The organism is Streptomyces nymphaeiformis (assembly GCF_014203895.1).
GTDB classification, from domain to species: domain Bacteria; phylum Actinomycetota; class Actinomycetes; order Streptomycetales; family Streptomycetaceae; genus Streptomyces; species Streptomyces nymphaeiformis.
The window spans coordinates 1-56,118 of sequence record NZ_JACHJY010000007.1 but is presented as its reverse complement, the minus strand read 5'-3'; the positions used below and the strand labels follow the sequence as shown (position 1 = coordinate 56,118).

General features: G+C 71.3%; 52 protein-coding genes and 4 pseudogenes (1 of these 56 only partly in view). 29 read left to right on the top strand and 27 right to left on the bottom strand.

The window, feature by feature from the left end; all coding sequences use genetic code 11:
* Both GGE06_RS23595 and GGE06_RS23590 read right to left on the bottom strand, forming a co-directional pair.
* Positions 1-555: the 5' end (the start) of an RICIN domain-containing protein gene (locus GGE06_RS23595; RefSeq protein ID WP_184931646.1), read on the bottom strand. 933 nt of this gene lie to the left of the window's left edge; 555 of the gene's 1,488 nt are visible here — the first part of the coding sequence; it begins with the start codon at positions 553-555; the stop codon falls past the left edge of the window.
* A 194-nt stretch (positions 556-749) separates the two neighbouring features.
* Positions 750-1,190: a VOC family protein gene (locus GGE06_RS23590; RefSeq protein WP_184931645.1), complete on the bottom strand. Its 441-nt coding sequence runs from the start codon at positions 1,188-1,190 to the stop codon at positions 750-752.
* A 345-nt stretch (positions 1,191-1,535) separates the two neighbouring features.
* Here GGE06_RS23590 and GGE06_RS23585 point away from each other — a divergent pair, with 345 nt between their 5' ends.
* From GGE06_RS23585 to GGE06_RS23575, 3 genes are all read left to right on the top strand, one after another.
* A complete protein-coding gene (locus GGE06_RS23585) occupies positions 1,536-2,525 on the top strand; it encodes a helix-turn-helix domain-containing protein (RefSeq protein ID WP_184931644.1) in 990 nt (329 codons plus the stop codon).
* Positions 2,526-2,965: 440 nt separating this feature from the next.
* Positions 2,966-3,400, top strand: a complete 435-nt coding sequence (locus GGE06_RS23580; protein ID WP_116164697.1) for a hypothetical protein — start codon at positions 2,966-2,968, stop codon at positions 3,398-3,400.
* Entirely contained in the window at positions 3,397-5,202 is a 1,806-nt protein-coding gene (locus GGE06_RS23575) for an LppP/LprE family lipoprotein (RefSeq protein WP_184931643.1), read from the top strand. The genes GGE06_RS23580 and GGE06_RS23575 overlap by 4 nt, the downstream gene beginning before the upstream one ends.
* Positions 5,203-5,347: 145 nt before the next feature.
* Here GGE06_RS23575 and GGE06_RS23570 read toward each other — a convergent pair whose 3' ends face one another.
* Positions 5,348-6,214, bottom strand: coding sequence for a hypothetical protein (locus GGE06_RS23570; RefSeq protein WP_184931642.1), 867 nt, complete (start codon positions 6,212-6,214; stop codon positions 5,348-5,350).
* A 366-nt stretch (positions 6,215-6,580) separates the two neighbouring features.
* On the opposite strand from GGE06_RS23570, the gene cseB reads away from it, so the two are divergent.
* The 3 genes and pseudogenes from cseB to GGE06_RS43790 form a co-directional block, all read left to right on the top strand.
* Positions 6,581-7,291: a two-component system response regulator CseB gene (gene cseB / locus GGE06_RS23565; protein ID WP_246532714.1), complete on the top strand. Its 711-nt coding sequence runs from the start codon at positions 6,581-6,583 to the stop codon at positions 7,289-7,291.
* Between the two features lie 12 nt (positions 7,292-7,303).
* Positions 7,304-8,533: a sensor histidine kinase gene (locus GGE06_RS23560; protein WP_184931640.1), complete on the top strand. Its 1,230-nt coding sequence runs from the start codon at positions 7,304-7,306 to the stop codon at positions 8,531-8,533.
* Between the two features lie 16 nt (positions 8,534-8,549).
* A pseudogene (locus tag GGE06_RS43790) lies at positions 8,550-9,289 on the top strand (helix-turn-helix domain-containing protein); the annotation flags it as partial.
* Positions 9,290-9,366: 77 nt separating this feature from the next.
* Here GGE06_RS43790 and GGE06_RS23550 read toward each other — a convergent pair.
* Positions 9,367-10,128 (bottom strand): class I SAM-dependent methyltransferase, encoded by a 762-nt coding sequence (locus tag GGE06_RS23550; protein ID WP_184931639.1) that lies wholly within the window; start codon positions 10,126-10,128, stop codon positions 9,367-9,369.
* A gap of 340 nt (positions 10,129-10,468) precedes the next feature.
* Between GGE06_RS23550 and GGE06_RS23545 the strand changes: the two genes are divergently transcribed.
* Positions 10,469-11,440 carry a D-alanyl-D-alanine carboxypeptidase family protein gene (locus GGE06_RS23545; RefSeq protein ID WP_184931638.1) on the top strand — a complete coding sequence of 324 codons (972 nt, stop codon included), beginning with the start codon at positions 10,469-10,471 and terminating at the stop codon, positions 11,438-11,440.
* A gap of 6 nt (positions 11,441-11,446) precedes the next feature.
* Positions 11,447-12,445, top strand: coding sequence for an endonuclease/exonuclease/phosphatase family protein (locus tag GGE06_RS23540; RefSeq protein ID WP_184931637.1), 999 nt, complete (start codon positions 11,447-11,449; stop codon positions 12,443-12,445).
* A 117-nt stretch (positions 12,446-12,562) separates the two neighbouring features.
* Here the strand turns inward: GGE06_RS23540 and GGE06_RS23535 are convergent, their stop codons facing one another.
* The gene (locus GGE06_RS23535; protein ID WP_184931636.1) at positions 12,563-13,966 is read right to left on the bottom strand and encodes a CLIPPER-2 domain-containing protein; all 1,404 of its coding nucleotides are present in this window, start codon (positions 13,964-13,966) and stop codon (positions 12,563-12,565) included.
* 378 nt (positions 13,967-14,344) lie between these two features.
* A complete protein-coding gene (locus GGE06_RS23530; RefSeq protein ID WP_116164713.1) occupies positions 14,345-14,749 on the bottom strand; it encodes a hypothetical protein in 405 nt (134 codons plus the stop codon).
* 242 nt (positions 14,750-14,991) lie between these two features.
* On the opposite strand from GGE06_RS23530, the gene GGE06_RS23525 reads away from it, so the two are divergent.
* Positions 14,992-15,615 (top strand): DUF4232 domain-containing protein, encoded by a 624-nt coding sequence (locus tag GGE06_RS23525; RefSeq protein ID WP_184931635.1) that lies wholly within the window; start codon positions 14,992-14,994, stop codon positions 15,613-15,615.
* Between the two features lie 37 nt (positions 15,616-15,652).
* On the opposite strand, the pseudogene dmpG reads toward GGE06_RS23525, so the two are convergent.
* The 4 genes and pseudogenes from dmpG to GGE06_RS42715 form a co-directional block, all read right to left on the bottom strand.
* A pseudogene (gene dmpG / locus GGE06_RS23520) lies at positions 15,653-16,613 on the bottom strand (4-hydroxy-2-oxovalerate aldolase).
* A gap of 61 nt (positions 16,614-16,674) precedes the next feature.
* A complete protein-coding gene (locus GGE06_RS23515; RefSeq protein WP_184931634.1) occupies positions 16,675-17,631 on the bottom strand; it encodes an acetaldehyde dehydrogenase (acetylating) in 957 nt (318 codons plus the stop codon).
* Between the two features lie 13 nt (positions 17,632-17,644).
* Positions 17,645-18,697, bottom strand: coding sequence for a 2-keto-4-pentenoate hydratase (locus tag GGE06_RS42720; RefSeq protein WP_512701025.1), 1,053 nt, complete (start codon positions 18,695-18,697; stop codon positions 17,645-17,647).
* Positions 18,698-18,901: 204 nt separating this feature from the next.
* Positions 18,902-19,906 (bottom strand): annotated as a pseudogene (locus GGE06_RS42715) (FAD-dependent monooxygenase); the annotation flags it as partial.
* 269 nt (positions 19,907-20,175) lie between these two features.
* Between GGE06_RS42715 and GGE06_RS23505 the strand changes: the two are divergent.
* Together GGE06_RS23505 and GGE06_RS23500 are read left to right on the top strand one after the other, a co-directional pair.
* Positions 20,176-20,814 (top strand): TetR/AcrR family transcriptional regulator, encoded by a 639-nt coding sequence (locus GGE06_RS23505; protein ID WP_184931633.1) that lies wholly within the window; start codon positions 20,176-20,178, stop codon positions 20,812-20,814.
* 129 nt (positions 20,815-20,943) lie between these two features.
* Positions 20,944-22,395 (top strand): RNB domain-containing ribonuclease, encoded by a 1,452-nt coding sequence (locus GGE06_RS23500; protein WP_116164724.1) that lies wholly within the window; start codon positions 20,944-20,946, stop codon positions 22,393-22,395.
* A gap of 81 nt (positions 22,396-22,476) precedes the next feature.
* On the opposite strand, the gene GGE06_RS23495 is transcribed toward GGE06_RS23500, so the two are convergent.
* On the bottom strand, positions 22,477-23,436 hold the full coding sequence (locus GGE06_RS23495; RefSeq protein ID WP_184931632.1) for an NAD-dependent epimerase/dehydratase family protein: 960 nt from the start codon (positions 23,434-23,436) through the stop codon (positions 22,477-22,479).
* Complete coding sequence (locus GGE06_RS23490) at positions 23,433-24,032, bottom strand: hypothetical protein (protein WP_116164728.1); 600 nt, start codon at positions 24,030-24,032, stop codon at positions 23,433-23,435. Before GGE06_RS23490 ends, GGE06_RS23495 begins: the two co-directional genes overlap by 4 nt.
* Positions 24,033-24,132: 100 nt before the next feature.
* Here GGE06_RS23490 and GGE06_RS23485 point away from each other — a divergent pair, with 100 nt between their 5' ends.
* From GGE06_RS23485 to GGE06_RS23465, 5 genes are all read left to right on the top strand, one after another.
* Complete coding sequence (locus GGE06_RS23485; protein WP_116164730.1) at positions 24,133-24,822, top strand: TetR/AcrR family transcriptional regulator; 690 nt, start codon at positions 24,133-24,135, stop codon at positions 24,820-24,822.
* A gap of 110 nt (positions 24,823-24,932) precedes the next feature.
* Positions 24,933-25,667 (top strand): translation initiation factor IF-2, encoded by a 735-nt coding sequence (locus GGE06_RS23480; protein WP_116164732.1) that lies wholly within the window; start codon positions 24,933-24,935, stop codon positions 25,665-25,667.
* A gap of 198 nt (positions 25,668-25,865) precedes the next feature.
* Positions 25,866-27,104 carry a pyroglutamyl-peptidase I gene (locus tag GGE06_RS23475; protein ID WP_184931631.1) on the top strand — a complete coding sequence of 413 codons (1,239 nt, stop codon included), beginning with the start codon at positions 25,866-25,868 and terminating at the stop codon, positions 27,102-27,104.
* Between the two features lie 112 nt (positions 27,105-27,216).
* Positions 27,217-27,456 (top strand): hypothetical protein, encoded by a 240-nt coding sequence (locus GGE06_RS23470; RefSeq protein ID WP_116164736.1) that lies wholly within the window; start codon positions 27,217-27,219, stop codon positions 27,454-27,456.
* Positions 27,456-27,833, top strand: a complete 378-nt coding sequence (locus tag GGE06_RS23465) for a fic family toxin-antitoxin system, toxin component (RefSeq protein ID WP_116164738.1) — start codon at positions 27,456-27,458, stop codon at positions 27,831-27,833. Before GGE06_RS23470 ends, GGE06_RS23465 begins: the two co-directional genes overlap by 1 nt.
* Positions 27,834-27,871: 38 nt before the next feature.
* On the opposite strand, the gene GGE06_RS23460 is transcribed toward GGE06_RS23465, so the two are convergent.
* Positions 27,872-28,981 carry a DUF5954 family protein gene (locus GGE06_RS23460; protein ID WP_221518479.1) on the bottom strand — a complete coding sequence of 370 codons (1,110 nt, stop codon included), beginning with the start codon at positions 28,979-28,981 and terminating at the stop codon, positions 27,872-27,874.
* 293 nt (positions 28,982-29,274) lie between these two features.
* Between GGE06_RS23460 and GGE06_RS23455 the strand changes: the two genes are divergently transcribed.
* The 3 genes from GGE06_RS23455 (at position 29,275) to GGE06_RS23445 (ending at position 35,209) form a co-directional block, all read left to right on the top strand.
* Entirely contained in the window at positions 29,275-29,694 is a 420-nt protein-coding gene (locus GGE06_RS23455) for a hypothetical protein (protein ID WP_116164742.1), read from the top strand.
* A 7-nt stretch (positions 29,695-29,701) separates the two neighbouring features.
* Positions 29,702-33,814: an AAA family ATPase gene (locus tag GGE06_RS23450; RefSeq protein WP_184931630.1), complete on the top strand. Its 4,113-nt coding sequence runs from the start codon at positions 29,702-29,704 to the stop codon at positions 33,812-33,814.
* 105 nt (positions 33,815-33,919) lie between these two features.
* Positions 33,920-35,209 (top strand): DUF4241 domain-containing protein, encoded by a 1,290-nt coding sequence (locus tag GGE06_RS23445; protein WP_184931629.1) that lies wholly within the window; start codon positions 33,920-33,922, stop codon positions 35,207-35,209.
* A 119-nt stretch (positions 35,210-35,328) separates the two neighbouring features.
* Here the strand turns inward: GGE06_RS23445 and GGE06_RS23440 are convergent, their stop codons facing one another.
* On the bottom strand, positions 35,329-36,261 hold the full coding sequence (locus GGE06_RS23440; protein WP_116164748.1) for a hypothetical protein: 933 nt from the start codon (positions 36,259-36,261) through the stop codon (positions 35,329-35,331).
* A gap of 348 nt (positions 36,262-36,609) precedes the next feature.
* On the opposite strand from GGE06_RS23440, the gene GGE06_RS23435 reads away from it, so the two are divergent.
* Positions 36,610-38,688, top strand: coding sequence for a M4 family metallopeptidase (locus GGE06_RS23435; RefSeq protein ID WP_116164750.1), 2,079 nt, complete (start codon positions 36,610-36,612; stop codon positions 38,686-38,688).
* Positions 38,689-38,948: 260 nt separating this feature from the next.
* Here the strand turns inward: GGE06_RS23435 and GGE06_RS23430 are convergent, their stop codons facing one another.
* Together GGE06_RS23430 and GGE06_RS23425 are read right to left on the bottom strand one after the other, a co-directional pair.
* Complete coding sequence (locus GGE06_RS23430; RefSeq protein ID WP_184931628.1) at positions 38,949-39,860, bottom strand: ADP-ribosylglycohydrolase family protein; 912 nt, start codon at positions 39,858-39,860, stop codon at positions 38,949-38,951.
* A gap of 67 nt (positions 39,861-39,927) precedes the next feature.
* Complete coding sequence (locus GGE06_RS23425) at positions 39,928-40,560, bottom strand: SMI1/KNR4 family protein (protein WP_184931627.1); 633 nt, start codon at positions 40,558-40,560, stop codon at positions 39,928-39,930.
* Positions 40,561-40,887: 327 nt separating this feature from the next.
* Between GGE06_RS23425 and GGE06_RS23420 the strand changes: the two genes are divergently transcribed.
* Positions 40,888-41,358, top strand: a complete 471-nt coding sequence (locus tag GGE06_RS23420) for a hypothetical protein (RefSeq protein WP_184931626.1) — start codon at positions 40,888-40,890, stop codon at positions 41,356-41,358.
* A gap of 418 nt (positions 41,359-41,776) precedes the next feature.
* On the opposite strand, the gene GGE06_RS23415 is transcribed toward GGE06_RS23420, so the two are convergent.
* Entirely contained in the window at positions 41,777-43,177 is a 1,401-nt protein-coding gene (locus GGE06_RS23415; RefSeq protein ID WP_184931625.1) for a signaling protein, read from the bottom strand.
* A gap of 585 nt (positions 43,178-43,762) precedes the next feature.
* On the opposite strand from GGE06_RS23415, the gene GGE06_RS23410 reads away from it, so the two are divergent.
* Complete coding sequence (locus GGE06_RS23410; protein ID WP_147321163.1) at positions 43,763-43,957, top strand: hypothetical protein; 195 nt, start codon at positions 43,763-43,765, stop codon at positions 43,955-43,957.
* 196 nt (positions 43,958-44,153) lie between these two features.
* Here the strand turns inward: GGE06_RS23410 and GGE06_RS23405 are convergent, their stop codons facing one another.
* On the bottom strand, positions 44,154-45,017 hold the full coding sequence (locus tag GGE06_RS23405) for an RNA repair domain-containing protein (protein WP_184931624.1): 864 nt from the start codon (positions 45,015-45,017) through the stop codon (positions 44,154-44,156).
* 531 nt (positions 45,018-45,548) lie between these two features.
* On the opposite strand from GGE06_RS23405, the gene GGE06_RS23400 reads away from it, so the two are divergent.
* The 3 genes from GGE06_RS23400 to GGE06_RS23390 all read left to right on the top strand — a co-directional run bounded on the left by GGE06_RS23400 (position 45,549) and on the right by GGE06_RS23390 (position 48,065).
* Positions 45,549-46,517, top strand: a complete 969-nt coding sequence (locus GGE06_RS23400; RefSeq protein WP_116164760.1) for a MurR/RpiR family transcriptional regulator — start codon at positions 45,549-45,551, stop codon at positions 46,515-46,517.
* A gap of 363 nt (positions 46,518-46,880) precedes the next feature.
* Positions 46,881-47,417 carry an HAD domain-containing protein gene (locus tag GGE06_RS23395; RefSeq protein WP_184931623.1) on the top strand — a complete coding sequence of 179 codons (537 nt, stop codon included), beginning with the start codon at positions 46,881-46,883 and terminating at the stop codon, positions 47,415-47,417.
* A gap of 150 nt (positions 47,418-47,567) precedes the next feature.
* Positions 47,568-48,065: a hypothetical protein gene (locus tag GGE06_RS23390; RefSeq protein WP_116164764.1), complete on the top strand. Its 498-nt coding sequence runs from the start codon at positions 47,568-47,570 to the stop codon at positions 48,063-48,065.
* Positions 48,066-48,140: 75 nt separating this feature from the next.
* Here the strand turns inward: GGE06_RS23390 and GGE06_RS23385 are convergent, their stop codons facing one another.
* Both GGE06_RS23385 and GGE06_RS23380 read right to left on the bottom strand, forming a co-directional pair.
* Complete coding sequence (locus tag GGE06_RS23385; protein ID WP_184931622.1) at positions 48,141-48,365, bottom strand: hypothetical protein; 225 nt, start codon at positions 48,363-48,365, stop codon at positions 48,141-48,143.
* A gap of 121 nt (positions 48,366-48,486) precedes the next feature.
* Positions 48,487-49,110, bottom strand: a complete 624-nt coding sequence (locus GGE06_RS23380) for a LysE/ArgO family amino acid transporter (protein WP_116164768.1) — start codon at positions 49,108-49,110, stop codon at positions 48,487-48,489.
* Between the two features lie 69 nt (positions 49,111-49,179).
* On the opposite strand from GGE06_RS23380, the gene GGE06_RS23375 reads away from it, so the two are divergent.
* The gene (locus GGE06_RS23375) at positions 49,180-50,106 is read left to right on the top strand and encodes a LysR family transcriptional regulator ArgP (RefSeq protein ID WP_116164770.1); all 927 of its coding nucleotides are present in this window, start codon (positions 49,180-49,182) and stop codon (positions 50,104-50,106) included.
* A gap of 139 nt (positions 50,107-50,245) precedes the next feature.
* Here GGE06_RS23375 and GGE06_RS23370 read toward each other — a convergent pair whose 3' ends face one another.
* On the bottom strand, positions 50,246-50,593 hold the full coding sequence (locus tag GGE06_RS23370; RefSeq protein WP_116164772.1) for a VOC family protein: 348 nt from the start codon (positions 50,591-50,593) through the stop codon (positions 50,246-50,248).
* A gap of 297 nt (positions 50,594-50,890) precedes the next feature.
* Positions 50,891-51,385, bottom strand: coding sequence for a cupin domain-containing protein (locus GGE06_RS23365; RefSeq protein ID WP_181924799.1), 495 nt, complete (start codon positions 51,383-51,385; stop codon positions 50,891-50,893).
* An 81-nt stretch (positions 51,386-51,466) separates the two neighbouring features.
* Here GGE06_RS23365 and GGE06_RS23360 point away from each other — a divergent pair, with 81 nt between their 5' ends.
* From GGE06_RS23360 to GGE06_RS23350, 3 genes are all read left to right on the top strand, one after another.
* Positions 51,467-52,318, top strand: coding sequence for a LysR family transcriptional regulator (locus GGE06_RS23360; RefSeq protein ID WP_312883254.1), 852 nt, complete (start codon positions 51,467-51,469; stop codon positions 52,316-52,318).
* Between the two features lie 287 nt (positions 52,319-52,605).
* On the top strand, positions 52,606-52,878 hold the full coding sequence (locus tag GGE06_RS23355) for a DUF6213 family protein (RefSeq protein ID WP_147321165.1): 273 nt from the start codon (positions 52,606-52,608) through the stop codon (positions 52,876-52,878).
* A complete protein-coding gene (locus GGE06_RS23350; RefSeq protein ID WP_184931621.1) occupies positions 52,875-53,084 on the top strand; it encodes a hypothetical protein in 210 nt (69 codons plus the stop codon). The genes GGE06_RS23355 and GGE06_RS23350 overlap by 4 nt, the downstream gene beginning before the upstream one ends.
* 452 nt (positions 53,085-53,536) lie before the next feature.
* Here GGE06_RS23350 and GGE06_RS44250 read toward each other — a convergent pair.
* The 5 genes and pseudogenes from GGE06_RS44250 to GGE06_RS23330 all read right to left on the bottom strand — a co-directional run.
* Positions 53,537-53,692, bottom strand: a pseudogene (locus GGE06_RS44250) (HAMP domain-containing protein); the annotation flags it as partial.
* Positions 53,693-53,980, bottom strand: a complete 288-nt coding sequence (locus tag GGE06_RS44245) for a HAMP domain-containing protein (RefSeq protein ID WP_446696913.1) — start codon at positions 53,978-53,980, stop codon at positions 53,693-53,695.
* Positions 53,981-54,051: 71 nt separating this feature from the next.
* Entirely contained in the window at positions 54,052-54,513 is a 462-nt protein-coding gene (locus tag GGE06_RS23340; RefSeq protein ID WP_184931620.1) for an ATP-binding protein, read from the bottom strand.
* Between the two features lie 328 nt (positions 54,514-54,841).
* The gene (locus tag GGE06_RS44090; RefSeq protein ID WP_376773581.1) at positions 54,842-55,273 is read right to left on the bottom strand and encodes a sigma-70 family RNA polymerase sigma factor; all 432 of its coding nucleotides are present in this window, start codon (positions 55,271-55,273) and stop codon (positions 54,842-54,844) included.
* Positions 55,274-55,329: 56 nt separating this feature from the next.
* The gene (locus tag GGE06_RS23330; protein ID WP_116164784.1) at positions 55,330-55,485 is read right to left on the bottom strand and encodes a hydrophobic protein; all 156 of its coding nucleotides are present in this window, start codon (positions 55,483-55,485) and stop codon (positions 55,330-55,332) included.
* Positions 55,486-56,118 lie beyond the last annotated feature (633 nt).

Here is a 56,118-nt window from a genome sequence, read left to right as displayed (position 1 = left end):
CTTGGAGTAGCCGGGGGTGAACTCGTACACGGCCTTGGGATTGATCCCGCCCTTGCCGTCGTCGATGATGCAGTGCCGTGCGGTGGCGACCATGTCCTTGCTGTCACTGGTGATCACGTTGCCGGTGCACACGTTGACGAACCACCAGCCGGGGTTGTTCTCGTCCGGCCAGGCCATGCGGATGCGGCCGGTCGTGGCCCGGAGTCGGGTGTCGCCCGGAGAGCCGGGCGTGAGCATGCTCTTCGCCGTGTCCGTGGGGGAGGTCGCGGGCGCCTTCACGGGCTGCCCGGCGCCGCGTGCCATGGCCTTCGGACGAACGGCGTTCGGCTTCCAGTCCTGCCGTTCGCCCTTGAACGGGCGAAGGGTGCCCTTGGCGTCGTGCTCGGTCCAGAAGGCCCTCTGCTGGGCGTCGGTGCCGGTGGCGGTCCTGTAGACGCCACCGTCCGCGCCTCGTGGCGTGGGGGTGGCCGGGCCGTCGGCGTACGCCGAGACGGTCGGTAAGGCCGCGGTGAGGGTCGCGGCGGCCAAGGCGAGAGTGAGCACATGTCTGCGCAACGGATTCTCCATTCGATGCGTGGCTGATCGAGCTGCATGGAGAGAGTCGACTGCGCGAGTCCATGGGCGATTGACAGAAGATAAACGGGTCCCGGCTCACCGACGTGCGTGAGCCCGATCAACACCCCACCGAGGTCCGCCTGCCGGCGGCCGATCGCCGGGGCACCCACCGGTGGCCGGGGCAACCCCCTGTCTCAGCGCAGTTGCTCGGCCAGTCCGACGATGATGCCCTCCGGGCCGCGGACGTAGCAGAGCAGATAGACGTCTTCGAACCGGGCGATCTGGCCCAGGAGTTCGGCGCCGTGAGGGCGCAGGCGGGCGACGGTGTCCTCGATGTCGTCGACGGCGAACATGACGCGGTGCGTGCCCAGAATGTTGTGCGGCCGATTGCGGGGCTCGACGCTGATCGCCGCGGGGTTGCGGTACTTCGCGAGCTCGAGCCGGCTGTGACCGTCCGGGGTCCGGAGCATCGCGATGTCGCAGCGGACGCCGTCGAGCCCGGTGCACTGGTCGGCGAAGAGGCCTCCGACCTCCGCCCTGCCCTCGAGCTCCATGCCGAGTTCCACGAAGAACGCGATGGCGGCATCCATGTCGTCGACGACGATGCCGACGTTGTCCATCCGCTGAATCGCCATGCTGGTCTCGCCTTCCTTCTCGTGCGGTCGGGGTGACCGCTCCCACGAAGACGATCAGCCGCAGCGTCCCGTCCGCGTTTCCGAGCTTCCTCGACGACGCGCAGCGTGCGCGCTCGCGCACCGCGCCTCCCCGATTAATTCACGCTGCCGGGTCACCGCTGTCGGGAGAGTTCCCGGCGCGGGCCGCGCAGGGCACGTCGAGACGTGGCTGATTCTCATGACTTCAAGACCGCGAAGATCGGGCAGAATCAGTGAACTTCACACCAGTGCCGGAAGAGACTGGGCACGTCGTCACGGGGAACGGCCGCCGGCTCGTCTCTGGCAAGTGAGAACAAGAGGAAGACCATGTTGGCGGGGTTGGGTCTGGGCGCTGCCGAGTCGGAGTTCTACCGCCGCTTTCTGACACGGCCGGTGTCGACCGCCGAGGGTGTGGGTGCCTCCCTGGGCCTGTCTGCCCAGGAGGCCTGCGTCGTCGCGGAGCGGCTCCTGTCCCTGGGCCTGCTGGCCGGGTCACCAGCGGGAGAACTGCGTGCGGTCCACCCGGTGCTGGCCTGCCATCCCTTGCTGGAACGCGCCGAACGACGTCTTGCACGTCAGCAGAAGGAGCTCGAACTGGGCCGGGCGGCGGTCGATGAGCTGGCCGCCGAGTTCGGCATGGAGACGGCCTCCTCTCTCACGGAGGCGGAGGTGCACCGCGGCGCGGCTGCGGCCTGGTCGTTCCTGGAGCGGATCGCTGCCACGGCTTCGGCATCGGTCCAGTGCATGGCCGCCGCCGGGGCAGCCCCGGGAGTGGGGGAGACCTCCGACTACACGGCGATCGGCGAGCTTGCGGCCTTTGCCGCCCGGCGGGGCGTACACGTCCAGCTCCTGCTCCTGGAGAGCATCGACATCCTGCCCAGCCTGGTGGACGGCGCCCACACGATGGCGGCGGCCGGTGTCGAGATCCGCACGGTGCCCACTCTCCCCGTGTGGGTGTTCATCGTCGACGACGAGTACGTGGTCACAGCCCTCGACCCTGCCGACAACCAGGCAGGGATCATGGTCGCCCGAACACAGGGTGCGGTCGCGGCCGCTGCCGATCTCTTCATCCGCCACTGGCGCGGAGCCGCACCCCTCGCCGCTCCTGATCACGAAACCCCTCGTGACCTGATGCAGAAGCATCGCGATCTCATCGCGCTGCTCGCCGACGAGGTGAAGGACGAGGCCATCGCGCGGCGCCTCGGCGTCTCGCCGTCCACCGCACGACGACGCATCAAGGACCTCTGCCGGGAGTTCGAGGTGAGCACCAGAACCCAACTGGTCGTCAGGGCATGCCGGATGGGCCTGCTCGACTGAGCCGGGCCGAGGAGCCGGGGCGGACGGACGCGACGTCCCGCGCCCAGCATCCTTAGCGATCTTGGTCACCCGTGCTCATGCCATACCTCACCACGCCGACCTGCACGGATGCACCCACAAGGCGCCCTACGGTGATGACAGACCGCAAGCCGCAGCGCTCGAAGGCACAGCTGCCCCATGCCGCGGTCATCCCACCACCACCGAAGGGTCGACCATGCCTACACGCATGCCCTCAAGGCCGGCGAGGAGAGGTGAGTCCCGCTGTGACACGGCCCCCGTGTCCCGCGCACTCGCCATGCTCCCCACCATGCCGGCACCCCCGCAAGCTCATGCCCTGACGGTCCGGAAGGCCGACCGGCGGAGGCCGTCCGAGCCCGACGTACGACATCAAGCCCCGGCCCACCTCCCGTACGCCCGACTCTCCGCGGAGGCATGAAGCCATGCGCAAGACACTCCTGATCCTCGGTCTGGTCCTGGCGGCCGCGTTCGGCATCTCCTACCTGGTCCTCCGCGACGACCAGCCACCCAGCCCACCGGGCGGCGGCAAGCCTCCCGGCGCCCCCGCACTGCCGTACAAGCCGGGTGGACCGCTGCCGGCGCAGGCAGCCGACGCCGCCCAAGACCTGGCGTCGAGCGATGCCGCCACCCAACGGGCGGCCCTCACCCCCGAACTGGATCAGGCCCTGGCCGCCGGCCGACTTCTCCCCGAAGGCACGCGCATCGATCTGAGTGACGACAGCTGGCACGAGGACAACGGCTACGCCAACGCACAGGCCACCCTGACGAAACCGGGGAAGCCCGCACAGCACGTCCTCATCGGGTTCGCCAAGCGGAGCGCCGGATGGCGCATCACCGTGGTGGAGGTCGTCAAGTGACAGGACATGCGATCCAGGCGCGCATCGTCGCCCTGTGCGTCACCCTGCTGACCCTCCTCGGCCTCGGTACGGCGCTGCCCGCGACCGCGGCGGCGGCCCCTGGTCCCTGTTCCGCGGGTGGCAAGGTCGTACAGGTCGCACCGCGCGGGCCGGTGGCGAACAGCACGCCGGTCCTCTTCGTGCACGGCATCGCCGCAGGAGCCGACACCTGGAACGGACCGGAGGAGGGGTACACCGCGGACAAGGCACAGAAGGCAGGCGAGGCGAGCAAGCCGAAGCAGCAGGCCAAGGGCTACTTCCCTGTGAGGGTGGCCAAACTGGACCGCGTGACGGCGTGGACGTACGACTACTCCGCGGCCCAGCCCGAATGGGTCACCGACAACCGCATCGGCCCTGCGCTCGCGGACGCCATCAACTGCCTGGCCCGCACCACCGGACACAAGGTCGTCGTCGTCGGCCACTCCATGGGCGGCCTCGCCACCAAGTACGCCGCCTCGCGATCCGACGGCCAGTCGCACGGCAAGACCTGGCAGAACATCGCCGAAGTCATCACCATCGCCACGCCGACGCTCGGCTCCAAATCCATCATGCTCCTCCAGGCCCTTCCGGACTTCGCCGGACTGATCAACAAACCCACCGGCCTGGCGCTCGAAGCCGTCTACAGCTTCTGCGCGGGATACGGCCTCACGCACGACGACAACATCTGCGAGGTGTTCAGCGCGCTCAAAGCGCCCCAGGGCCGCGCGCTCAGGTACCGCTCGCACGAGATCAGCAAACTGCCTCCCTGGCCCGGGGAACTTCCCGTCCGGGCGATCGCCGGCGACATCAGGTACGTCCTCCCCAAGGAGCCCTTCGACGTCGGCCCGCCGCCCGAAGCGGACCTCGGGGACCTCGCCGTGACCCTCGACTCCGCCACCGCGTACGCGAACAAGACCGGTAAGCCGCAGGTCCTCACCTGCCGCTCGACCAGCCTGGGGGTTCTGCGGGGCGGCTGCAACCACACCAACATCAAAACGCACCCCGTCGTCATGGCGACGGTGATCGAACAGATCGAACGCATCCGGGGCACACAACCCGTGAAACCCGTCGACAAGAACCCCTGCCCCACCCGCGCGGCACTGAAGACGGCGATCACCCGCACCCTGCGAGCCCCCTCCGAGGTCCACCTCGGAGACAGCCGGTGCTACCCCGGCTGGTCAGCCGTCATCTGGGGCGACACACCCGCCACGGACTCGGTGACCATGACGGTCTTCACCCGCGCAGCCGGCCGACTCGAACTGGCCACCCACCTTGTGCCGGTCATGGAGGACGACTACGACCCGGACTGGGTCCGTGACTGCGGCCGCCTCCGCAGCATGAAACCCCCCGCCCGGCTGCTCGAGTTCACCGGCTGCCCGGCCACGGCCCCACAGCCGCCCACTGTTGTCGACGGCGCAGCAGCCCGGCGTCTCATCGAGCGACACGGCTTCAGCACCACCGTCACCGCGGAGGAGATCACTCGCATGACGGGCCCGCTACGCGCGGTCCAAGCCTCCTGTGTCGGCAGCGCCAACGGCAACTGCGTCAGCGTGTTCTTCTTCTACGGCAACAGGTACGTGGGCCAGGCGACCGGATCGGGTCAGCTCCGCCTCGCATCGCAGAACGGTACGGAAGCGACACTCACTCGACCGATCTTCAAGGACACCGATCCCACCTGCTGCCCCTCAGGGGGAACCGAGACGCATCGCGTCCGATGGGGAGGCAGCACCGTCGTGGCCAGCCCGACCCTCCCCTACTTCGAGCCGGCGAACGAACCGCTGTAATCCCTGTCCAGCGGCACGTCCGGACTGAACGAAGGCGCGTGCACGGTGCAGCGGGGCCGGAAGGCAGCAGAGGCCCCGCTGCTGGACCGCCTGTCGAAGTGGCGCCAGTCTCTCCAGGAGCGCAGTCGGGCGCGAGGACGTGTGGCTAGTCGCGCCGCAGGGTGTAGAGGTCCCAGGAGTCCGGGTCGCCGATGAAGACGTACAGCTTGGGGTGTTCGCGGGTTCCGTAGACGCTCCAGCTGTCCATGGCGACGGGGCAGGATCCGATGGAGACGTCGACCTGCTGGGAGTACGGGCCGTCGGCGGGGTCGTAGGCCCAGGTGCCTGTGCCGGTGCACTCGTGCGTGTCGGGTTCGAAGGAGTCGATGGAGTCGTAGCTGAAGGTGTCGACGCGGGTCGCGATGGCTTTGCCGTCCGGGCCGAGGACGAGGGTGCCGTTCTTTCCGTCGGAGTAGGTTCCGGCGATCTGCCCGACGTCGAGCCGTGGGGGCACGTACCCGATTCCGGCATACAGGGCGACGCCTGCGAGGGCGAACGTGGTGACGGCGGCGAGCGTCCCGCACAGCACGATCCGCCCGAACATCGTGCGACCGGAGAGCGGCGGGCGGTTCGGCAGCAGCAATCTGCGGGCCACGAGGGCGGGGATGGCGAGCACGGTCGTCACCGTGAGCCATCCTCCGAAGGCCGCCAGGAGGCCGGCCTCGCTGAGGATCGCCACGGCCAGGACCAGGGGTGCGGTCGCGGTCGTCGTCACTGCCGGGACCCACCACCACACTTCGCGGCCCGAGAACGTGCGGCCGAGCCAGGCGGCTGCGGCCAGGAGAGGCATGATCACGCTGACGGTCACAAGGGCGCCGAGCACGGCGCCGGCCGCGGCCAGGAACGGTACGGCGACCACCATCAGGGCGTTGTAGGGCAGAGGCGGGCTCTCCTGCGTCTGCTCCCACACGAAGTTCGCGATCATCCCGATCACGGCCTCGACGAACAGCACCGACGCGGAAGCGGTGAGCACGGCCCCGAACCCGTCCCTCGCGCGCAGCTGCGCCTGGGCATGGTCCGACCTCGGAGACTGCATTTCTGAACGCATTCAAATCCCCTCCGGTCCACATCATGCACCACGGCAGCGCCCACCCGCCCGGCACGGCCACGCCGAGGGGCGTCTTCGGCCAGGTCAGGGAACCTTCCGGACGGCGGTTCATACGTTCGAGGCTCCGAACGGCTGATGTCGCCGGCTCTCGTCCTGTCGGCCTCGGCGCGGGCGAGGCGGACGGGCCTCCGCGCAAGCCCGGGCCGCTCAGGGCTCTGCCACCGTGCCCGGGCGGGTGCGGCATGATGGGACGTCCGCCGATCATGACCCCGATGGATGCGATGCATGCACATGCCTGACTCCGAACCCGTGCCCGTGACGATCCTGCTCGTCGAGGACGACGAGGTGATCCGCAAGTCCGTCGCGATGGCGTTGGAGCGCTACGGCTACCGCATGACCGTCGCGGGCGACGGGCTCACCGGGCTCGAGCTCTTCCGTGAGGGACAGCACGACCTGCTGCTCCTCGACGTCATGCTGCCGGCCCTGGACGGCATCGGGCTCTGCCGCCGGATCAGGGAGACCAGCACGGCCCCGATCCTCATGATGTCCGCCCGCGGCGACGCCCTCGACGTGATCTCCGGCCTCGAGGCCGGAGCGGACGACTACGTGGTCAAGCCCGTCGACACCTCCGTCCTCGTGGCCCGGATCCGCTCCCTGCTGCGCCGCGCCTCCGCCCTGCCCCCGCGGTCCGGACGCCCCGACGCCCCGGAGGCGGCCGGAACGCTCGTCTTCGGCGACCTGAGCATCGACCCCGCGGCCCTGGAAGTACGCCGGGACGGTGAGCAGCTCGCCCTGGCCCCGACCGAACTGCGGCTGCTCCTGGAGTTCTCCGCCCACCCCGGGATCGTGCTGGACCGCCAGACCCTGCTGCGCAACGTCTGGGACTACGGCTGGGACGGCGACACCCGGGTCGTCGACCTGTGCGTCCAGCGCCTGCGCAAGAAGATCGGCGCCGACCGCATCGAGACGGTCCGGGGCTTCGGCTACAAGTTGCGCCGCTGAGAAGGGCCGGGCATGACCTTCGTACGCGCTCTGCTCAACCTCCGGTCGCTGCGCTGGAAGATCGTTCTGCTGGTGGGACTCGCCTGCACCACGATGGCCCTCACCGTCGGCGTCCTCGTCCACGAGTCGACCCTGCGCCGGTCCATGCACGAGGGCGCCGGCAAGGCCGAGGCCGCACTCGACCGCGTCGTGCGGGAGGGGACCACGGTGGACCCGGGCGAACTCCCCGACGCCCTGCTGCGACAGGTCGAACGCGAGGGCAGGGGCACCTTGTACGAGAACCGGCCCCCGGCCCCCGTCTACTGGGCCGCGCGGAAGCAGGACGGGCACCTGTACGCGGTCGACGTCGACATGACCGCCGACCTGCTCACCCGGCAGGCCCTCGACCGGCACATGTGGAAGTACTCGCTGCTCACCCTCGGCATCGTCGTCCCCGTCACGGTCCTCGCGACCGAACTGCCCGCGCGACGGCTGCGCCGCGTGGCCCGCACGGCGCGCCGCATCACCGCGGGCGACCTGGACGCCCGTACGGAGACGAGCCGCGGCGGCGTCGACGAGATCGGGGAGATCGGGGCCGTCGTCGACTCGATGGCCGACAGCCTGCAGCAGCGCATCGCGAGCGAGCAGCGCTTCACCGCCGACGTCGCGCACGAACTGCGCACCCCGCTCATGGGTCTGGTCACCTCGGCCGGCCTGCTGCCCGAGGGCGAGGCCACCGACATGGTCAGGGACCGGATCGGGGTGCTGCGCGACCTGGTCGAGGACCTGCTGGAGATCTCCCGGCTCGACGCCGGTGCCGAGGAACCCCGTTTCCGGCCGGTGGCTCTGGCGGAGCTCGTACGGGAATCGGTGGCGCGGACCGGTACGACGGCACAGGTGACCGCCGACGAGACGGCGGTGGCCGACACGGATCCGCGGCGCCTGGACCGGATCGTCGCCAACCTCGTCGTCAACGCCCACCGCCACGGCGCCGGCCCCGTGGAGATCACGGTCTCCGAACGGACGATCACGGTATGGGACCACGGCCCCGGCTTCCCCGCCGACCTCCTGGCCCGCGGCCCCCAGCGGTTCCGGACGGGCACGGCCGAGCGGGGGCGCGGTCACGGCCTGGGGCTGACGATCGCGTGCGGCCAGGCGGCGGTCATCGACGCGACGCTGGAGTTCACGAACCATCCCGACGACGGCGGAGCCGTGGCGACGCTCCGCCTGCCGGAGGAGACCCCCGGCGCGGTCCGTTCCTAGCGCCGCACCAGGCAACGTTCGCCGGGGCACCGGGTCGGTGGTGACCTGGCGGCGGGCCCAGATGGTGCTGCTGTCCGCGCAGAGGACGGACGTCGCCAAGATCGCCGAGGTGACGTTCACCAGCGCGGACCGGGTCCGGGACGTGGTCCACAACTTCAATGCCGACGGCTTCGACCCGCTCTGCCCGAAGTGCAAGGGCGGCAGGCCGAGGACGTTCACGCTGCCCGAGCGGCGTGAGATCAAGAAGATCGCCAAGTCCAAGCCGGTCGAGCACGGCCTGCCGTTCTCGACCTGGAGCCTGGTCAAGCCGGCCGTCTTCCTGGTCGCCGAGGGGGGGCGACGACATCGGCCACGAGGGCCTGCGCATCCTCGCTCCGCGAGGAAGGCGTCTCCTTTCAACACGTGAAGACCTGGAAGGCCTCCCGCGCCCCCGACTACGCCGCCAAGAAAGCCCGGGTCGAACACCCCTACGCGATCGCTGACGGCGAGGTCATGACCGAAGCGGACGAGCCTGAGGTCGTCTTCTGCATGGACGAGTTCGGCCCGCTCGACCTCCGGCCCGCCCCGACCAACAGCTCCTGGCTCAACCGGATCGAGGCCCAGTTCACCGCCTTGCGCTACTTCGCCCTCGACGGCACCGGCCACGCCAGCCACAAGGAACAAGGCAGCATGATCCGCCGCTGCATCACCTGGCGGAACAAGCACGCAGCCGACGAACGGCTACACAAGGTCGTCACCAGGACCGACGTCGCCTGATGAGTATCAGACCTCCGTGGGACACGCCCCGTCGAGATCGACTCACGCCCATCCTTGGCGAGGACACGGGCTGCAGTTCAGGCCGCAGCGCGGAAGACATATGCCGTCATCGGGGCGGTGACCGGCCCCGGGCCCAGCCTGGCCGTCATCTCCTCGATGACGGTAGTGCGGACGGCCGGTCCGTCGCCGCGCTCGTCAACGGCCGCGCGCACCGGTGTTCCGGTGAGGTATCCGGCGGCAAGGTCGGCGGTCGACGGGGCCCGGCCCTGAAGCGTCAGCTCCTGATCGTCCTCAACGGCGAACCCGGCGGCCGCCAGATCGGCAGCCACGACAGCGGGATCGGCGTAGCCGTGCGGAATCGTCCGGAAGAACTGCGGCGGGTCGACCGGAAAGGCACGCTCCAGCCCGGCCTGCAGGGCGACTTCGAAGGCATGCGTGCTGAGCGGACCCCAGGTGTTGAAGAGGAACCGGCCGCCGGGGATCAGTACCCGGCGGACCTCGGTGTAGGCCGCGACGCGGTCAGGGAAGAACATCACACCGAACTGGCAGACCACCAGGTCGAAGTACCCGGTCGGGAACGGCAGCTGCTGCGCGTCAGCCTGCCGCCACACCGCGCCCGGGGCCAGAGCGGATCCGACCGCGACCATGGCTTCGTTCAGATCGGTGGCCGTCACCTCGGCCGACGGTGCCGCCGCGAGCAGGGCAGACGTCAGGACTCCAGTCCCTGCGGCCAGTTCGAGGATTCGCCGAGGGCGGAGTGCCGCCGCCCGGGCAGCCAGGTCCCCGGCGAAAGGCCGGAAGACCGCCGGTACGAGGTACTGCTCATAGGCCGCCGGCATGGACTCGGACCATCGTCGGTCGGCGTTGATTCCAGGCACCCTCATGACGGTAGCGTCGCGTTGGGGAACCTCCTCCCCGCCGCGCCGCCGTGCCCTGGAGCTTGCCCCGCCTGACAACGCGGCAGGGCAAACGTTCTCTGATGCGGCACCAGCCGTCGCGCCCCCGCTGTCGGACAACCGACGCCTGCCGGTCCGCGGTGCGCGGACCCCGATACACGGTCGATACACGACCGATGGGTTCCCGCGTCCCGGTGGAGCCTTCACCTCGGCCGTCCGGACACACCGGCCCCGCAGTCTGGCCGTCGTATCGATCCCGTACGGCAGCCCCGGAGGTGGCCCCGTGTCCCTTTCCCCCTTTTCCGCCTCGCACCGCAACCGCGTCACAGGGGGCGCGCTGGCCTTGGGCCTCCTGACGGTCCTGGGGGTCTCCGTGTACGGGACCGCGGAAGGCTCCGGCTCCGGATCGGCCGTCGTGTCGCCCGCCGGACCGGTCGGGGGTCTGCAGGCGATCGTCGACGAGGGGGCGGTTCCGTGGCCGGAGGGCGGTCAGACCGCCGTCGTGCTCGAAGGCGCCGGCCCGGTCGGCACGCGGGGCGAGCAGCGGCCCGTTCCCATCGCGAGCCTGACGAAGGTGATGACCGCGCACGTCATTCTCGAGGAGCATCCGCTGCCGGCCGGCGAACCGGGCCCGATGATCGAAGTGGATCGCCAGACCGCGTACGAGGTGGGTGTCGGCGGCGAGTCCACGGTGCCGCTCCGGGCGGGCCGCCGCTACTCCCAACGCCAGTTGCTCGAGATGTTGTTGATTCCCTCCGGGAACAACGTCGCGCGGCTGCTGGCCCGCTGGGACTCCGGAAGCCAGGAGGCCTTCGCGGAGAAGATGAGGCGCGCCGCCGCCCGCCTCGGCATGAAGCACTCGACGTACACCGGGGCGAGCGGGATCGAAGCCACCACCACCAGTACCGCGACCGACCAGCTCGCCCTGGCCCGGAAGGCGATGCAGAACCCCGTCTTCCGCGACATCGTGGGCACGCGGTCGGTGACCGTTCCCGGCGTCGGCCCGATCACCAACACCAACCCCCTGCTGGACACGCCGGGCGTCGTCGGCATCAAGACCGGTTCCAGCACCCCGGCCGGCGGAAACCTGCTGTGGGCCTGCGAGGTACGCGTCGGCGACACGACCCGCCTGCTCATCGGTGCGGTCCTCCACCAGCGGCCGAACACCACTCCGAGCGAGGGTCTCAGGTCGGCCGTCGACAGCAGTCGCCGCCTGATGGCGGGGCTCCGCGACAGCCTGACCCGGGAAGGCTGAACCGCGATGACGACGACGACCCATCCGGCGAACGCCCCCGAGACGGAGCGCGACGTGGAGAGCCGCCCACCAGGATCGGTGCGGGTGTGGCCTCGGGGAACCGCCGCCGCACTCTGCGCCGCCCTTCTCGCCCTGGCCGTCGCCCTCGCCGGCCACGGAGGTCTTCCCGATCTCCCCGGCCATCTCGGCAGCCTCGCCGAGACCCTTCTGCCGTGGACGGCGCTCGCGATTCCCGCGCTCGGGGTCCTGGCGCTGCTCCGCCGGTCACGGACGGCGGCGGCCCTGGTCCTGCCGGTGGTCGCCTGGCTGACGGTCTTCGCAGGCACCCTGACCGACAAGTCGTCCCCCGGCGGGGACCTGACCGTCGTCAGCCACAACGTCAACCAGGCGAACACCGACCCGCAGGGCACCGCACGGAGCCTGATCGCCTCCGGGGCCGACATCGTGGCCCTGGAGGAACTGTCCCCGGACACCGCGCCCGCCTACGAACGGGCCCTGGCCGCCTCGTACCCCCACCACTTCTCCCAGGGCACGGTGGGCCTCTGGAGCACCCGTCCCCTACGGGACGCCCGAGCTTTGCCGATCATGCCGTGGACCCGGGCGATGCGCGCGACGGTGGACACCCCTGAGGGACCGCTGGCCGTGTACGTCGTCCACCTCCCGTCCGTCCGCGTCGGACCGACCGGCTTCGACTCGGGCACGCGCAACGACGTCGCCGGAGTCCTGGCGGGAATCCTGCGCGCCGAACGCTCCCCGCGCACCGTCGTCATGGGCGACTTCAACGGCTCCACCGACGACCGTGCGCTGCGCCCGCTCACCGCCGGCATGGTCTCGGCCCAGTCCACGTCCGGCGATGGCTTCGGCTTCACCTGGCCGTCGCGTTTCCCGGTCGTGCGGATCGACCAGATCCTGCTGAGGGGAGCGAAGGCCACCGCGTCGTGGACCCTCCCCGCGACGGCGAGCGATCATCTGCCGGTCGCGGCCCGCATCGACCTCACCCCCTGATCCGGCACCGCCCGCAGAGCGAAGGGGCCGGAGCCGACGCTACTGGCTCCGGCCCCCTGCCGCGCGACCGCGACCCTCACCCGATGCGGGGCCCGGTCCCGCTCCCTCCCTGTCGGGTCAGGTACGGGGTACGCACGGGGCGCAGCAGGCCGGCGCGGGTTCGACGCAGATGGTCACGGAGTCGGTGTTGTCGGCCGGGTCGGGGTCCTTCTCGACGGCGGTGACGGTGGCCGTGTTGGTGAGGCGTGCGGGCCTGGTGGCCTTCGCCCGCAAGGTGAGGGTCGCGCGGGCGCCGACGGCCAGCGCACCGACGGACCACTGCCCGGTCTCCGCGACGTAGGCACCGGCGTCGGCGTCGGCGGACAGGAAGGCGAGTCCGCTCGGGAGCCGGTCGGCGACGGTGACGCCGGTCGCCGGGCTGGGACCGGCGTTGTGGACGGTCAGACGGTAGGTCACGGTCTGTCCGACGGTCACGGTGGTGGCGTCGGCGGCTTTGGTCACGTCGAGGTCGGCGGCGGGCCTGACCTCCGTCACGGCTTCGTCGGACGTGGACGTCAGCGGTTCCGGGGTGGGGCCGAGCCGGTTCTCGTACGTGGCGACAGCGGTGTTGGTCACGCGGGTGCCCGCCGTCTGCAGACCGAGGGTGACCCGGTACTCGACGGTGGTGCCCTGCGGCAGCGCGGCGGTGTTGGCCAGGCTGCCGCCCTGGGAGGCGGAGGCGCCGGTGCCGAGCCGGAAGGTCACGGTGTCGCTCCCAGGGTCGTACGCGGCCTGGTCGTCACCCGCCTGATCGGTCTTCACGCCCGCGTTCGGGCCGTCGATGACCCGCAGCGAACCGGGCACGTACGTCGTACCCGGCGGCAGGACGTCGGTGAGGGTGAGCCGTTCGGCCGCTCCGCCGCCCTCGTTCCTGGCGGTGATCCGGTAGGTGACGACGTCGCCGACGTCCAGGGGGCCGGCCGGTACGGCGGTCTTGGTGAGCACCACGTGCGGAGCCGTACCGAAGAACACCCCGTCGAGGAAGTTGCCGATCCCGCGGTTGCCCCCGGCCGCCGAGACGGACCGGAAGGCGAAACGGGTGGTGGTCTGCCCGGCCGGGACGGTGTAGGTGCCGGTGTAGTACCCCCACGCGGTGTTGCCGTCGGTGAAGGTGCGCTGCTCGACCACGCTGCCCGGGGCTCCGATGTCCAGGGCCATGGTGTCCTGCCCCTGCCGGCCGCGGTGGTAGAGCCGCCAGTACAGCTTGGTGCCGGGGGTGGTCGGCAGGTCCTGGTAGAGGGTGGAGACCTCGTTGGCGTTGAGCTCGGCGAACTGCTCGCCCTCCGCGGAGGGGACGCCGTTGAAGCCGGAGTGCCACAGCTCGACCATGTGGTCGGTGGCCGTGGTGAGCCAGCCCGGGACGTGCCGCGGAGCCTGGGTCTGGGAGGCGTCCGGCAGGAACGCCATGTCGGTGACGGACGGCTGCTCGAAGCTTCCGTTGACGAGGGCGACGCGGAGCGGGACGGAAGGGGGTGTGCTCATGGTGACGTCTCCGATCGATCGGTCGGCAGTGCGGGAGGGCCCCGCGCCCAGGAGGCGGAGGGGGGCCGGAATGCTCCGTAGCTCAGCGCCCCGGCAGCGCCGCGTACAGCCGGGGTGATGAGGTCCCGGCCAGCGCCGACCCGTGGGTTTACCCGCACGGACATCACGCGTTACGGCGCTGCCGCCCCTCTCCGACGCCTCCCGATGACCCCGCCGGCCACTCCTGGAGCACTGCCCGCGCGCGTCCCTGTCGTGCTGACCGGATGGCACCGCTCTCTGGCGCTCACACGCCACCGGAAAGGATGAATCGAAGGCTCTTGGATTGACGCACGTACGTTCCAGACGTGGCGTCTCTCCCCAAGGAGGGCCGGTGCGGTCTCATGCCTCGTCGCGGTGGGTGAGGCGGCCGTCGACCAGCCGCCAACAGTGCTGGTGGTCAGTCAATTGCCAGGTCTCGTCGGCAGCGATCGCCTGCGTGACCCATTCATGGAGTTGCGGGAGGGCCTGCTCTCGCAGAACGGCGCGGGTGGCAGCACGATCAGCGGCATCGACCGGGTGGACGTCAATGCGGAAGCCGACCGACTCCGGGTGGATGCCGCGGCCGTAGTTACGGCGGTTCGGAGCGACCCATGCCGCTCCCAGGACGACGGTCCCGCTGTCGTGCCCCGTGAGGAACCGCAGGTCCGTGACCCGGGTCATGTGGGGGCCGAGACACTCGTTGATGTCGGTGCTGGTCAGAGGCCAGGCACGGTGCCGGGGCAGTCGTCGATTTCGTGCGGACATGGAAAGCAGAATTGCAGAAGGCCCTGCTCCTCCTGCCGCCCGCGTCCGGACTGTGGTGCTGAGTACCGGGGCGGGCGTACGGTGAAGGCATGGTCGTGGCCAGTTCAAGCCTGCCCGGCAGCAAGGGCGAAGTGGACCCGCGCGGGCGGGGACGATGTGGGAAGCCGCTGGGGACGGCCCTCAGGGGGCGGAAGCACAGGGCTGCGCTTCCGGCCGCTGTCCTTGCCGTCGCGTCTTTGGCGATGACGGCCTGTTCGTCCTCCAACACCCCGCCCCCGGCTGCGTCCGCGCCCGCGAGCACCGTCGGCTCGCCGTCGGCCACGTCCGCGCCCCCCAGTGCCGTCAGCTCCCCATCGGCCGCACCCGCGCCGTCCAGCAGCGGCAGCTCCCCGTCGGCCACGCCCTCGCCGAGCGGGAGCGCCCCGTCGACCGGGGCGAGCCGCCCGGCCGGGGAGTGCACGACCGGCCGGCTCTCGGCCGCCCTGACGACTCCCGAACCCGCAGCGGGTTCGATCTACGCGACCCTGGTGTTCACCAACAAATCCAGCGTCCCGTGCACGATGACCGGCTACCCGGGCGTCTCCTACGTGGCGCAGAACGGCGTGCAGTCCGGCAACGCCGCCGTACGTGAGCCGGGGACGATCACCACGGTCACCCTTCAGCCCGGCGGACGGGCGAAAGCCCAACTGCGCGATGCCAACGGCATCAGCGGTTACGACCCGGCGCAGTGCAAGCTCTCTCCCGCCGAGGGCCTCCGGATCTACCCGCCGGATCGGACGGCCGCGCTCTTCGTGCCGTGGAAGACCGAGCACTGCGCGGGCCCGACCGTGCACTCGCTGACCATCGGACCGGTCCGACCAGGCTGACCCGGCGGGCACTCCCGTGCCCGGAGCGGACGGAACCTCAGCGGACGGCCGCGAGGCCGAGGGCGATGTCCACGATCATGTCCTCCTGGCCACCGACCAGGCGGCGCCGGCCGCATTCCATCAGGATGTCGCGCACGTCGACCTCGTACCGCTGTGCGGCCGTCTCCGCGTGCCGCAGGAAGCTGGAGTAGACGCCCGCGTACCCGAGCGTGAGGGTCTCGCGGTCGACCCGGACCGGGCGGTCCTGCAGGGGGGCGGACGATGTCGTCGGCGGCGTCCTGCAGCTGGAAGAGGTCGCAGTGATGCTCGAAGCCGGACAGGTTCGCGACGGCGATGAACGCCTCGATGGGGCAGTTGCCCGCGCCGTGACCGGCGAGCGAGGCGTCGACGCGGCGGACGCCGTTCTCGACGGCGACCACCGAGTTGGCGACGGAGAGCGAGAGGTTCTCGTGGGCGTGGATGCCGATCTCGGTGGCCGGGTCGAGGACGTCGCGGTAGGCGCGCACCCGGGCGGCGACGTCGTTCATCGTCAGCCGGCCGCCGGAGTCGGTGACGTACACGCACCGGGCGCCGTACGACTCCATCAGCTTGGCCTGCCGCGCGAGCTGTTCGGGTTCGGCCATGTGGGAGAGCATCAGGAAGCCCGAGACGTCCATGCCGAGCTCGCGGGCGGCGGCGATGTGCTGCGCGGAGATGTCGGCCTCGGTGCAGTGGGTGGCCACCCGCACCGAGCGGACGCCGAGGTCGTAGGCGTGCTTCAGCTCGTGGACGGTGCCCACACCCGGCAGCAGCAGGGTGGTGAGGCGGGCGCGCTTCAGGACCGAGGCGGCGGCCTCGATCCACTCCCAGTCGGTGTGGGAACCGGGGCCGTAGTTGAGCGAGCCGCCGGCGAGGCCGTCACCGTGGGCGACCTCGATCGCGTCGACGCCGGCCTCGTCCAGGGCCACGACGATGCGTTTGACGTCGTCGGGGGTGATGCGGTGCCGGACGGCGTGCATGCCGTCCCGGGGCGTGACGTCCTGGACGAAGACGGGAGTGCTCGGGGTGGGGGTGCTCACTTCAGGCCTCCTTCGCGGCGGCGATCTTCTCGGCCATCCGCACCGCGGCCGAGGTCATGATGTCGAGGTTTCCGGCGTACGCCGGGAGGTACATGCCCGCGCCCTCGACCTTGAGGAAGACCGAGACCTGGTGGGTCGGCCGCGTGGTGGCGCCTTCCGCCAGGAGCGTCCCGACCGGCTGGTCGGCGGGGATCGCGGTGATCTGGACGTCCTGGACCATCCGGTAGCCGGGGACGTACGCCGAGACCTCGGCGACCATCTTCCGTACCGACTCGGCGATCTGCGCCTTCGCGGTCTCGCCGTCCTCGCCCTCCGGCAGGGTGACCAGGGTGAAGACCGTGTCGCGCATCGTCAGCGGCGGCTCGGCCGGGTTCAGGATGATGATCGCCTTGCCCCGCTCGGCGCCGCCGACCTGCACGATCGCCGAGGAGGTCGTCTCGGTGAACTCGTCGATGTTGGCCCGGGTGCCGGGGCCCGCGGACTTGGCGGCGATCGAGGCGACGATCTCCGCGTACGCCACGGGGACGACCCGGCTGATCGCGGCCACGACCGGGATCGTGGCCTGGCCGCCGCAGGTGACCATGTTGACGTTCGGCGCGTCGAGGTGCTCCTCCAGGTTGACCGCCGGGACGACGTACGGACCGATCGCGGCCGGCGTCAGGTCGATCACGCGGATGCCGAGCGGGCGCAGCCTGGCGTCGTTGTACCTGTGCGCACCGGCGGAGGTGGCGTCGAAGACGATGCCGATCTCGTCGATCCGCGGCGACTTCAGCAGCCCGTCCACGCCCTCGGCGGTGGTCTCGAACCCGAAGCGGGCGGCCCGGGCCAGGCCGTCGGAGGCCGGATCGATGCCGACCATGACCCCCATCTCGAGGTGCTGCGCCGTGCGCATGATCTTGAACATCAGGTCGGTGCCGATGTTGCCCGACCCGATGACGGCGACCTTGGTCTTGCTCATCGTCGATCCATCCTTACGAGGAGAAGGCGACCGACACCGTGCCGAGGCCGGTGACGGTGGCGTGGACGGCGGCGCCCGGCGTCACGGGACGCATCGGGCCGAGGGCGCCGGAGAGGACGACCTGGCCCGCGCGGAGCGGCTCGCCCAGGGCGCGGGCCTGGCGGGCGAGCCAGACGACGGCGTTGACCGGGTCGCCGAGGCAGGCGCCGCCGCTGCCGGTGGAGACGGTCTCTCCGTCGATCGTCATGGTCATCTCGGCCGCGACGGGGTCGAAGTCGGTGAGGGGGACGCGCCGGGTGCCGAGGACGTAGCCGCCGGCCGAGGCGTTGTCGGCGACGGTGTCGCCGAAGCCGATGTCCCAGCCGGCCACCCGGCTGCCGCAGATCTCGATCGCGGCGACGGCGTACGAGACGGCCGCGCGCACCTGGGCGTCGTCGAGCGGCCCCTCGGCGAGGTCGGCCCCCAGGACGAAGGCGATCTCGGCCTCGACCCGCGGCTGGAGGACCGCGTCGAACGGCACGGCCGATCCCTCGGCGTACTCCATGTCGTCGAAGAGGAAGCCGAAGTCGGGCCGGTCGACGCCGAGCTGCTGCTGCACGGCCGGCGAGGTGAGGCCGATCTTCCGGCCGACGACCGTGGCACCGGCCGCGATCCGCTCGGAGGCGAGCCGCTGCTGCACGGCGTAGGCGGCCTCGACGTCGTCACGGCCGATCAGGTCGCGTACGGGGGCGGCGGGGGTGCCGCTGGCGGCGGCCGTACGGAGCCGGGCCGCGGCGGCGACGAACCGGTCAGGGCGGACCGCGATGACACGGGCGCCGTACCGGCGCATCCACGGGAGGACGACCTCGTCCGGGTCGACCAGCTCGTCGGGACCCTGGGTGTGCGAGGTCTTCGGGCGCACCGCGCGGTAGTGCGCCCCGAGCGCGTCCCAGCCCGCCTTCTCCTCGGCCGACAGCAGGGTCGCCGGGTCGACGTCGTCGCCGAGCAGCACGAAGTGGTGGCCGAGGTGCTCGTCCAGGCGGGCCATCCGGCCGGCGGTGTCGCCGGCGATCGGCTGCGGGACCATGCGGCCGACGACGCTGGCGTCACCGGTCTCGCCGCGCATCCAGCCGCCCGCGAGGACCGGGGGAGCGGTGAGCGGCGGCTCGAACGGCGTGACCGTGTTCTCGGGCACCGCGTTCATCGCGGCCTGCTCCTCCTCGGAGACCTCCTGCTTGATCACCCGGCCGAGACCGACCGCGAGGCCGGTGTAGAAGGCGGCACTGGGCCGCCGCTCCGCCTCATAGGTGTCCAGCCAGCTCTCGGGCAGCTCGCCCTTGAGCACCTTCGCCAGCTTCCAGCCCAGGTCATGGGCGTCGCGCATGCCGGTCTGCATGCCCGCGCCGGCCCACGGCGGCATCAGGTGCGCCGCGTCACCGGCCAGGAAGACCCGTCCGCGGCGGAAGGTGTCGGCCATCCGGACGTGGTGCTGGTAGAAGGCGTGCTGGTGGATCTCGACGTCGTCCTCGGAGACGCCGAGCGCCTTGAGCAGAGGCCAGATCTCGGCGCTCGTCGGGTAGTCCGCCGGGGTCTCGTCGGGTTTGAGCGGGATCTCCCACCGGTGGTTGCCCGCGGACAGCGCGATGTCGACGACCGGGCGCTCCCTGTCGGACCAGAAGCTCAGGAAGTCGCGGTCGGGCCACCAGCGCTTGACGTGACAGTCGACGACCACCCAGGTGACGTCGTCGGTGTCGCCGAGCAGTGTGCAGCCGATCCGGCCGCGGGTGGCGCTGCTGCCGCCGTCGGCGCCGATCGCGTACCGCACGCGGGTGGTGCGGGGCGCACCGTCGGCGGTCGAGGCGATCGTGACGCCGTCGGCGTCCTGCTCGATGCCGGTGACCTCGTCGCCGTAGTGGACGGTGACCAGGTCCCCGTACCCCTCCTGGACCGCCGCGCGCAGCTCGGCCTCCATGGTGGGCTGGTAGATGTTGTAGAAGCGCGGGGTACGGCCGAGGGTGGACGGCGGGTGCTCGATCCGCATGATCTCGGTGCGGTCGTACGTCATCCAGCGCAGGGCCCGCTGCGGGTCGATCACCTTGTCGATCCGCTCGTCGATGCCGAGGTCCTGGAAGATCCGCATCGTCCAGTCGTTGACCGTCACGGCACGGGCCCGGGAGTAGATGTCCCGGTCACGTTCGAAGGCGACGGCGGAGATGCCGTGTCGGGCGAGGGTGAGCGCGGCGGTCACACCGGTCGGGCCGTACCCGACAATCGCGACATCCGCGTCGTAATTCATGGTCATGCGCTGGCTCCGGGGGTCAGGCTCGAACGCAGAGGGAAGAAGTATTGGACCGATCGGTCGGTACATTTCGAAGGTGGCAGCGCCCCTCCGCAGCCCGTCAAGAGCTTCCGGCCGAGGATTTCGAGCAGGGGTGAAACCGGCCCCAGGCATGGGCTTCGCCCATCCCTGGCACAGCCTTCGCCTGCCGTCGGCACGGGCTTCGCCCGCCTCGGGGGCGGGCGAAGACGCACGTACGGGCGTCGCCTACACCCCGGAAGGTGGAGATGATCGAGCCGCCCGCGCCGGAAGCACGCACCAATCGCCGCGGCCGCCGGTCACGGCAGGAGATCCTCGACGCGGCCGCCCGCGTGATGTCCGTACGCGGCTACGCGGGAACGTCGATGTCGACGCTCACCAAAGAGACCGGCCTGCCGAAGAGCGCCTTCTACCACCACTTCGAATCCAAGGCCGGGCTGCTCTCGGCCGTCATGGAACAGGGCGCGCACGCCTTCTTCGACGCCATGCGCGAGGCCCACCGGAACCCTCCGAGGGCGGCACCCCCCACGAGCGGCTCCGCTGGTACCTGCGACGTCATGGAGAACGGCGAGGAGTTCCTGCGCCTCCTGCTCGTCCTCGTGATGAGCCGCGAGGCGGCGGAGGCGCCCGAGGCCCTGCAGACCGTGATCGCGGTCCGCGAGGAAGGGCGCGCCTACATGGCCCGCATGATCCGCTCGTCCTTCGAGAGCGCGGGCGAGGAGACCCCCGACAAGATCGCGCAGGCCCTCGCCGCCTTCGGCATGGCCGGCTGCGACGGCGCGTTCGTCGCCCTCCGGTCCGAAGGCGGCAAGCCCGTCGCGGAGCGGATGGACCGGCTGGCCGAGTCCATCGCGGCACTCGGCGAGGCGATCGTCACCAAGGGTTGACGGGACCGCGAGGCGCTCGGGTAGCGGGGGAGGGGCAAGCCCCTGCCCGCCCCCTCGGATCACTGCTCCGTTCCCCCGCCCGGACCCGCTCACTGCGCCGCTCCGTGGTCGCCGCCCTACGCTCGGGACATGCGACGCCGCCAGATGCACATGTCCCGCGAAGCCCAGGACCCCCTGCTCAAGGCACTGCAGCAGCTCCGGGCGGAGCTGAAGGCCACTGCGGAGTTTCCCGCGCACGTACTCGAAGCGGCGGAGACCGCCAAGGCCGAGGTCCGGCTGCCCGAAAAGGACGCCACCGACCTGCCGTTGTTCACGATCGACCCGGCGACCTCGAAGGACCTCGACCAGGCCATGCACCTGGAGCGACGGCCAGGGGGCGGGTACCGCGTGTACTACGCCATCGCCGACGTGGCGGCCTTCGTCAGGGCGGGCAGCCCGTTGGACGCCGAGGCCCACGACCGGATCGAGACGCTGTACTTCCCCGACCTCAAGGCGCCCCTGTACCCGACCTCGATCTCCGAGGGACCGGCCAGCCTGCTTCCGAACCAAATCGTCCCCGCCCTGCTGTGGCAGCACGACCTCGACGCCGACGGCAACGTGACCGCCTCGACCGTGAGCCGGGCGAAGGTCCGCAGCCAGGCCAAGCTCAACTACGCGGCGGTCCAACAGGACATCGAGGCCGGCACGGCCGAGGAGTCCGTCGCCCTGCTGCGCGAGATCGGCAAGCTGCGGGAGGCCGTCGAGGCCGCGCGCGGCGGGATCTCGGTGAACCTGCCGGACCAGGAGGTCACCCTGGAGGACGGATCGTTCCGGCTGAGCTACGTGGCGGCACTGCCCGTGGAGGGCTGGAACGAGCAGATCTCCCTCATGACCGGAATGGCCGCGGCCCGGATCATGCTGGACAGCGGCACCGGGATCCTGCGGACCCAGCAGGAGCAGCCCGACAAGCACGTGGTCCAGCGCGTGCACGACATCGCGAAGCTCCTGGGCATCGACTGGAAGCCCGGCGTCTCGTACGCCGCGCTGGTCAACTCCCTCGATCCGGCGGACCAGAAGCACATGGCCTTCCTCAGCGAGGCGACCGCCATGCTGCTCAAGGCGGAGTACACCACCTTCCGCGACCACCACGTCCCGGACCACACGGTCCACGCGGCGATCGCGGCCCCGTACACCCACTGCACGGCCCCGCTGCGACGACTGGTCGACCGGTACGCCGGCGAGCTGTGCGTCGCCGCGTGCGCCGGCCAGGCCCCGCCGAAGTGGGTGCTCGAAGCGCTGCAGTGCCTGCCGTGCGACATGGCGCGGGGGAAGGGGAAGACGGCGGACCGGCGCGCGGTGGACCTTGTGGAGGCCGCGGTGCTCCAGAACCGGGTGGGTGAGGTCTTCGGCGGCGCGGTCATCAACACCGACGCGGAGGACGGAAGTCCGAAGGAGGGCACGGTGCACCTGGCGGAACCCGCCGTGATGGGCAGGATCACGTCCGGTGCCGACCTCGTGCTGGGCGCGAGCGTCCAGGCCAAGCTCACGCGGGCCGACCCCCTCTTCTCCGGCAAGAACAAGATCCTCTTCAATACGGTGTAGTGACCTGGCGCTGCCCTGCGGGGCCGACGACCTGGTGCGGCATCAGGCCACCGGCACCCAGCACGAGATGGGGGCCCGCGCTCACTTTCCGAGGGCGCGGTAGGCCGCCACTGTCTGCTCCAGCGCCTCTTCGACCGGGGTGGCGACGGCGCCCAGCCGGTCCCGGACGAGGCTGGAGTCGACGACGAAGGGCTCGGCGAACTCGTACTGCATCTCGATCAGTTCGCGCACCGTGCGGTTGACCGCGCCCATCGCGTAGAGCGCGAACGTCGGCATCCGGCGCAGCCGGGCGGCGCCGGGACGGCCGGTGGCGCGGTGTGCCAGGTCGACGAGCTCGCGGGTGGTGCGGGTGTCCGGGTCGTTGGGGAGGTGCCAGATGCGGCCAGGCGCGTCGGGGTGGCGGCCGAGGAGGGCGAGCGCCTCCCCGATGTCGGGGATGAAGGTGTACGTGTGCGGCTGGTCCGGATCGCCGAGGACGGTGGCGGTACGTCCGGCCAGGAGGGCCGGGAAGACCAGGTCGCCGAGGTTGGACTGGGCACCGCCGCGCGGCCCGAAGTAGTCGGACGCGCGACCGATCGCCACCTCCACCCGCCCGGCCTTGTGCGCGGCGAGCAGGTCCTGGGCCATCCGGCCCCGGAGCCGGCCCTTGCGGGTGGTCGCGGCGTCGGGGGTCTGCTCGGTGAACGGGCGGCCCCCGGGCGGCCCGTAGCTGTAGACGTTGTCCATCGAGACCATGCGGGCGCCGGCCGCCTCGGCCGCCGCCAGCACGCCGGCCTGGAGCGCGGGGAACTCCTGCTGCCAGCGGTGGTACGGCGGGGTGAGCGCCTGGTAGACGACGGCCGCGCCGGCGGCGACGGCGGTGGCGAACGCGGGATCGGCCGCGTCGCCGGCGGCGACCTCGACGCCCTCGGGGACGTCCGCGCGGCCGGACCGGTTGACGATCCGGACGGTCTCCCCTCGGCGCACCAGTGCCTCGGCGACGGCCGTGCCCACGGCGCCGGAGCCGAAGATCACGTGACGGGGGGTGGCGGTGTACTTCATGCGTCGACCTCGCGGAGGGAGTCCGAGCCGGTGGTCCGGCCGGGGGTGGTGGCGGGCAGGAGTGCGTGGAGCAGGACGCCGGAGAGGGCGGAGAGGGTGAGGGCGCCGGTGGCGCCGAAGACGGTGAACCGTGCGTCCACCCGGACTCCGGCGAGGGTGGTCACGGTCCAGCCCGCCGCCCACAGGACCGGCATCGCCGACGCCCACAGCCACCGTATCCGGGCGGCGCGCGGCAGGGCGGAAGCCTGGGCCACGCCGAGCAGGGCGCCCTCGACGGCACCCATGAGCGCCAGCGAGCCGAGATCGGTGCGATAGCCGACCAGGGTGGCACCGAGCACGAGCCCGACCCCGCTTCCGGCCGCGGTGGCCGCGGACCAGCGCGGCGGGCTCAGCCGGCCGGAGGAGACGAGCGCCTGCGCGGCGCCGATGACGGCTCCCGTCACGACCCCGCCCACCAGGGCGCTCATCGCGTCGTCGACCGGACCGACCGCCGCGCGGCCGGCGAGTCCGGCGATCGGGAAGGCCAGGAAACCGGCCGTCCACCGGATCCAGGCACCCAGGGCGGGTCGCCTGTGGCCAGGGAAGGGGACGCGCATGGGGGCCACCTCCAATTTCTGTACGCTGTGCAATTAATGTACGCCGTGCAAAAATGACCCGTCAAGGCATGCGGGTCAGGACGGGCGAGGAGGCGTACGGATGGCCAAGGACACATCGCCGGCGAAGCGGGGTCGGAAGCGGGCCGTCGGCGAGGACGAGGTGGTCGCGGCGGCGATCCGCCTGCTCGGCGCCCGGGGGGCCGACGCGGTGAGCATCCGGGGGATCGCCGCCGAGCTGGGACTCGCGCCGAACGCCGTCTACACGTACTTCCCGGACCGCGCCGCCGTGATCGGCGCGGTGGTCGAGCACCTGCTCGGCGAGACAGACCTCGCGGCCCTCACCGCCCGCGACACGCCCTGGCGGGACCGCATCCACACGCTCGCCGGCGACCTGAGGCGCCGCCTGCTCGCCCACCCCGGGGCGGTCAACCTGCTGCTCTCCGGCCCGATGGACGGCCCGAACGCCCTCGCGCTCGGCGAAGCCCTCCTCGCGGTCCTCGCGGACGCGGGCCTCGACCCGACGGAGGCGGCCCGCGCCTCGTACCTGCTGATCGTGCAAGTCCTCGGAGCGATCGCCCTGGAGGCCGCCGAACTCCCCTCACCCGCACCGGCCCCACCGATCGCGGAACGGGTGGCGACCCGCCGGGAGCAGCTCCGCGCCATCCCCGCCGACCGCTTCCCGCGTACGGCCGGGGCGGCGGACACGATCGCGCAGTTCGTCTCCGACGAGCAGTACGCGTGGGGGCTCGACCGGGTCCTCGACGGCATCGAAGGACGGGCGAACAGCTGAAGCTCCCGGCTGCGCGGACGGCTGGTCCGACGGCAGTGAGTACGATCGCCTACGCCGTTCTGGGTACGTGAGCGATTGCCCGCCGCGCGCGGCACGGGAAGGGTCGACGCATGCGCCGACTGATGCTGCTCGCCCCGCTGTTACTGCTCGCCATCGGCTGCGGAGTGCTGCCGTCCTCCGAGGACGAAGCGACGGATGCCGCCCGGGAGGCGGCCAGACGCGCGGGCCAGCGGCTCGACAGCCAGCGTCCGCGCACGGCGGAGGAGGTCGGGCGCTCGGCTTCCGGCATCGACGGAGTGGAGGTGCTGCGCGTGACCGGTACCTCGACGCACGACGGGGACGGCGTCGAAGTGGTCGTCCGTACGTCGGGCTCGGCGTACACCGGAGGGCTCTCCCCTGAGCAGGTCGTCGTGCGGCGCTGTTTCGCGGTGCGGGTGTCGCCCGGGGCGGAATGGGGCGAGGACCCCCGCGACGTGGACTGCCCGGATGGCCCCGCGCTGACCTTTCCCCCGCCACCCCGACCGCCCCGACTGCCGTACGAGGAGCTCGGCGAGACGCTTCCCCGGGTGCCGAAGGGCGGCCGGGCGGACGAGGCCGAGGTGCGCCGGGCGCTCGCCGCCCTGGACCTGGCACCGACGATCCATGCCGAGGTGAAGGCGGACGGCGGTCGAGTCGGCGTCCTCCTCTCGGTGAAGGGCAACGGCTTCGACGCGCAGGACTGCCTGCTTGCCCGCGTGGCCCCCGGCGCCACCGAGGTGTGGGCGCCGCCCCGGATGCAGCGGATGCCCGGAGAGGGCGGCTGCACCGTCGGCAACGCCCTGGACCCGATGCCGCCACCCCACTGAACAAGGTGGCCGCTCTGTCGACTCCACCAGCGGGCGGCCTCGAAGGCCGTGACGGAGCCCACAGTTCCGGTATCGAGGTTCCAGTGCCGTCGAGCGCCTGAGGGAACTCCGGGCGCGCGTGACAGGCGCGCCCTAGCATGGGTTCCTTTGTGAAGGTCCGCTTCTGACGGAACGCCACGTTCGTACGAAAGGACTCCGGTGCCCTCCATACGTACCGCACTCGCCCTCCCCCTCGCCGCCGTCTCCCTGGCCCTGGCGGTCCCGCCCGCCTCGGCGACCGGGACGACCGCCGTCTCCGTCGAGGAGGCCCGGCTCGATCGGGCCGCGCCCCAGGAGATCCTGAGGCGCAGTGGCTTCGCCTCCCTGGCACCGGAGTTCGCCGACTCCCTCGCCGGCGCCGACTCCTTCGCCGCGGCCGAGCGGACCGTCGCCCGGTACGGGACAGGGCTCTGGCGGAGGGCGGTGGACCGGGCGCAGGGCCGCGGGGACGCCGGCGGCGACCTGTCGCGGGACGACGACCGGCCGCTGTACTGGTCGCGACTCGCGCTCACGCGTGAACTCCACGCCTGGCAGCCCCGGTTCACGATCACCGAGGAGGGACGGAACCGGCTGCTCGACCGCCTCGAACGCTCCTCACGAGGCCAGGACTCCATCCGCTACCCGGCCGGGAAGGGCGTGAAGCGGATCCTGCTGACCGGCTTCGACCCGTTCACCCTCGACCGGGACACCCGTATCGGCAACCCCTCCGGGGCCACCGCCCTCGCACTGGACGGCACCTGGCTGCGCACCTCCGACGGATCCCTCGCCCGGGTCGAGACGGCCGTCTTCCCCGTCCGCTGGCAGGACTTCGCCGACGGCACGGTCGAGCGGACCCTGCGCCCGCACCTGCCGGAGGTGGACCTCTTCACCACGGTGAGCCAGGGCCGCCCCGGCCGGTTCGACGTCGAGCGGACCAACGGCGCCTGGCGCGGAGGCTTCCCCGACAACGAGAACGTGTCCCGTACGGAGACCGTGCCGGTCGCCGATCCGGTCACGCAGCCGCAGTGGACGTCGACGACGCTCCCGTACGCGGCGATCACGGCCGCCTCCACCGGCCGTTTCCCGGTGTACGACAACACGTCGGTGACCGAGCTGCCGGCCGGTGCCGACACTCCTGTGGTCCGCCCCGGCGGGCCGACGCCCGGTTCCGTGGCCCGGGCAGGCGGCGGCGGGAACTATCTGTCCAACGAGGTCGCCTACCGGGCCACCCTGCTGCGCGACCGCCTCGGCCTCACGCGGCTGCCGGGCGGGCATGTCCACACACCCGTCCTCGAGTTCGGCGCGGGCAACACCGACCCGGCCACGGGCACGATCACGGATGCGGAGTTCGTACGGAACCGGCTCGCCATCATCGCCCAGGTGCGGGCCATCCTCGCCGTGGCCGCCGGTTCCCGGTAATCCTTCGCGCGGCGCGTGCCGGACGTGGAACGGGCGGCTCTGCGGAGGGCCACGGCACCGGGGCACTCCAGGCGGGCTTCCCTCCCTTGGTAACACTTGTTACCATCCGGGCATGGGTAAGACACAGCTGGGCGCGCGCGTCGACGACGACATCGCGGAACTGGCCAGGGCCCGGGCCAAGGACCGGGGTCTCAGCCTGGGCGACTACATCGCCTCACTCGTGCGGGACGACGCGGACGGCATGCGCCGGCGTGGCCTGGACGCGGCACGCCGCTTTCTGGACGACCACCAGGCCCTCTTCGACGAGGCGGAAGACACGGCCCAGCGCACTGCGGGGGCTCGGGCCGCTTGATGGAGCTCCACATCGACGTCCCCTGGATCCTCCAGGTCGCCGAGCTCGCGGGTGCTGATGACCCGGCGCCCGAAGACTACGGAGTACCGGTGGCGGCCGTCGCCTGCCACAGCGCCGAAATCCTGGACCAGCCCGTCTACGACGGCCCCTACGCCCGCGCCGCTGCCCTCGTCCACGTCCTCGGGCGCTGCCGCTGGCTCGATCGCTCCAACATGGCCGTGGCAGCGGCGACGGGCGTCATGTACCTGGAGGCTTCCGGTGTCCCGGTCAAGCCCACCAGGGAGGACGCGATCGCCCTGCGCGACCTCCTGCGCGACCCCACCTGCAGCGCAGCGGCGATCGCCGCGCTCCTGCGTACCTGGTCACAGCGAGGCTGAGCCCATCAGACGGACGAGGCCGCTGCCTGCCGCAGCGGCTACGGCGCCTCCTCCGCGGGCTCTTCCACACACATGTTGCCGTCCTCGTCGAGGGGCAGGTGGAGGGCGCTGGGGGCGTGGTTGTTGATGTCGGACGGGCGTGGCCCTTCGGGTCCGTCGGGGCCCCAGCGCAGCAGGCGGCGGGTGCGGGCGATCCGGTAGACCGTGCCGAGGGCCTCGACCTCGTCGAGTCGTTCCGCACGGAGCCGGTTCGCCGCCTCGGCGAGTACGGCCAGCTCCGCGGCCGCGGGGTCGGTGCCCTCGGCGACGACGGTGCGTGCGTCGGCGTGCAGGTGGATGTCTTCCGTGACGTCCCAGGGGATCAGGCCGCGCTCGCGCGGTCTCCACCAGACCAGGGAGAAGTCCAGTGCCTTGCGCACGTCGTGGGGAGTGGCGTGCAGGCCGCTCCCAGGTGTCCAGTTCTCGCTGCCGGACCGCTCCGCGACCCTGAAGACCGCGGGCATGAGCAGGACGTCGGGGTGGCTCTCCACGGCCCGCGCGGAGTCGCGCAGCACGGAGTCGGGGAACCTGGCCCCGCTGTAGACCAGCGACCGCAGCGCGAGACGCTCCGCGGCCTGGACGGGGGAGAGGGGCGCATCGGGGTCCAGAACCAGGGCGTCGTCGATCTTCGGGCCACGAGCGCCGCGGCTCCAGTCGGGGGCGGGCGGTTCGGGGTCCGTGGGCCGCGGCATCTCGATGTCGCCGTGGACGTCCATGCCCGTGTACTCCTCGGCCCTGACCACCCGGTAACGGGTGTCGAGCACGGACAGTTCGTCGACGCATTCACTCTCCAGCCGCGCCACCGCCTTCAGCAACGCACGTCGCTCGTCTCTGTCCTTGGCCTCGTCCCTGGCCCGGAACCACAGCATGGAGTTCAGAGCGTCGCGGGCCTGCTGCGGACAGCCGTGGGCGACCTCGACGACCACGCGCCACCGCCGCCCGCCGTCCCCGCACGGCGAGGCCACCCCGAACAACGGACCTCGTACGGCCAGAGTGCTGCTGCGCACCGCCGCATCCCGGGCATCGGCCTCCACAGCGGCCTCCACCGGCTCCACCGGAACCCTCACGGCCACCGGCCACTCGCCGGGCCCCGCGCTCTCTTGGCTCATGCCTCCATCCTGGCGCCGCCCGCGTGCCCGCATCACGGTTTCCCCGCATCGTCCCCCGAACGCGGTGCCCCGAGCCGAAGGCAGCGCAGCTTTCACCGACCAGGGGGCCCGGCTCGTCCATGGCGGCCCGCAGACCCGCGTGCCCCGGGGATCCCGCACCAGGTGGGGCGTCCCCGTACGCCGGGATTGGACCAGTCGGGTTGACCCCGGCCGGACCCGTGCCACAGGGCCCGGCCCTCTGACCCGCCCCGTTTACGGTGGTGCTCCTCGGCCGCTGCGGAGGTGGGCGCTGGATGGATCCGATCGTGATGGCCGCGGGAACCGCGCTGGTGTCCGCCATGGCCACCAACGCGTGGGCGGAGGCCAGGGACGCGGTCGTCGCCCTGTGGCGCCGCGTGCACCCGGAACGGGCCGAACAGGTCGGCGCGGACCTCGAAGCGGTCCGGGCCGACGTGCTGGAGGCGCGCCGGACCGGTGACGACGCGGCCGAGGAGGCGCTGGCCGGCACCTGGAGGACCGAACTGCAACGGCTGGTCCGCGCGGACCCGTCGCTGGCGGCCGACGTGCGGCGGCTGCTGGACGAGCGGCTCGCCCCGGCGCTGCCCCGGGAGGAGCGGACGCGGATCGGGAAGCTGGTGATGAAGGCCGAGGCGTCCGGGCACGCACGCGTGTACCAGGCGGGCCGGGACCAGCACATCACCGGGCAGGACTGATCCCCCGGTGGCGAGCGATCCCGAGGACGGCGAGCCGGGCCTCCACGCCTGGGGCGCCGACCGCAGCCGGATCTTCCAGGCGGCCCGCGACCAGTACGTCGCCGAGCGGGACCTGCACGTGCACTACGAGGACGGTGTACGTCGGACCCGGCGGACCGTCCGGGGCGGGGGCGCTGGGGACGGCGGGCAGTGCCCGTACCCGGGACTCGCGGCCTTCGGCGCCGAACAGGCGCGCTGGTTCTTCGGCCGGGACCGGCCGATCGCACAGCTGCTGATCCAGGTCGACCGGCGCCTGTTCACCGGCGGACCCCTCGTGGTGTCGGCCCCCTCCGGGGCAGGCAAGTCCTCCCTCCTGCGGGCCGGCCTGTTGCCGGCGATCCGGCGGGGAGCGCTGCCCGCCGCGGGCTCGGCCGACTGGCCGCAGGTGCTGATCACCCCCACCGCACAGCCGATGGCCGCACTGGCCGCGGGCCTGGAGGAGAGCACGGGGCTGAGCCTGCGGGAGGCCGAGGCCGCCGCGAGCTCCGCGGCGGGATCGACACGGCTCCGCGCGGCGCTGGGCGGGGCCGGTACGGGGCAGCGGCGGCTGGTGGTGGTCGTCGACCAACTGGAGGAGCTCTTCACCCTGGGCGCCGGCGAGCGCGAGCAGCACGCGTTCCTCGACCTGCTCGCCGCACTGGCGGAGGTCGGGCCCGGCGGACAGGACCCCGACGCCGTGGTCGTGTACGGGCTGCGCTCCGACTTCCACTCCGCCTGCGCCGGTTTCCCGCAGCTGCGCGACGCCCTGCGCCACGGTCAGCTGCTTCTCGGGCCCATGACGAGGGACGAACTACGGGAGGCGATCCGGTTTCCGGCCCGGGACGTGGGCCTGGAGGTGGAGCCCGGACTCGTCGAGCTCCTGCTGCGCGATCTCGGGGCCGACGGGTACGGCGCGGACTCGGGGGAGGGCACGGGCCGCCGAGGAGACCCGGACACTTCAGGAGCCCCGAAGGCGGAAACCGGTCAGCACGAGTCGACCGCAGCGACGCAGCTGTCCGAGGCCTCCGAGGCCGGCGCCTACGAGGTCGGGCGGCTGCCGTATCTGGCCCACGCCCTGCGCGCCACGTGGCAGCAGCGGCACGGGCACACCCTGACCGTCGACGGGTACAGGGCCACCGGCGGTATCCACCAGGCCATCGCGACCACCGCCGAGCAACTCTTCGGATCCCTCGACCCCAAGGAGCAACAGGCCGCCCGCACACTCTTCCTGCGCCTGGTGAGGGTCGGCGAGGGGACCCAGGACACCCGCCGCCGGCTGCCCCGTACCGCCCTGGAAGACATCGGCCCGGCCCCCGACACCGTCACCACGGTCGTCGATGCCTACACCCGAGGGCGCCTGCTGACGCAGCGGCAGGACACCGTCGAGATCACGCACGAGGCCCTGCTGCGCGCCTGGCCCCGCCTGCGCCGGTGGATCGACGCGGACCGGACCGGCCTGCTGATCCGGCAGCAACTCGAACAGGCCGCCGCCGAGTGGGCCGGCGCCGACCGCGATCCCGGCCTGCTCTACCGCGGCATCCGCCTCCAGGCGGCCCGCGAATGGGCCGACCGTCCGGGCGACGCCGACCGCCCGAGCCCCGCCGCGGCCGCGTTCCTGACCGCGTCCACCCGCGGCGCGCGGCGCTCCGCGCGCGTCCGGCACATGGTGATCGCCGGCCTGACAGCGCTGGTCGTCATCGCCTCCGCGGCCGCCGTCGTCGCCCTGCAGCAGCGTTCCACCGCCCGGGACCAGCAGCGGGTCGCGACCGTACGGCAGCTCGTCGCCCAGGCCGACGCGGCCCTGGAGACCGACCCCCGCACCGCGCTGCGCCTCGGCATCGCCGCCCACCGGCTCCACCCCGACGCGGAGACCTACGCGGCGCTGCAGAGGGAGCTCACCACGACGGCGTACGCCGGCCGCCTCGTCGGTCCGGACAGCGAGGTGGACTCGGTGGCGTACGCCCCCAGTGGCCGGTACCTCGCGGCCGCCTTCGCACGGGGCGGCGTGATGATCTGGGACATGCAGGACCCGGTGCGCCCCCACCAGTTGGGGGAACGTCTCACGATTCCGGGAGCCGACGGCGCCGCCGCGGTGGCGTTCTCGGCGGACGACCGCAGGCTGGTGGCGGCCGATCACGGCGGCGCCGCCGCGGTCTGGGACCTGGCCGACCCACGGCATCCCCGCCGGACCGGTGCCGTACCAGCCGCTGACGGCGACAGGCGGACGAACGCGTGGCTGTCGCCGGACGGCACCGTGCTCGTCCGGTCGAGCGAGGCGGCACCGGGGCTTCAGCTGTGGGACCTGACCGATCCCGCCCGGCCCCGCCCGTACGGGGAGCCGGTCGACGACCGTGCCGCACCGGTCGACAAGGTCGCCTTCTCCCGGGACGGCACGGTGATGGCCACGGCCGCCCGGACCACCAAGGAGTATCCGGTGACCCTTTGGGACATCCGACGACGCCAGGATCCCCGGCCGCTCGGCCGGCTCGCTCCCGCCCTGCCCGAATCGGTCTCCTCGCTCGCGTTGTCCGCCGACGGCAGGACGCTGGCACTCGGGGGCCTCTACGGCATCGGCATGTGGAACGTCGGCGATCCGGCCCGTCCGCGTCCGGCCGGCGAACTCACGCGGTTCCTGCTCGACGGCAGGGCGGTCTTCGCACCCCGGGGAGCCACCCTGGCCACCATCGGAAGCCGGGACACCGGGCTGCAACTGTGGGACGTCCGCGACATCGACCACCCGCAACGGATCGACAGACTGACGGCCGGCCAGGACGACAGAGCCATGGCCTTCGCACCCGACGGCCGAGGAGCCGCGAGCGGGAGCGGCGACGGCGTGATCACGCTGTGGAACCTCGAACGCACCGGTCACCCGCGGGCCTTCGGCCCCCCGTTCGTCGACTCCACCGGGAGTTACCAGACCGGCACCGGGTTCCGGTTCATCGACGCCCTGGCCCTGTCGGGGGACGGCACGATGCTCGCGACCGGCGCCCGGGACGGCGCCGTCGCCCTGTGGGAGACCGGCGATCCGGCTCGTCCCCGTCGGCTCGCCGCCCTCACCGGGCACACCGGCCGTGAAGTGCGCGCCGTCGCCTTCGCCCCCGACGGCCGGACGCTGGCCACGGCGGACTTCGAGGGGACCGTCATCCTGTGGGACCTGACCGATCGCGCCCGGCCCCGCCGCCTGGCGCCCTCGCTCACCGGCTTGGCACCGGGCGTGGAGTCCCTGGTGTTCTCGGGCGACGGGAGGACCCTCGTGGTGAGCGGCGCACTGGGCGCCACCTTCTGGGACCTGCGGGACACGGGCAGGCCGCGCCTCCGGGCGAAGGCGCTCGACCGTCAGAACGTGCTCAACGTCTGGCGGGTCCACGACGACCACGTCCTGGCCCTCGTGGCCGGGTCGGGGGCCGCCTCGTCGACGCGCAGCCCCCTCCCCGAACCGACCGTCACCGTCTCGGACAGCGAAGGCGTGTTCCTGCAGAACGCCTCGGCGGATCCGAGCGCCACCGACGCGTTCGGCGACCCGGGCGATCCGAACGGCGCCCGGCTGTGGGACGTCACCGATCCCAGCCGTCCGCGTCAGCTCGGGCAGGCGCTCCTGGGCCACGAGCACGAGGTGGGCGGGGCGGTGATGTCCCCGGCGGGAGACCTCCTGGTCACCAGCGACTTCCAGGGGACCGCCATCCTCTGGAACCTCAAGGACCGGACTCACGCCCAGCGCCTGGGCGAACCTCTGACTCCGCACAACGGCGACCACGTACTCTCCATGGCCCTCACCCCGTCCGCCGACATCATGGCGACTGCCGGAGCCGACGGAAACGTCCTCCTGTGGGACCTCGGCGACCGGACCCGGCCCCGGCAGCTCGGAACGGCCCTGGCGAAGAACCTGGACGGCGCCCAAGAGGTCGCGTTCTCCACCGACGGAGAGCTCCTCGCGACCGCGGGCAGCCGCGGCGACGTCGTCCTCTGGGACCTGAGACCCACCTACGACGTACGTGACCACCTCGACCGGACGGCCTGTCTGGTCGCCGGCGGTGGGCTGGAGTCCGACGAATGGGCCCGCTATCTGTCCACCCCCGGCTACCGGAACACCTGCCCCAACTGACGCCCACGATCCTCAGGCGCGGGCCTCACCGCCCACAGGACCGTTGTCACAGGCGGCCGTTACCTTGCAGCTCAGCACGTGAGCGAGCGGGAGCGGGGAGCGGCAATGGTGGTCGAGGTGGGGTACGCGCAGGGTTGGGACCCGGAGGCCCGCATGCCCTGGCAGCCGATATCGGTGGGGGAGGCGCGTGAGCGGGACGCCGCCGGGCTTCCGTACGCGGTGGTGTACCGGGCGGCGGGCCGGGAGGCTCCGCTGGAGGTCCGGCTCGTCTCCTGGCGAGACCACTACGTCGGGCTGTGGGTCTACGACGCTCAGGGCCGGCGTACGTACGAGCTGGACATGCGGCTGCTGGACGACCCGGCGCGGCTGCTGCGCCGGCACACGGTCGGCTGGACCTATACCGGTCCGGAGACGGCGGAATTCGACGAGGCGTGTCCGCGCATCACCGTGGAGCTCTTCCCGGACGGGAGGGGCCGGCGGACGGAGGAGCCCCAGGGCAAGGGCGGGGGCTCGTACGGCACCGTGCCCAGCGTCCGCGACGACGAGCGCTGGATGGACCGGCCTGTCTTCGGGGAGTGGCCGCTGCTCTCGGCCCAGGTCCACGGGCTCACAGAACAGCCGGTCTTCGAGATCGCCGAGGCGGCCGACGACCGTAGCGGTCCCGCGCCGGCCACCTGCTGGCGTCCGCCCCGCCCCGCACAGCCCGGGCCGATCACCGAACTGTTCCGGCCCGGCGTGCGCGTGACCGATGGGCACCACCCCGAGATGACGGTCGTGGAGCCGCGCCGGATCGGAACCCTGCGTGTGCCCAGCGGGCTGCTGGCGGTCTCCGGACCGGACGGCGACGACGGCGACGGGCCGCACATCACGGTCCCCGTCCCGCCGGGAGAGTACGGACTGGAGGAGGCACAGGCCCGCTACGCCTATCACTGCGAGTGGGAGAGGAGCCAGGTCACGCGCACGGACACGCTGGCCGTCCGCGTCCTCGTCAGCGACGTCCCCGCCGCGACCTGGGAGATGGCTCTCCGACCCGACGACGACCCACGCCTGCTCCGGGAGAACGAGATCTTCGGCTTCTCCACCGACGGAGCCACGGGCTGCTTCGCCGACGCCGGGGCCTGGGAGCCGCTCCTCGCCCTCTTCGAGAAAGGACTGATCGAGGGAGACCCGGACCTGGACCCGGGCGTGTACGAGGACCTCGACGACTCCATGTACCTGCTGCGCACCCGGGACCGGGTTTCCGGCGGCGAGCTCGTGGCCTTCGCGACGACAGGGGACGGCACCCATCCCGTCTGGGTCGGCCGCTCCGAGGCCGGCGAGGTGGTCGGAGTCGCGGTGCTGGTGGAGGGGATGCCCGAACTGCTGCCGGAAAGCGGCACGGCCGCCGATGCCTGACGTGACGTACGCCGGATCCCGGGACTCCGCGGAGGTCTCGTCAGGCGGGGTGGGAGGTGTGCCTGCCAACCGCTGGGACCCGGCGACTTCGACGGGGTGGCATCAAGCGTCGCCGCCGTTCAGCTCCACTCCCAGCGCAGGGACCGGAAGCCGGGCCCCGGGTTCTCGAAGACGGCGTGCACCCGGCCGGCGGCACTGATCCACACCGGTTCCCCGGTCACCGGCTCCCCGGTGACCGCGGTGCTGAAGCAGGACCGGCAACGTACAGGCACGGCGTCCGGGTGAAAGGCGACCTCCAGGGTGTAGAGGAGGGCGGGGGCGGGGAACCCCCGCCCGCACTCCTCGGCACGGCGCCCGTTCTCGGGGAACCGCAAGGTGTACTCGATCAGCGTGGTCCCGCCCTCGGACAGCGTGCGGTCCAGGAACAGTTCGGCGACCACCAACGGCACGCTGCGATCCGAGCGCAGCCGCCCGAGGCGGGCGTTGCGCACGTCGGCGAACTCGGGCAGCGCTCTGTCGGGGTCTTCGCCGCGGAGGACCACCACACAGCGATCCACACCGTCTCGGGTTGCCTTCAGCGTCAGACGGGTGGTCAGCCGAGTTCCGGCGCCCTGCGCGTCGAGCGCGTAGCTGTCGTGGGCGGCGACGCGCAGCAGGCCGTCGTCCGTGCTGCCCAGCTCGGCCAGCAGCTCGGGGAGGCTGACGAACTCCCGCCACAGGTGCGCGGTCTCCAGTACTTCGGAGTCCCGGTTGACCCAGCGGCCGCGAGGGCGGCGCGGGCCGAGCAGCGAGACCAGGCCGTCGGTGGGGACTCCCAACAGCTCTTCCAGGAGCCGGACGGCCTGCCGGGACCGGGGTCGTTCGGGGCGGCTGCGGCCGCGTCGCCAGTAGCTGAGCGTGGTGACGCTGACCTCGACGCCGCGCTCGGCGAGCCGGTGCCGGATGCGTTCGAGGCTGAGCCCGCTGGCCCGCACGGCGCAGTCCAGGGCGGCCTCGAAGGGGCCGGTGCGGAGCAGATCGAGGAGATCCGCTGCGTGTTCTCGCTGTTGCACGGTCTGCAGCTCCAGTAGCGGTGGGACCTGGGCCGACTGCCCGACCGTGCTGAGCCACTGGTGTCCACCAGTCTCTCGCCTCCTGCACCTGCGTCGCGTGCCTGGGGATGGGGGGCACGGTCTGCGGCAGCGCCCTCGTGGGGGGATGAATCGGCGACAGGCTAGCCACGGTCAGGCCGGATATCGACGAGACGTTAGACACTCTGTGAACAGTTTTGACCAAAGCTCAGGGTGCGGCTGAGCCGTGGCCGAGGAAGATCCGGTCACCGGCCTCTTCACAACGCCCGCAATTAAACAGAGTTGGCGCCCGTTGACCCGGGTTCCCGACCACGGCCACGATCCCGGCCCATGAAGAGAACTGTTCTCGCCGCATCGATCTCGCTGACCGTCAGCGGCCTGCTGATAGCCGGCATGGGATCCCCCGCCGTCGCCGCCGACGCCGCTCGGCCCCACCCGCCCAAGGCCGACAAGACCCAGGCCGTCCAGGACGCTCGCGACTCGATCGCCGCCCACCCCGCAGCGGTTCGCGCGAGCTCGGACGACACCTTCAAGTCCGCCTCGGTCCTGGTCGACAGGGACGGCACCCGGCACGTGCACATGACGCGTGAATACCGCGGCCTGCCCGTCCTGGGCGGCGACGTCATCGTGCACTCCGCACCCAGCGGGGCGTTCCGCGAGAGCACGCTGACCCTCAAGAAGAGCCTCTCCCTTCCGGTGACCCCCAAGGTCAGCGCCAAGCGCGCCGAGACCCTGGCGCAGCAGAAGTTCCAGGGCAAGCGCGCCAAGACCACCAGCAAGCTGGTGGTGGACGCGCTCTCCGGCACCCCGCGGCTGGCGTGGCAGGTGACCGTCGACGGCATCGCCCCGGACCAGTCGCCCAGCCACTTCAACGTGCTGGTGGACGCCGTGACCGGCAAGGTCGGGCAGACGTGGAACGCCTTCCACACCGCCGAGGGCACCGGCCACGGCTACCAGGTGGGCGACGTCCCGCTGACCACCACCGCCATCTCCGGCGGCTACCAGCTCAAGGACGCCACCCGCGGCAACGGGGAGACCCGGGACGCGCAGAACCTGACCGCCACCAACGACAGCCCGCCGGCCGGCTGGGGCAAGGCCTTCACCGACACCGACAACGTGTGGGGCAACGGAACGCTCAGCGACCGCGCCACCGTCGCGGCCGACGCCCACTTCGGCATCCAGGCGACCTGGGACTACTACAAGAACGTGCACGGCCGCAGCGGCATCAAGAACGACGGCGTCGGCGCCCGCTCCTTCGTGCACTACGGCAACAACTACGCCAACGCCGGCTGGGACGACACCAGCTTCAGCATGATCTACGGCGACGGCGCCCCCGGCGACAAGCCGTTCACCGAACTCGACGTCGCCGGCCACGAGATGAGCCACGGCGTCACCTCCGCCACCGCCGGACTGAACTACTTCGGTGACGCGGGAGGCCTGAACGAGGCGACCAGCGACATCTTCGGCACCCTGGTGGAGTTCAACGCCAACAGCGCGGCGGACACGCCCGACTACCTCATCGGCGAGAAGATCAGCTCCACGCCGCTGCGGTACATGGACGACCCGAAGAAGGACGGCGTCTCGCAGAGCTGCTGGACCACCAACACCAAGAACCTCGACCCGCACTACTCCTCCGGAGTGGGCAACCACTTCTTCTACCTGCTGGCGGTCGGCTCCGGTTCCTCCCAGTGGGGCAACAGCCCGACCTGCGACGGCGGAACGGTCACCGGCGTCGGCAACGACGCCGCGGGCAAGATCTGGTACCGCGCGCTCACCACGTACATGACCTCGGGCACCACCTACCCCGAGGCCCGTACCGCGAGCATCAAGGCCGCGATCGACCTGTACGGCGCGAGCAGCAGCCAGTGCGCCGCGGTGGAGAAGGCCTGGAGCGGCGTGGCCGTCGTCCCGACCTCCACCACCTGCGGCGGCGGCACCACGCCCCCGCCGAGCGGCTCCAACCTGCTCGCCAACCCGGGCTTCGAGTCCGGCGCGGTCAACTGGACCTCCAGCTCCGGCGTGATCACCAACGACACCGGCGCCACCGCGCACTCGGGCTCGTACTACGCCTGGCTGGACGGGTACGGCAGCGCGCACACCGACACCCTGTCCCAGACGGTGACCATCCCGGCCACCGCCACGGCGCCCACGCTCGGCTTCTTCCTGTCGATCGACACCAAGGAGTCGGGCACCACGGCGTACGACACGCTGAAGGCCCAGGTCGTCAACGGCACCAGCACCACCACCCTGGCGACGTACTCCAACGCCACGCCGAGCGGCTACACCCAGCGCACCCTTGACCTGTCGGCGTTCAAGGGCAAGACGGTCACGATCAAGTTCACGGGCACCGAGGACTCGTCGCTGGCCACCAGCTTCCTGATCGACGACACCGCGGTCACCACCGGCTGAGCCTCCCCACAGGCCCCGCAGGTGCAGCCGGTGGGCCCGGCCGGTTCTCACCGGCCGGGCCCACCGTGCGTTTCGACACCGCTCGGTGGGCGGGCATCCCGACCCCGGCAGAGTGTGCCCGCGACAGGGTGACACCACGAACCGTTCCCCGGCGGACCCACGGCTTCCAGCAGCGCGGTGACAGTCTCGTCGTCCATGGGCGCGATGCTGTTTCGAGCCGTGCCTCCTGTTCCGTTGGGCACGTGGGGCCGCACGGGTTCCTACTGCGACGTGAGTGGGGGCAGCGGTTCGCGGGTGGTGTGCCAGGCGGGCGGGAGAGCGGTGGTGCCCGTGCGAGCGGCGATCACTCCACCGGCGATGGCGCAGGTGGTGTCGATGTCGCCGCGCCCGGCGACGGTGGTCCACAGGCCCTCATGGAGGTCGTCGAGGTGCCCGGCCGCGCACCACAGGGCGTACGGGGCGGTGTCGGGTCCGGACATCCGGTAGCCGGATCCCAGGACCTCCGCGGCATGCCGGACCGAGGTGCGTGCCGGCATCCGGGCCGCGATCCGCAGTCCCGATCGGACGTCGCTGTCGGGGAGGCGCGCGGCGATGGCGTGGAGGAAGTCCGGACGTGCCGGCGCGGGCCCGCCGCGGCTGCGCGCTGCCAGTGCCGCGGCGAGGGCTACGGCCACCGCCGCGGCGACCGCTTCCGGGTGGTGGTGCGACACCGCGCTCTGGCGGGCGGCCTGATCGGCGACGGCGTCGAGGTCGGCGGCGTGCCAGGCACCGAGCGGGGCGACGCGCATGGCCGCGCCGTTGCCCCAGGAGCCCTGGCCGCCGAACTGCCCGGCGACCACTTCCCGCCAGGGCTCGCCCGCGCCGATCCGGCGCAGTACGTCGTGCATGGAGGCCCCGTAGCCGCGGTGGGTGTCGTCGGCGTAGGCCTCGGCGAGGTGCAGGGCGAGGCGGTCCTGGTCGACGGCACCACTGCCCTGGCTGAGTTCCCGGACAAGGACGAGCGCCTGGGCGGTGTCGTCGCTCCACCGCCACAGCGGCCCCGGGGGCAGGGTCCGTGCCTCCAGGGCCGCGGTGCCTTCGCGGCGCAGGATGCCGAACCAGCGGTCGCCGAAGGCATCACCGAAGGCGAGCCCGGACAGCGAGTCCAGCACGGCGGTAGGCAGGTCGATCATCGGAGCAGTATCACAAGGCGACGGCGTCCCGGGCACTCCGATTTCGGCACTGCGTGGACGTGCTCAGTCAGCGCAGCCCGATGGGTGCCGCCCTCAGCGGTTGACCGTTGAGCTCCTCGCAGCCGTTTTCGTCCCACCAAAGCCGGCCTCGGGCGGTGAGGTAGGGATGCAGCCCGCGCACGTCACCGCCTTCGTGAAGCGCATGGGCGACTGCGTGGAGAAGGCTCGCGAGATCAGGCCAGGAATCGGTGAAGTCGCCCCCACCGCTGTGGCCTGCCCAGCCGATGCGGCCCGTGTCCAGGCCGGGACGCTGGTCGATCACCTGTGCCCCGCCATCGGCGCTCTCGGCCCAGGGGGCCCAGAGAGGGTGCCACCAGGGCTCGTCGTCCCAGGGATGACGCGTCAGACCGTCGTTCTCCGCCGCGACGTCCATGCAGGTCTGCCGATGATCGACGATGCCGCTCACCGCGAGCGGTGACTGCTCCGGCAGGAAGGACGCCCAGGCGCTCACCCCGTTGTGGCACTGCAGAGACTCCACAAGGTCACCTGGCAGCGGGATGCCGAGAATCTGCTCCGCCTGCTGGATGTCGTCCCGTGGCGCAGGTGGATTGAGCAGGGCGAAATCTGACGGCACGTGGGTCGCCAGCCAGGCGTCGATCCGGCGCCAGGATTCCGACGGGGGCAAGATCTGCTGTGCCATGAAGCCGTCCTGCCCCACGTCTGTGACGAGACGGGTCGGGCCCCGTCTGCGGTGGAGGGCCGCCTTCGCCAGCGGCAACCCCGACAGGCGGCGCGCCACGTGCGGCACCCCTCACTCACTCGGACGGGCAACCTGGCGGACTGCTCGAAGCGCGACGCAGCAGGACAGCAGCGGGATCAAGGTGATGCCTCAGACGGGGGCGCTCCGACTCCGGGACGGAGGGGCCCGTGCACGGTTACGGGCCGGTGGGGATGGGATCCAGGGTGCGCTGTAGCCGAGGCGGTCGGTACGGTGCAGCCCTCGGCGCGAGCAACAACAGGGGCAGCCATGGCCAAAGACACACCGCATCGCGACCTCCGGGTCGGCGACGTTCTGCGAGTCAGCTGCCCGCCGGCCGAAGGCCGAGTGGTCGAGGTGACTCGTTTCCACGCCTCGGTCGAGTGGCCATGGGCCGAGATCGATCCGCAGTCCCAGTTCAAGTGGAACGGGCAGAGGGCCTTCACGATGTCGCCAGACTCCCCGGACTGGACCATGAGCCTGTTCAAGACCGATCCTGAGCCGTGGAACTTGCACGTCGGTGACAGCTGTCTCGTAGGCATACCTGAGACGCTGGTGCGGATCGTCGATATCGGCCGCTACGACCCTCCGCAGGATGTGGGCTGGCTTCCCCGCCCTCACACGATGCTGGTCGTCGTGCCTGTCGACCACCCCGACGAGGCTCTTTCCGAGGACGACGGAGACACGATCGACCTTGAACCAGCGGCACCTGTGACGTTCGAGCTGGTGTCGCGGTACTGACCTGTACGGGCCCCTCACGTGCTCGATCACATGGAGTCTCGCGGGGAACCACGCTGCGGAATCACCCGGGAAGGGGAAGGCCACTGACCGGAATCGCTGATCAGCAGCCCCTCATCGCCGGTGGGTGCGGGATGTGGCCCCACGGTGACTCGCGCCACGATGGGTTTCAAGACCGCGGGCCGGTTTCACTCAGCCTCAGCAGACGTAACGCGCAGGTGCTCACCGATCATGCTCCTGGCCGGAGACTAGACGAGGTCTCTGACAGCGGTGGGCCGGTCGGCGCTGGTCGGTCGTGAGGTGCGGCGGTGCAGTACCGACGGTCCGCGCATGAGCGACAGGTCCTCCCGACGACTCGGGTACGAGCCGACCCGAGGGCAATCAGAGGAGGACCCGTCACCGTTGTTCTCGTCTGAACGGGTCAGCTGGTGAAGTAGCCGGCGTCGAGCCCGATCCAGCCGTTGAACGTGCGCTGGTCGTAGACGCGCAGCGATCCGTCGGTGAGGACTTCCCAGCGGATGGTGAGGGAACCGGAAACCCCGGATCCGGTGGTCTGACCGACCAGGCCCTGCGTTCGGTTCGGGCGGATGTGCGGCGGGAGGACGAGGACCGTCTCGCCATTGGTCCACGGGGTGCCGTCGGTGCGGGCCAGCCGGAGGTGGATGTCTATGCGATTGCCGAGCTGGCGGTACTGGGGGATGTAGTTGTCGGAGTTGGGGGTGTAGACGTTGGTGTTGTAGTCCAGCGCGGTCCACGGGACGTGGTCGCCGGTGCCGTCGGTGGTGCTGGTGATGCCGTAGAGGGCCATCTGGCGAGGTCCTGGTTCTTGTGTGGCGAAGCCGAAGACGAGCTGCGGCCCGTTGAGCGTCGGGCGCACGGTGATGGCTTCGGTCTCGCGGTGGGAAAGGTCGAGGGCGGTGGCGTTGAAGGAGCGCTCGATCATCTCGCCGGTGGTGATGTCGTAGACGTTCCACCAGGAGTTGCCCGGTCGTGGGTTCGTGGCGCTGTAGGCGCTGCCCTCGTTCTGGTAGACGAGATCCCCGTACAGGCACCAGGCCTGGGTGCGGTAACAGGACGGGAAGCTGTGCAGCGGGGTGAAGGCGTGCTGCTTGAAGGCGTCAAGTTCGTAGACGCGGTATTCCTCGGCGCCGAGCGGCCCGTGTCGTACCCCTATCCGGCCGTGATCGACGTCCAGGGAAGGGGTGACATGAGAGGATCCCGGGACGGGGTCGAAGACCTCGATCTGGCTGCTTCCCGCATCGACGATGGCGTCGGCGGTGAATGCGATACGGCCGATACGCTTGCCGAAGGCGAACTCGCCGCTCTCGACGGGATCCGCGTCCGTCTCCAACCAGAGCCAAGGACGGCCGTCGACATGCTCGACGCCGAGTCCGCCGCCGTGGCCGACGCCCCTGAGGTACATGACGGCGCGGACGGTGCCTTCGGGAGTGACCTCGTTGACACACAGATCGCCCCGGCGGGCGCGGTCGGTGTCGGGTACGGGGGCGGGCTCGTCGGCCAGGCGGCGACCGTCACTGATGAGTTGGGTCACGTAGGCAAGGCCGGTCACCGGATCGAAGGCCACCTGTTGGTGCACCCTGCCCTGCTTGAGCCGGATCTCCCCGCCGAACAGATCGACGGCCTCGGCCCGCAGGTCGAACCTGTGCTGCGCGTTCCAGTTGATGCTGCTCGTCGGCTGGCCGTCGGCGGCGAGGGCCGCCGCGAGGGGAGCCTCGTGGCCGGTCGCCCGCGGGGCTCCGGCGGAGGCGAGGACAGGTGCCGCGGCCATGGCGGTGAGGATGGTGCGGCGAGTCAGCGACATGACGTGAGGCCTTCGTTGCCCGGCTGAGGCAGCGCGACGGACACGGCAGCGGTGGCCACGGTCGCGCTCGACGAGCTGCGGCTCGGTATTCGGATCGAACGGTGATTCATAAGCGTGCAAACCCCCCTTGCAAGATCATCTCTTGTACGGAGCCGACATCCTTGCACAGCGGGAGAAGAGGCACGGCACGGAGCGCCACAGGTCGCTCGGGGGTGCTCGTGGGGTGGGCGGTTCGCCGGCTCGGGATCGGGAAGCGGCTTTGTCATCGTTTTCGCCTGGATGGGGGGACCGCCCCCAGTGGGGCAGATGATGGCAACTGGGGAGTCCGTGCCACCCCCATGGTGAGTCCGGTGGCGAGTGGAACTCCCCACCGGACTCACCATGAACTGGTAGAGGCCCTGCGCCACCCCGACCCGGATATCCGCGACGGCGCTCCCTCCGTGGTGCTGCGCACGTGGATCCAGCGGGACGTCATCGACAAGCCGTTGCACGCCCGGCTGGGCGCCGTGAGGGCAGACCGGTTCGACGACCCCGAGATCCAGGCGCGCACCTTCGCCCCGCTCGTACTCGACATCATCGTCGGCCGTGGCGACTCCGACCCGGCGCGGCGCCCCCACCGTGGCCGCGCACACCTCCCACGCCATGCGCACGCTGCGGATGCCGTACCTCCTCGCCGACACCGGAGTCCGGATCGACGGTGCCCCCGTGCGCTCGCCGCACGCGGAGACGTTGAAGCGACGGCTGACGCACAAGTGTTGGCCCTCACCTTCCGGGGCATGACGCGGGGGTGTCGCCGCATGGTGAGGCACGCCCCCGGACGGGCCGGGGTGTCTCCGGAGTAGGCCCCGGACTCCTGTCTCGAACGCCAACTGCAATGGAGGTGCGTCTTCGCTGGTCGGCGAGCGTCTTCTCGACCGCGTTGCTGGTCACGGCGTGGCATGCCGGCCGGGCTCGCCGGGGCCCGTGGTGTGTCTGGTTAGACGGGCGGTGACGGCGGAGGGGCGCCTGGAAGGGTCGGCTTCTCAGGGTGCTGGATGTCGCCGCTGCCGAGCAGGACGCGGGCTCGGACCTGCATCGGCTCGTCGCCGCGCCGGGAGAGCAGGACCAGCTCGTCGACCCGGGCCGCCATGGGTTCGAGGAGGGCCTCCGCCTTGCGGGCGAGGGGGTGCGGGTCCGTGGCACGGCCGAGGGACAGGTGCGGGGTGAAGCCGTGCGAGTGCGATCCGCAGAGCGGGAAGCGGAGCTCCAGGGACTCCCGCAGCCGCGCCCAGGGCTCGTGGTCGGCGGCGGCCGGGTCGAGCCAGACGGTGGCGTCCTCGCGGTGCTTGAACCAGTGGACGCCCGTCAGTCGGGCGGTGAACGGCGGCGTCTCGGCGAGTGCCGCGGCGACCAGCGGCAGGGCCCGGGCGAACTCGGCCTCGGGGACGAAGCCGAAGAGCACGTTGACGTGCGGCGGCCAGCGGCGGATCTGCCGGTCGTGTTCGCGGCGGATGTGCTGGATCGGCGGCCACAACTCCGGTGGCGGCAGCCAGGCGACGGCGGTGCGGCTCGTCGACGGGACGGCGAGGATGTCGCCGGGTGCCGGGGCGCTCACGGGACCGACCTGCCCGAGGAGGGTCTCGTCGAGGCGGTCGATGCCGCGGGCGCGGTCCCAGACGACCTGGCCGTCCGCTTCGAAGAACCTCACCCGGTGCCAGGGGATCTCCCCGCCCGGTACGAAGTCGCCGAGCAGGACCCGTTTCGGCGGGGCCCCGCGCTCGGCGATCCCCATCACGAACCGCTCGGGGTCGAAGCGTGGGTCCCAGAGCACCCGGTGGTAGATCTCGTCGCTGGTGTGCACGTCAGTACCTGTCCTCGACTATCAGGGTGACGCGCGTCCGGCCGGCCCTGCAATTCCAGGACCCGGCCCGCCCACCTCGCCGCGGTTCCGGCAGGAGGGCGAAAGACCGCGGCGGTCTCCGCCTCGGAATCCCGGCTCGGACACCGGAGGGCAACTGGCCGGCTGGTTACTGCCCGGCACGGGTGAGGCAGACCGGGGCGCGCAGGTCCAGGGCGAGCGTCGGCGCCCGGTACGGAAGGAGGTGATCAGCCGTCCTCCGGCGCCTCTCGGCCGGCTCCCTCCACCCCCGGGGACGGTCGTGACGACAACCTGGGCCTCAGACCGGCGGCCTGCTCCGCGTTCTCGCGGGGATGGTCGCCTGTCCCCATGCGCGGGAGGTCCCTCGTCCCTCGCTGCGGTGTGCAGTCGGACAGGTCTCGGCGTGCATGGTGGTGTCAGGGCGTGATGCCGACGGGCTGGTGTTTCGGGCGCGTGGGGGCCGGGCGCGAGTGAACTATCTTGGGCGGCAGTGAGATGAGAAGGAGACACTCCGTGGCATCCGGGCAGCAGGCGCGTGCACAGGCAGCCGCGATCACGCCGGGCAGGCGCTCGTCTGAGGCCGAGTCCGAGGCCGAGTCCGAGACCGATGGCGGGGTCGGGGCCGGGGCGGCTTCTCCCGCCGAGCGGGTGCGGGCGCTGTTCGGCGGGCACCGGCTGTCTCCCGCGCAGCGGCGTATCGCCCAGTTCCTGACCGATCACCTCACCGAGGCCGCGTTCCTGTCCATCACCGAGCTCGCGGAGCGCGTGGGGGTCAGTCAGCCGTCCGTGACCCGGTTCGCCTCGTCACTGGGATTCAGTGGCTACCCCGCGCTCCGGGAGGCGCTCCAGCCCATCGCGCTCAGCGCGGTCGCCGGGGCACCGGGCGAGGGGGAGGAGAGGCATCGCAACGAGCTCCAGTCGGCGATCGACGCCGAGATCGAGAACCTGACGTCGCTGCGGCGCGTCCTCGCCGACCCCGACCGGATCGTCGCCATCGGCCGTGAGCTGGCCCGGTCCGTTCCCCTGACGGTCGTCGGCCTGCGGATCTCGGTCTCCCTCGCCGAGTACTTCGCGTACGCCGCGCGGCGCATCCACCCTGACGTCCGGGTGGTCACGCGGGGTGGCAGCGTCGCCTTCGACGGGCTGCTCCAGGCGCGCGAGGCGGGCGGCACGTGGGTGCTGGCCTTCGCGATGCCGCGGCACGCCAAGGAGACCCTCGCCGTCGTGCGTGCCGCCCGCGGTGTCGGGCTGCGCGTCGCGCTGATCACGGATCTCGCGCTCGGGCCGCTGGTCGACGAGGCCGACGAGGTGTTCACCGCGGGCACGGGCTCGCGGCTCGTCTTCGACTCGTACGCGGCGCCGGGGGTCCTGTCCGCGGGCATCCTCCAGGCCATGGCGGACGCGGACCCGGAGCGTACACAGGCTCGGCTTGAGAAGTACGAGCACGCGGCCGAGCAGCACGATTTCTTCCTGGACGACTGAGACCGGCTGAAACCGATCAAGACGGCTCGGCCGACTTCTGGTCTCCGCTTGATCGTTTGGCATGAAAATTTTCATACCCTTGCCTACTTGGCGGTATATATATTTACTACAAGGACCCCACGCCGGAACATCGAAGGCCGCCTCCTCCTCCTCTGACGACCCCGATGTTTCGACGGTCCGCGCCGCGTCTCGCGGGTGCTCTGTGGCGGCTCCGACCGGCCCCTGGGTCGGAGCCGCCGTACAGAGCAGCGCTGTCGGCGATGAACAACTGCGGTATCGCCGGGCCGACGGGCGGCAAGATCGTCGCTCGACAGTGCTCTCGTCGAGAGGCCGGTGGCGAGCGCCTGGCTATCCTGTGCTGCTGTGACTGGGTCTGCGCGGCTTCCGCTGTTGTTCCTCGACGTCGACGGACCGCTCATCCCGTTCGGGGCGGAGCCGCAGCAGTATCCAACCTATGCGCTCGGTCCTGATCTGCGTGGGGCTGATGCGAACCCGCTCCTGGCCAGGATCGATCCTCAGCACGGGGCCAAGCTGGCCGTGCTTCCCTGTGAGGTGGTCTGGGCCACGACGTGGATGGATGAAGCGAACGAGTGCATCGCTCCGCTGCTCGGTCTTCAGCAGCTTGCCGTGGTTGTCTGGCCGGAGCCGTCGGGCGTTGATGATCAGGACGAACGCGAGGGGCTGCACTGGAAGACTCGTACCCTTGTCGACTGGGCGGCAGGACGGCCTTTCATCTGGGTCGATGACGAGGTCACGGACGTAGATCGGGCTTGGATTGCCGCCCATCACGAGGGAGGCGCCCTGGTCCACCGGGTCGACGCCCGCCGTGGTCTCACTGATGGCGACTATGCGGCTCTCGCCGTGTGGCTGCGACAGCCGTTCGGCGAGAACCTGGTGTGATCAGCCGGCCTTGGCGGCTTGGGCTCGGGCTCGTGTACTGGCGAGTTCTGGTTCTGGTCCGACTTCCGTGGAGGTCTCACGCTCTGTAACGTCGCGGGACTGGACGGCCCTTCGTGACTCGTTGACAGACCTGTTTGGGATCATGCCCGCATGGACTTCGACCTCGCCCCACCGGTCGGCGTGGGCCCGTTGCGGATCGGTATGACTCGGCAATCGGCCAATACGGCGCTGGACTCGCTCCGCGATCTCTCCGCACTCTCGGAATCCGACCGGCCGGGTCAGCACGTCTTCCGCCCCAGCGGACTGATGATCAGCATCCACTGCATGCGCGACATGCTCGAAGCCGTCGAACTCGGGAGGCCGTCGACTCAGGCAGACCGAGTCGTCTTCCGCGGCCTGGACGTGTTCGCGCTCCCGGCCCGCGAACTGGTGCAACGCATGGGTGAGTACACCTCGATCGAGGCAGACCCCGACGACCCTGCGTGTTTCGTCGCCTCTGACCTGCTCCTGAGCTTCTGGCGCCCGTTCGAAGCCGACGACGAGCCGGAGGAAGAGCAGGGCTACTACTTCAGCACGGTCCTGCTGGCACGGCCTGGTTACTACGACACCCCTGCTCAGGCTGCGGAGCGACTCCAGCAGAGCTTGTGAGGGGCCCGGTCCGATGCCGGCAGGACCTGTTTCCGCAAGAGGCTGAAGCCGACCTGCCGTACATCCGACGCTCGGTCATTTGATCCGGTTGACGTGGCCCTCGACGACGCGGACCGCCTTGATCCAGTGCGGGAGCGGGGCGCCCCGGTGCTGGGTGAGCATCCTCTCGAACGCGCGGACCTGCCCGGCGAAGGAGACTTCGAGCTTCAGGCGTTCACTCTCCGGCAGAGCGTCGGGGCGGGGCAGGATCCAGCCCGCGACCGTCCGTGGGGACGGTGGGCGGGCTGCCGCTTCTGCCACGGCCCCCCGGGACAGGCCTTCCGGCTTCACGGCGTCCGCCGGCCGCTGGACGGTTCCTCAGGTCATGCCGAGTCGGCGCTGCGCTGGACCGAGTCTCGGCCTTGGGTCGCGCCCGGGGGCGTCAGGCGCCGGCGATCAGCGTTCCGCCCATGGCGAGCATGGTCGCCGCGACGAGCCCGTCCAGTACGCGCCAGGCCTTCGGCCGGGAGAGGACGCCGCTCAGCAGCCGGGCGCCGAAGCCCAGGGTGAAGAACCAGCCAAGGCTGGCGAGGGCCGCGCCCGCGCCGAAGGCCCAGCGCAGGTCGCCGCGGTCGGAGGCGAGCGAGCCGAGTAGCAGGACGGTGTCCAGATACACGTGCGGGTTGAGCCATGTCATCGCCAGGCACGTCAGGACCGCCCGGCGGGCGGATCCGGCCTCCGGTCCGCCCGCGTCCAGGGCGGCGGCCGGGTCGGGACGCAGTACGCGCCGGGCGGCGAGGACGCCGTAGCCGAGCAGGAACGCCCCGCCCGCCAGGCCCACCGCGGTCAGCGCCGCCGGCCACGCCGTGACCACCGCACCCACCCCCGCCACGCCGAGTGTGATCAGTACCGCGTCCGATACGGCGCAGATCGCGACGACCGCGAGGACGGCGTGGCCGCGGGCGCCTTGGCGCAGGACGAACGCGTTCTGGGCGCCGATGGCCACGATGAGAGACAGTCCGGTTCCGAATCCGGCGAGTACGGCGGCGATGAGGCTGCTGGTCATGGCATCGACCGTAAGGACCACGCCTGGATGCGTACAGCTAAAGATTCTTAAGTACCCTTAGCCCTACTTATGGACGAGCTTCCCCTGGACCAGGTCCGGACGCTGCTCGCGGTGGTCGACGAGGGCACCTTCGACGCCGCGGCCGCCGCCCTGCACGTGACCCCCTCGGCCGTCAGCCAGCGAGTCAAGGCTCTGGAGCAGCGCACCGGCCGGGTCCTGCTGATGCGCACCAAACCGGTACGACCCACCGAGTCCGGCGAGGTGGTGGTGCGGTTCGCCCGCCAGCTGGCGCGGCTGGAACTGGACGCCCGCGCCGAATTGGGCCTGGCGGCCGAGCAGGGCCCGGTCCGTATCCCGGTCGCGGTCAACGCCGACTCCCTGGCCACCTGGTTCCTGCCGGCGCTCACCCGGGTCCCGCAGGACCCGCCGATCTGCTTCGAGCTCTACCGCGAGGACGAGGCCCACACCACCGCCCTGCTGCGCGAGGGCCAGGTGATGGCGGCCGTGACCTCCTCGCCCGATCCGGTGGCCGGCTGCACGGTACGACGGCTCGGTCTGGTCCGCTACCGGGCCGTGGCCGCACCCGAGTTCGCCGCTGTCCATCTCCGAGGGGCTCTGCCGGAGGATCTGTGCGAGGCCCCGACGGTGGTCTTCGACCGACGCGACGGCCTCCAGGACGCCTTCGTCCGGTCCCTCACCCGGGGACGTTCCGGCGCGGGGCGGATTCGCCACCTGGTGCCCACGTCCGACGGTTTCCGGGACGCGGTGGCCTTCGGCCTGGGCTGGGGCATGGTGCCCGAACCACAGGCGGAGTCGCTCCTGCGCTCCGGCCGGCTGGTGGAACTGGCGCCGACGCGGCCCATGGACGTCCCGCTGTACTGGCAGCAGTGGAAGCTGGACTCGCCCGCTCTGTCGACACTCGCCGAGGTGGTGGCGACGGCTGCCGCCGAGGCGCTGCTGACCGACCGGGGAAGCGCCTCGCCCGAACATCCGTGACACGGTGCGAGACCCCCTCTCGGCGCGAGGACGCGGGCCGGCGGACAGCCCTGGCGTGCGCTCCCACTCCGATGGCACACGGGTGTACGGGCTTCCGCAGGATGAGGGCTCCGGTCCTGAGGGATGGGGAGAAGGGGCGTCAACGGTGACCCAGCACGTTGACCACCCGCCCGTCGGGGTCACGGACGAAGAACCGCCGCACGCCCCACTCCTCGTCCTGCAAGGGGTGAATGATCTCCGCGCCGCTCGCCAGCATGACCGCATACGCCGCATCCACGTCGTCCACCTCGACGCTCATGTCGGGGGTGACAGGCGCGGTCTTGTCGCTGGTCATGACACTGATCTGCGCTGCCGGGCTGGACGGGGAGGCGAGCGTCGTGATCCAACCGTGGTTCATGACCTCCTCGAAGCCCAGCAGCCCGTAGAACTCCCGGCTCTCCTGCGCGGCCCCCGACCGGATGTTGGGCACGACACGGCGAACGGCCATCGACGACTCCAAACAAGAACGAAGGTGTCTCTGTCTCACCAGCAGTACTACGCCCCGTCCGCCGCCGCACGAGCTTTCGCTACACGCCCGAAAGCGTGTTGCAGAAGACGGTGTCCATCGTGCTCAGCCGGATCCAGCGGCGCACCGGGCGCCCCGTCGTCCATTCCGCACTGAACGAGCACCCGCCGACACCGCGTAGGACACCAGTGACTTCGCGCATCAGGCGTACGAGGCCGCCTTCGTCCAAGTCGACGCACGCTACTGGAATCTGGCGGTCGAGAACGAGTGCCGTCGGTGTCAGGCGAGGTCGATGGCGGGCTCGGTCGCGTAGCGGCTCATCGCGTCGATGTTGGCCTGTGGCGTCAGCGGCCTGCCGGCGGCGAGCACCTCCTGGAGGTCTCGGAAGTACTGCACGTACAGGTCGGGGGTGAACGTGCTGAGCATGACGGCGGGTTGGTCGGTCACATTGGCGAAGGTGTGAGGGGTACCGGGCGGAACCATCACGAGCGTGCCCGTGGCGGCGTCGTGGTCCTCGTCCCCGACGGTGAACCGCACGGTGCCGGAGATGATGTAGAAACCCTCGTCGTGTCGGCCGTGGCGGTGCTGCGGCGGTCCCTGGGTGTGCGGGGCGAGGACGGACTCGGCGATCGCGAGGCGGTGCCCGGTGCGGCTGCCGTCCTCCAGGACGCGCATGCGCGTGGTGCCCAGAACGATCGTCTCGCCGTCGCCGGGACCCACCACCGATACGGCGGGGTCGGTCTGCGGCTCGCTGGTCTTCGCTTCTTCGGTCATGCTCACGAGTGCACCGCCGGGGACCTGCCAGTGTCCAAGACCGATCCCGCGGCGCCGATACCCCGTGGGTATCGTTGCAGCGTGGAGCTACGGAGCTTGCGCTACTTCGTGGCGGTCGCCGAGGAACTCCACTTCGGCCGGGCCGCCACCCGACTGCACATGAGTCAGCCGCCGCTGAGCCGGGCGATCAAGCAGTTGGAGTCCGATGTCGGGGCCCCGCTGTTCACCCGCTCTCCCAAGGGGGGCACGCTCACTCCGGTGGGCTCGGTGCTCCTCGACGAGGCGCGGGCCCTCCTCGACCACGCCGACCGTGTCCGGGTACGCCTGAGCGCAGCTGCCGGCGTCGAAACCATCACGGTCGGCATCCTGGGCGACGGCACCGACCCGGGGGTGGCCAGACTGGCCGCCGCCTACCGCCGAAGCCACCCCGGCATCGACATCCGCATCCGCGACACCGATCTGACCGACCCGACCTGCGGGCTGCGCGCCGGTCTGGTCGACGTCGCGCTGACTCGGGCACCGTTCGACGAGACTGCCCTGACGGTACGTGTGCTGCGGAGCGACCCGGTCGGCGTGGTCCTGAACGCCGACGACCCGCTGGCCCGCCGCGACGGGCTGCGGCTGGCCGAGCTGAGCGACCGACGCTGGTTCCAGTTCCCGCAGGGCACCGACCCCGTCTGGCAGTCGTACTGGAACGGTGGCAGGCCGCGCGAGGGCCCGGTGGTGCGTGCCGTCCAGGAGTGCCTGCAGGCCGTGCTGTGGAACGGAACGGTCGGCGTGGCCCCGCTCGGACACGACCTGCCGGCGGAGCTGGCCGCGGTGCCGCTGCTCGACATGCCGCCGAGCCGAGTGGTGGCGGTATGGAACGAGGGTGACACCAATCCATTGATCCGATCCTTCATCGAGATCGCGACCGCCGCGTACCGTCACTGAGGACCGGCGACCGATGCTGCTCCCGCAGGGCGATCCCGGCCTCGTCGGCGAAGGTCCGTCCGTGGTCGCGCAGCAGCCGCGCGACGGTCGGGTCCGCAGAGGCCCGCTCCTCTTTCGGCCTGTGTCTCCCCCCGGTCCGGCTCTCACGCGTATGCCACCTGGTGCCGGGTAGTCGGTCGATGAGGAGGCGACGGGCCGTGGCCCGGTCGCCGGCAGCCCGGGCGACGACGATTCCGTGCCCACGGACCCCGGACGGCCCCCGTCCCGTACCGCGGAGGGCGGTTTCCATGAACACGCCGATGTCCCTCGTCCATGTCCCCGGAGGCCCGCTCCTGCTTCCCGCCGACGAGGTGACCGACCTCCTGCGGCGGCTCGCGACGTGCTGGCTGGACTCCGCCGGCGTAGAGGACTCCGGCCTCGAACCGGAGACCGTGGAGGCCCTGGTCGACTCGGTGACGGAGGTCGCGGACAGGATCGACACCGAGTGCATCGCGCTCATGCCGTTCCGCGGCGGAGAAGACGGCCGGAGCGGCGGGCCGGAAGGAAGGCGAGGACGATGAGCGAGCGGAAGAGCCCACGGCAGGACGAGCGGCTTCCCCGTGATCCCGAGGACCGGAGTGCCACGGTGGGCGATCCGCTGTCCGTGCCCGTCCCCGAGGACGTCGGAGGAGGCGAGGCACGGGACCGCGACGACGCGCGCACGGGCCCCGGCAGGCACACCAGGGCGGACCGCATCCACCCAGGGCCGGACGAACCGACGGACTGACCGGCAGGTGAGGGCGTCAGAGACCGTCACCGCCCGACCCCGCTCGGGCGAGCCGAGGGAGGCCCCGGTGCAGGGTCGCGCCGGCCGCCCGAGGGTGAAATCCGGAGCGTATTCGAATGCGCGGTCGCACGTCGGCGCGGTGGCGGATCGGAGGTCTTCCTGACTGGTTCCCCAGGGTCCACCGGGCCGCCGCCCGGCTCCCGGCGGCATTCCGGGCCCACGCGCTCGCCGCCGAGAACGGCTGGCTGCGCGACCGGCTTGCCCATCGACACCTTGTTGGACCTTGCCGCGGATGTGCTCCCCGCACAGTTGAGGCTGTCGCCCCCCCCGAAGTGCCCGAGTACCTCGACTCCCTCGCCCGGGCGATCGGACTATCGGCCGAGGACACTGCCTGACATCGTCAACGCCGCCGCGGGGAACGCCGTCGTTCCGGAGGGGAGCGAAGGCTTCCTCATGGTGGTCTTGAGTTGGAGGATCTCGCCGCGTGCGGAGACGTCGATCCGGCTGGTCAGGTCGCCCTGGGCGACGGCGGTGGTGACCTGGGCGATGTTGCGGACCTGGTTGGTGAGGTTGTCGGCCATGGTGTTGACGCCGGAGGTCAGCTCGCGTCAGACCCCGCGGGAGCGGGGTTGGCGGATCCGGCTGCCGAGCAGTCCCTGTGCGCCGACCTCGTCGGCGACCCGGGTGACCTCGGAGGTGACCAGGGAGAGGTGGCCGACCATGTCGTTGTAGACGCCGGCGATCTCGCCGAGGATGCCGCCGCCGGTGTCGGGCAGTCGGACGGACAGGTCGCCCTCTCGTACGGCGGTCAGCCCGGCGAGCAGCCGCCGCAGGCCGTCCTCGTCGAGTTCGGTCTGCGGCACCGTCGGGTCCGGGGTGGGGCCGTGCTCTGTCATGGACGACCTCGCACAGGGCGATCGCGGAACGTGTGCGGGGCCGGTGGGCGGCCTCTCGTCACCACTCCACCCTAGGCGGGCGAGGGCGAGGGCGAGGCGTGCCCGGCCCGGCGCAGCACCTCCACCTCGAACCACACGGCCTTACCGCTGCTCCGGGGGACGCAGCCCCAGGCGTCCGCCAGCCGTCCGAGGAGGTACAGACCGTGGCCGGAGGGGCGGTCGGCGTGGTGCGGGCCGTGGGGCCTGGGTCGTACCGGGCTCGTGTCGCTGACCTGCACCCACAGCCGGCCGTCGGTCCGGTCGAGCCGCAGTTCGTACGGGACGCCACCATGGGTGAAGGCGTTGGTGACGACCTCGGAGACGAGCAGGAGGGCGTCCTCGGCGGCGACCTGCCCGGGGTCCCCGGCGGGCCCGAACCAGTCGCACAGGGCCTGCCCCGTGAGTTCGCGACACTCCCGCACCACTCCGTCACCGGCAGTCAACTCGTACCGGCGCATCCGGGCGGTCGGGGGCCGCATGCGCGGACTGGTCATGTGCGGCGGCTGCCCCGCCCCGGCCCGGCAAACCCTGCGGAGGGGGGCGAAATTTTGCCCACCTCAGCCGTCCGGGGCAGTGAGCGCGGTGCCGGCGCCCTCGTACACCCGGAAGAGCCGCAGCGCGCCGATGATCTCGAAGATGCTGTCCACCGGCGGCCACGGCCCCGAGGTCCACACGTCTGCCCTCGGGGCCCAGACGCAGCCGTGACTTCAGCAGGACGTTCCTCCCGGTCGAGTCGCAGAACTGCAGTCCGGAGCAGTCCACGACGACGCGGACCGCCTCGGAGATCGACTTCAGGGCGGTCCGGTTCCGCCGTGTCCCGGTTCAGCCGCTCGCGCGGTCGGTCGCCGCATCGTCCTGGAGGAGGCCGTTCCTGAGTTCGCCGAGGATGCGGGTGAGCAGTCGCGAGACGTGCATCTGGGAGAGGCCGATGCGGTTGCCTATCTCCGCCTGGGTGAGTTCCTCGCCGAAGCGGAGTTCCGGGATGCGCCGGTCGCGGTGGTCGCGGTGGTCGAGCCGGGCGAGCAGCGGCCGCAGCGCCGTGAGCGATTCGATCAGCTCGTACGAGGGTTCCGAACCGGCCAGGTGGCGGGCGGCCGAGCGGAGATCGAGCGGGAACTCGGCCGCGACGAGCTGTTCGCGCGACGGCTGTGCACGATGCGGCGGCTGCGGCGCCTGCGCGTGCCCTCGGTGTGTGTGCTCCGACGCCCGTGCGTGCGCTCGGTTGGGGGAGCGTGCCGTCGTCTTCCCGACCACAGGCCGTCGCCCCGGGCGCTGTCCGGGGCGACGGCCTGTGGTCGGGCGGCTGGCACTCACCATCGGTACCAGCGGCCGCTGCCGCTGCGCATCAGGAAGCCGAGCAGCCACAGCACGAGGACCGCGATGGCGACGTACCAGAGCACCTCGACGGCGAAACCCGCGCCGAACAGCACGAGAATCACGAGGAGTACGAGAAGAAGGGGAACCATGGCTGCCTCCGCCATCCGCGGGGCCCGGCCGGTCGGTTGTCGGCACGGGGAATCGGTACCAGCGCGGCTGCCCCTTTCTCCCGGGAACATACATGTCACGTGAGGGTGCCCGAGGAGAACCGGGGCACGACGTCTGAGGCGCTCGTACGAGGGTGAGGAGCGCCAGCGGCCGGGGTCGCGACACCGGAGAGGAAGCACACCGTGCCACCCGACGGAAAGCTCGAGGGACGGAACGTCCTCGTCCTCACGACGAACTACGGCACCGAGCGGGACGAGCTGCGGAAACCGGTGGAAGCCCTGCGTGAGACCGGCGCCCGGGTCACGGTCGCCGCAGAAGGACGAGCCCGTACAGACCCTCGTCTCCGACCGTCACCCGGGCGACCGAGGCCGGGTACGACGCCGTGCTGGTGCCGGGCGGCACCCTGAGCGCCGACCACTTGAGGACCGATGCCGACGCCCGGCACCTTGTCTCGTCCGCGGTCAACCGCGTGCTCACGGACGGGCCCTGACTCCGGGGCGCGCTCCATGGCGGCGTCGTGATCAGCCTTTCGTGGTGGCGTCGGCCAGTGCGTCGACCACCTCGCTGAACCGGCCGTGCCGGTGGAAGACGGCGCGCTGTCGGGCGGCGCCGCC

Coding starts and splice junctions, on each gene's coding strand:
- GGE06_RS23590 (WP_184931645.1), bottom strand. CDS start 1,190: ATGGCGATTCAGCGGATGGACAACGTCGGCATCGTCGTCGACGACATG.
- GGE06_RS23455 (WP_116164742.1), top strand. CDS start 29,275: ATGGATCCGATCGTGATGGCCGCGGGAACCGCGCTGGTGTCCGCCATG.
- GGE06_RS23500 (WP_116164724.1), top strand. CDS start 20,944: ATGCGACGCCGCCAGATGCACATGTCCCGCGAAGCCCAGGACCCCCTG.
- GGE06_RS23470 (WP_116164736.1), top strand. CDS start 27,217: ATGGGTAAGACACAGCTGGGCGCGCGCGTCGACGACGACATCGCGGAA.
- GGE06_RS23560 (WP_184931640.1), top strand. CDS start 7,304: ATGACCTTCGTACGCGCTCTGCTCAACCTCCGGTCGCTGCGCTGGAAG.
- GGE06_RS23370 (WP_116164772.1), bottom strand. CDS start 50,593: ATGGCCGTTCGCCGTGTCGTGCCCAACATCCGGTCGGGGGCCGCGCAG.
- GGE06_RS23390 (WP_116164764.1), top strand. CDS start 47,568: ATGGACTTCGACCTCGCCCCACCGGTCGGCGTGGGCCCGTTGCGGATC.
- GGE06_RS23540 (WP_184931637.1), top strand. CDS start 11,447: ATGACGACGACGACCCATCCGGCGAACGCCCCCGAGACGGAGCGCGAC.
- GGE06_RS23460 (WP_221518479.1), bottom strand. CDS start 28,981: ATGAGCCAAGAGAGCGCGGGGCCCGGCGAGTGGCCGGTGGCCGTGAGG.
- GGE06_RS23375 (WP_116164770.1), top strand. CDS start 49,180: ATGGACGAGCTTCCCCTGGACCAGGTCCGGACGCTGCTCGCGGTGGTC.
- GGE06_RS23585 (WP_184931644.1), top strand. CDS start 1,536: ATGTTGGCGGGGTTGGGTCTGGGCGCTGCCGAGTCGGAGTTCTACCGC.
- GGE06_RS23435 (WP_116164750.1), top strand. CDS start 36,610: ATGAAGAGAACTGTTCTCGCCGCATCGATCTCGCTGACCGTCAGCGGC.
- GGE06_RS23495 (WP_184931632.1), bottom strand. CDS start 23,436: ATGAAGTACACCGCCACCCCCCGTCACGTGATCTTCGGCTCCGGCGCC.
- GGE06_RS23525 (WP_184931635.1), top strand. CDS start 14,992: ATGACGGCCTGTTCGTCCTCCAACACCCCGCCCCCGGCTGCGTCCGCG.
- GGE06_RS23515 (WP_184931634.1), bottom strand. CDS start 17,631: ATGAGCAAGACCAAGGTCGCCGTCATCGGGTCGGGCAACATCGGCACC.
- GGE06_RS23420 (WP_184931626.1), top strand. CDS start 40,888: ATGGCCAAAGACACACCGCATCGCGACCTCCGGGTCGGCGACGTTCTG.
- GGE06_RS23350 (WP_184931621.1), top strand. CDS start 52,875: ATGAGCGAGCGGAAGAGCCCACGGCAGGACGAGCGGCTTCCCCGTGAT.
- GGE06_RS23330 (WP_116164784.1), bottom strand. CDS start 55,485: ATGGTTCCCCTTCTTCTCGTACTCCTCGTGATTCTCGTGCTGTTCGGC.
- GGE06_RS23505 (WP_184931633.1), top strand. CDS start 20,176: ATGATCGAGCCGCCCGCGCCGGAAGCACGCACCAATCGCCGCGGCCGC.
- GGE06_RS44245 (WP_446696913.1), bottom strand. CDS start 53,980: ATGACAGAGCACGGCCCCACCCCGGACCCGACGGTGCCGCAGACCGAA.
- GGE06_RS23365 (WP_181924799.1), bottom strand. CDS start 51,385: ATGACCGAAGAAGCGAAGACCAGCGAGCCGCAGACCGACCCCGCCGTA.
- GGE06_RS23535 (WP_184931636.1), bottom strand. CDS start 13,966: ATGAGCACACCCCCTTCCGTCCCGCTCCGCGTCGCCCTCGTCAACGGA.
- GGE06_RS23580 (WP_116164697.1), top strand. CDS start 2,966: ATGCGCAAGACACTCCTGATCCTCGGTCTGGTCCTGGCGGCCGCGTTC.
- GGE06_RS23340 (WP_184931620.1), bottom strand. CDS start 54,513: ATGACCAGTCCGCGCATGCGGCCCCCGACCGCCCGGATGCGCCGGTAC.
- cseB (WP_246532714.1), top strand. CDS start 6,581: ATGCCTGACTCCGAACCCGTGCCCGTGACGATCCTGCTCGTCGAGGAC.
- GGE06_RS23380 (WP_116164768.1), bottom strand. CDS start 49,110: ATGACCAGCAGCCTCATCGCCGCCGTACTCGCCGGATTCGGAACCGGA.
- GGE06_RS23465 (WP_116164738.1), top strand. CDS start 27,456: ATGGAGCTCCACATCGACGTCCCCTGGATCCTCCAGGTCGCCGAGCTC.
- GGE06_RS23430 (WP_184931628.1), bottom strand. CDS start 39,860: ATGATCGACCTGCCTACCGCCGTGCTGGACTCGCTGTCCGGGCTCGCC.
- GGE06_RS23355 (WP_147321165.1), top strand. CDS start 52,606: ATGAACACGCCGATGTCCCTCGTCCATGTCCCCGGAGGCCCGCTCCTG.
- GGE06_RS23550 (WP_184931639.1), bottom strand. CDS start 10,128: ATGCCGGCGGCCTATGAGCAGTACCTCGTACCGGCGGTCTTCCGGCCT.
- GGE06_RS23530 (WP_116164713.1), bottom strand. CDS start 14,749: ATGTCCGCACGAAATCGACGACTGCCCCGGCACCGTGCCTGGCCTCTG.
- GGE06_RS23445 (WP_184931629.1), top strand. CDS start 33,920: ATGGTGGTCGAGGTGGGGTACGCGCAGGGTTGGGACCCGGAGGCCCGC.
- GGE06_RS42720 (WP_512701025.1), bottom strand. CDS start 18,697: ATGGTCCCGCAGCCGATCGCCGGCGACACCGCCGGCCGGATGGCCCGC.
- GGE06_RS23415 (WP_184931625.1), bottom strand. CDS start 43,177: ATGTCGCTGACTCGCCGCACCATCCTCACCGCCATGGCCGCGGCACCT.
- GGE06_RS23425 (WP_184931627.1), bottom strand. CDS start 40,560: ATGGCACAGCAGATCTTGCCCCCGTCGGAATCCTGGCGCCGGATCGAC.
- GGE06_RS23485 (WP_116164730.1), top strand. CDS start 24,133: ATGGCCAAGGACACATCGCCGGCGAAGCGGGGTCGGAAGCGGGCCGTC.
- GGE06_RS23490 (WP_116164728.1), bottom strand. CDS start 24,032: ATGCGCGTCCCCTTCCCTGGCCACAGGCGACCCGCCCTGGGTGCCTGG.
- GGE06_RS23480 (WP_116164732.1), top strand. CDS start 24,933: ATGCGCCGACTGATGCTGCTCGCCCCGCTGTTACTGCTCGCCATCGGC.